The 47,170-nt window shown below is 69.9% G+C and carries 49 protein-coding genes (1 of these 49 running past the window's edge); 29 read left to right on the top strand and 20 right to left on the bottom strand.

Annotated elements, in window-relative coordinates; genetic code table 11:
* Positions 1-118: 118 nt before the first annotated feature.
* On the bottom strand, positions 119-1,093 hold the full coding sequence (locus AC07FN_RS18475; protein WP_478396713.1) for a R2-like ligand-binding oxidase: 975 nt from the start codon (positions 1,091-1,093) through the stop codon (positions 119-121).
* A 109-nt stretch (positions 1,094-1,202) separates the two neighbouring features.
* Here AC07FN_RS18475 and AC07FN_RS18470 point away from each other — a divergent pair, with 109 nt between their 5' ends.
* Positions 1,203-1,820 carry an HAD family hydrolase gene (locus tag AC07FN_RS18470; RefSeq protein WP_478396712.1) on the top strand — a complete coding sequence of 206 codons (618 nt, stop codon included), beginning with the start codon at positions 1,203-1,205 and terminating at the stop codon, positions 1,818-1,820.
* A gap of 1 nt (position 1,821) precedes the next feature.
* Here the strand turns inward: AC07FN_RS18470 and AC07FN_RS18465 are convergent, their stop codons facing one another.
* Positions 1,822-2,028, bottom strand: coding sequence for a hypothetical protein (locus AC07FN_RS18465; protein WP_478396711.1), 207 nt, complete (start codon positions 2,026-2,028; stop codon positions 1,822-1,824).
* A gap of 242 nt (positions 2,029-2,270) precedes the next feature.
* On the opposite strand from AC07FN_RS18465, the gene AC07FN_RS18460 reads away from it, so the two are divergent.
* From AC07FN_RS18460 to AC07FN_RS18445, 4 genes are all read left to right on the top strand, one after another.
* Entirely contained in the window at positions 2,271-2,666 is a 396-nt protein-coding gene (locus AC07FN_RS18460; protein ID WP_358316592.1) for a cold-shock protein, read from the top strand.
* Positions 2,667-2,783: 117 nt separating this feature from the next.
* Positions 2,784-4,211: a serine hydrolase domain-containing protein gene (locus AC07FN_RS18455; protein ID WP_478396710.1), complete on the top strand. Its 1,428-nt coding sequence runs from the start codon at positions 2,784-2,786 to the stop codon at positions 4,209-4,211.
* Positions 4,208-5,194 (top strand): sensor histidine kinase, encoded by a 987-nt coding sequence (locus AC07FN_RS18450; protein WP_478396709.1) that lies wholly within the window; start codon positions 4,208-4,210, stop codon positions 5,192-5,194. Before AC07FN_RS18455 ends, AC07FN_RS18450 begins: the two co-directional genes overlap by 4 nt.
* A complete protein-coding gene (locus tag AC07FN_RS18445) occupies positions 5,191-5,844 on the top strand; it encodes a response regulator (RefSeq protein WP_478396708.1) in 654 nt (217 codons plus the stop codon). The genes AC07FN_RS18450 and AC07FN_RS18445 overlap by 4 nt, the downstream gene beginning before the upstream one ends.
* Positions 5,845-5,859: 15 nt before the next feature.
* Here the strand turns inward: AC07FN_RS18445 and AC07FN_RS18440 are convergent, their stop codons facing one another.
* The 4 genes from AC07FN_RS18440 to AC07FN_RS18425 form a co-directional block, all read right to left on the bottom strand.
* Positions 5,860-6,336, bottom strand: coding sequence for a DUF2771 family protein (locus AC07FN_RS18440; RefSeq protein WP_478396707.1), 477 nt, complete (start codon positions 6,334-6,336; stop codon positions 5,860-5,862).
* Between the two features lie 9 nt (positions 6,337-6,345).
* Positions 6,346-8,028: an MFS transporter gene (locus tag AC07FN_RS18435; protein ID WP_478396706.1), complete on the bottom strand. Its 1,683-nt coding sequence runs from the start codon at positions 8,026-8,028 to the stop codon at positions 6,346-6,348.
* A gap of 164 nt (positions 8,029-8,192) precedes the next feature.
* A complete protein-coding gene (locus AC07FN_RS18430) occupies positions 8,193-8,942 on the bottom strand; it encodes a hypothetical protein (RefSeq protein WP_478396705.1) in 750 nt (249 codons plus the stop codon).
* 19 nt (positions 8,943-8,961) lie between these two features.
* Positions 8,962-9,861 carry a glutaminyl-peptide cyclotransferase gene (locus AC07FN_RS18425; RefSeq protein ID WP_478396704.1) on the bottom strand — a complete coding sequence of 300 codons (900 nt, stop codon included), beginning with the start codon at positions 9,859-9,861 and terminating at the stop codon, positions 8,962-8,964.
* A 21-nt stretch (positions 9,862-9,882) separates the two neighbouring features.
* On the opposite strand from AC07FN_RS18425, the gene AC07FN_RS18420 reads away from it, so the two are divergent.
* Together AC07FN_RS18420 and AC07FN_RS18415 are read left to right on the top strand one after the other, a co-directional pair.
* On the top strand, positions 9,883-10,722 hold the full coding sequence (locus tag AC07FN_RS18420; RefSeq protein WP_478396703.1) for a DUF3027 domain-containing protein: 840 nt from the start codon (positions 9,883-9,885) through the stop codon (positions 10,720-10,722).
* Positions 10,719-13,697, top strand: a complete 2,979-nt coding sequence (locus AC07FN_RS18415) for a sacsin N-terminal ATP-binding-like domain-containing protein (protein ID WP_478396702.1) — start codon at positions 10,719-10,721, stop codon at positions 13,695-13,697. The genes AC07FN_RS18420 and AC07FN_RS18415 overlap by 4 nt, the downstream gene beginning before the upstream one ends.
* Before the next feature lie 5 nt (positions 13,698-13,702).
* Here the strand turns inward: AC07FN_RS18415 and AC07FN_RS18410 are convergent, their stop codons facing one another.
* Positions 13,703-13,891 (bottom strand): DUF397 domain-containing protein, encoded by a 189-nt coding sequence (locus AC07FN_RS18410; protein WP_478396701.1) that lies wholly within the window; start codon positions 13,889-13,891, stop codon positions 13,703-13,705.
* On the bottom strand, positions 13,875-14,726 hold the full coding sequence (locus tag AC07FN_RS18405) for a helix-turn-helix domain-containing protein (RefSeq protein WP_478396700.1): 852 nt from the start codon (positions 14,724-14,726) through the stop codon (positions 13,875-13,877). The genes AC07FN_RS18410 and AC07FN_RS18405 overlap by 17 nt, the downstream gene beginning before the upstream one ends.
* Positions 14,727-14,841: 115 nt before the next feature.
* On the opposite strand from AC07FN_RS18405, the gene AC07FN_RS18400 reads away from it, so the two are divergent.
* From AC07FN_RS18400 to AC07FN_RS18385, 4 genes are all read left to right on the top strand, one after another.
* A complete protein-coding gene (locus tag AC07FN_RS18400) occupies positions 14,842-15,057 on the top strand; it encodes an HC3 family zinc finger protein (RefSeq protein ID WP_478396699.1) in 216 nt (71 codons plus the stop codon).
* Positions 15,058-15,134: 77 nt separating this feature from the next.
* Positions 15,135-15,410 carry a hypothetical protein gene (locus tag AC07FN_RS18395; RefSeq protein ID WP_478396698.1) on the top strand — a complete coding sequence of 92 codons (276 nt, stop codon included), beginning with the start codon at positions 15,135-15,137 and terminating at the stop codon, positions 15,408-15,410.
* 179 nt (positions 15,411-15,589) lie between these two features.
* Complete coding sequence (locus AC07FN_RS18390; protein ID WP_478396697.1) at positions 15,590-15,886, top strand: hypothetical protein; 297 nt, start codon at positions 15,590-15,592, stop codon at positions 15,884-15,886.
* A gap of 176 nt (positions 15,887-16,062) precedes the next feature.
* Positions 16,063-17,382 (top strand): outer membrane protein assembly factor BamB family protein, encoded by a 1,320-nt coding sequence (locus AC07FN_RS18385; protein ID WP_478396696.1) that lies wholly within the window; start codon positions 16,063-16,065, stop codon positions 17,380-17,382.
* A gap of 75 nt (positions 17,383-17,457) precedes the next feature.
* Here AC07FN_RS18385 and AC07FN_RS18380 read toward each other — a convergent pair whose 3' ends face one another.
* The 5 genes from AC07FN_RS18380 to AC07FN_RS18360 form a co-directional block, all read right to left on the bottom strand.
* The gene (locus tag AC07FN_RS18380; protein ID WP_478396695.1) at positions 17,458-18,687 is read right to left on the bottom strand and encodes a PPE domain-containing protein; all 1,230 of its coding nucleotides are present in this window, start codon (positions 18,685-18,687) and stop codon (positions 17,458-17,460) included.
* A gap of 46 nt (positions 18,688-18,733) precedes the next feature.
* Entirely contained in the window at positions 18,734-19,285 is a 552-nt protein-coding gene (locus tag AC07FN_RS18375) for a DUF3558 domain-containing protein (protein WP_478396740.1), read from the bottom strand.
* Between the two features lie 39 nt (positions 19,286-19,324).
* Positions 19,325-19,738, bottom strand: coding sequence for a hypothetical protein (locus tag AC07FN_RS18370; protein ID WP_478396694.1), 414 nt, complete (start codon positions 19,736-19,738; stop codon positions 19,325-19,327).
* A 153-nt stretch (positions 19,739-19,891) separates the two neighbouring features.
* Complete coding sequence (locus AC07FN_RS18365; protein ID WP_478396693.1) at positions 19,892-20,680, bottom strand: ESX secretion-associated protein EspG; 789 nt, start codon at positions 20,678-20,680, stop codon at positions 19,892-19,894.
* Between the two features lie 93 nt (positions 20,681-20,773).
* Positions 20,774-21,061 carry a DUF2530 domain-containing protein gene (locus tag AC07FN_RS18360; RefSeq protein ID WP_093268532.1) on the bottom strand — a complete coding sequence of 96 codons (288 nt, stop codon included), beginning with the start codon at positions 21,059-21,061 and terminating at the stop codon, positions 20,774-20,776.
* Between the two features lie 60 nt (positions 21,062-21,121).
* Between AC07FN_RS18360 and AC07FN_RS18355 the strand changes: the two genes are divergently transcribed.
* The 3 genes from AC07FN_RS18355 to AC07FN_RS18345 all read left to right on the top strand — a co-directional run bounded on the left by AC07FN_RS18355 (position 21,122) and on the right by AC07FN_RS18345 (position 24,601).
* Positions 21,122-22,588, top strand: coding sequence for an NCS2 family permease (locus AC07FN_RS18355; protein WP_478396692.1), 1,467 nt, complete (start codon positions 21,122-21,124; stop codon positions 22,586-22,588).
* 229 nt (positions 22,589-22,817) lie between these two features.
* The gene (locus tag AC07FN_RS18350; RefSeq protein ID WP_452618239.1) at positions 22,818-23,252 is read left to right on the top strand and encodes a MarR family winged helix-turn-helix transcriptional regulator; all 435 of its coding nucleotides are present in this window, start codon (positions 22,818-22,820) and stop codon (positions 23,250-23,252) included.
* Positions 23,253-23,284: 32 nt separating this feature from the next.
* On the top strand, positions 23,285-24,601 hold the full coding sequence (locus AC07FN_RS18345) for an MFS transporter (protein ID WP_478396691.1): 1,317 nt from the start codon (positions 23,285-23,287) through the stop codon (positions 24,599-24,601).
* A 269-nt stretch (positions 24,602-24,870) separates the two neighbouring features.
* Here AC07FN_RS18345 and AC07FN_RS18340 read toward each other — a convergent pair whose 3' ends face one another.
* Positions 24,871-25,503: a superoxide dismutase gene (locus AC07FN_RS18340; protein WP_132493664.1), complete on the bottom strand. Its 633-nt coding sequence runs from the start codon at positions 25,501-25,503 to the stop codon at positions 24,871-24,873.
* Between the two features lie 386 nt (positions 25,504-25,889).
* On the opposite strand from AC07FN_RS18340, the gene AC07FN_RS18335 reads away from it, so the two are divergent.
* From AC07FN_RS18335 to AC07FN_RS18325, 3 genes are read left to right on the top strand one after another with little or no spacing between them, the layout of a single operon-like run.
* Entirely contained in the window at positions 25,890-26,825 is a 936-nt protein-coding gene (locus tag AC07FN_RS18335) for an ABC transporter substrate-binding protein (protein WP_478396690.1), read from the top strand.
* Positions 26,822-27,835 (top strand): FecCD family ABC transporter permease, encoded by a 1,014-nt coding sequence (locus AC07FN_RS18330; RefSeq protein ID WP_478396689.1) that lies wholly within the window; start codon positions 26,822-26,824, stop codon positions 27,833-27,835. Before AC07FN_RS18335 ends, AC07FN_RS18330 begins: the two co-directional genes overlap by 4 nt.
* A complete protein-coding gene (locus AC07FN_RS18325) occupies positions 27,832-28,596 on the top strand; it encodes an ABC transporter ATP-binding protein (RefSeq protein WP_478396688.1) in 765 nt (254 codons plus the stop codon). Before AC07FN_RS18330 ends, AC07FN_RS18325 begins: the two co-directional genes overlap by 4 nt.
* A gap of 328 nt (positions 28,597-28,924) precedes the next feature.
* Here the strand turns inward: AC07FN_RS18325 and AC07FN_RS18320 are convergent, their stop codons facing one another.
* A complete protein-coding gene (locus AC07FN_RS18320) occupies positions 28,925-30,421 on the bottom strand; it encodes a glutamate-cysteine ligase family protein (RefSeq protein WP_478396739.1) in 1,497 nt (498 codons plus the stop codon).
* Positions 30,422-30,539: 118 nt separating this feature from the next.
* Complete coding sequence (locus AC07FN_RS18315) at positions 30,540-31,478, bottom strand: aldo/keto reductase (RefSeq protein ID WP_478396687.1); 939 nt, start codon at positions 31,476-31,478, stop codon at positions 30,540-30,542.
* Positions 31,479-31,648: 170 nt separating this feature from the next.
* Between AC07FN_RS18315 and AC07FN_RS18310 the strand changes: the two genes are divergently transcribed.
* Both AC07FN_RS18310 and AC07FN_RS18305 read left to right on the top strand, forming a co-directional pair.
* Positions 31,649-32,452: a TrmH family RNA methyltransferase gene (locus AC07FN_RS18310; RefSeq protein ID WP_478396686.1), complete on the top strand. Its 804-nt coding sequence runs from the start codon at positions 31,649-31,651 to the stop codon at positions 32,450-32,452.
* On the top strand, positions 32,452-33,063 hold the full coding sequence (locus AC07FN_RS18305) for a DUF2537 domain-containing protein (protein WP_478396685.1): 612 nt from the start codon (positions 32,452-32,454) through the stop codon (positions 33,061-33,063). Before AC07FN_RS18310 ends, AC07FN_RS18305 begins: the two co-directional genes overlap by 1 nt.
* A 487-nt stretch (positions 33,064-33,550) precedes the next feature.
* On the opposite strand, the gene sepH is transcribed toward AC07FN_RS18305, so the two are convergent.
* The 4 genes from sepH to AC07FN_RS18285 all read right to left on the bottom strand — a co-directional run bounded on the left by sepH (position 33,551) and on the right by AC07FN_RS18285 (position 38,210).
* Positions 33,551-34,456 (bottom strand): septation protein SepH, encoded by a 906-nt coding sequence (gene sepH / locus AC07FN_RS18300; protein WP_478396684.1) that lies wholly within the window; start codon positions 34,454-34,456, stop codon positions 33,551-33,553.
* Positions 34,457-34,721: 265 nt separating this feature from the next.
* Positions 34,722-35,861 carry a phosphoserine transaminase gene (gene serC / locus AC07FN_RS18295; protein WP_478396683.1) on the bottom strand — a complete coding sequence of 380 codons (1,140 nt, stop codon included), beginning with the start codon at positions 35,859-35,861 and terminating at the stop codon, positions 34,722-34,724.
* A gap of 205 nt (positions 35,862-36,066) precedes the next feature.
* Positions 36,067-36,987, bottom strand: coding sequence for an SEC-C metal-binding domain-containing protein (locus tag AC07FN_RS18290; protein ID WP_478396682.1), 921 nt, complete (start codon positions 36,985-36,987; stop codon positions 36,067-36,069).
* A 95-nt stretch (positions 36,988-37,082) separates the two neighbouring features.
* Positions 37,083-38,210, bottom strand: a complete 1,128-nt coding sequence (locus AC07FN_RS18285) for a citrate synthase 2 (RefSeq protein WP_478396681.1) — start codon at positions 38,208-38,210, stop codon at positions 37,083-37,085.
* Between the two features lie 279 nt (positions 38,211-38,489).
* On the opposite strand from AC07FN_RS18285, the gene AC07FN_RS18280 reads away from it, so the two are divergent.
* From AC07FN_RS18280 to AC07FN_RS18235, 10 genes are all read left to right on the top strand, one after another.
* Entirely contained in the window at positions 38,490-38,792 is a 303-nt protein-coding gene (locus tag AC07FN_RS18280) for an urease subunit gamma (protein ID WP_452617697.1), read from the top strand.
* Between the two features lie 53 nt (positions 38,793-38,845).
* A complete protein-coding gene (locus AC07FN_RS18275; protein ID WP_452617696.1) occupies positions 38,846-39,229 on the top strand; it encodes an urease subunit beta in 384 nt (127 codons plus the stop codon).
* On the top strand, positions 39,210-40,937 hold the full coding sequence (locus AC07FN_RS18270; RefSeq protein ID WP_478396680.1) for an urease subunit alpha: 1,728 nt from the start codon (positions 39,210-39,212) through the stop codon (positions 40,935-40,937). The genes AC07FN_RS18275 and AC07FN_RS18270 overlap by 20 nt, the downstream gene beginning before the upstream one ends.
* Before the next feature lie 133 nt (positions 40,938-41,070).
* Complete coding sequence (locus AC07FN_RS18265) at positions 41,071-41,763, top strand: urease accessory protein UreF (RefSeq protein ID WP_478396679.1); 693 nt, start codon at positions 41,071-41,073, stop codon at positions 41,761-41,763.
* Positions 41,753-42,469 carry an urease accessory protein UreG gene (gene ureG / locus AC07FN_RS18260; protein ID WP_452617693.1) on the top strand — a complete coding sequence of 239 codons (717 nt, stop codon included), beginning with the start codon at positions 41,753-41,755 and terminating at the stop codon, positions 42,467-42,469. The genes AC07FN_RS18265 and ureG overlap by 11 nt, the downstream gene beginning before the upstream one ends.
* A 114-nt stretch (positions 42,470-42,583) precedes the next feature.
* Entirely contained in the window at positions 42,584-43,351 is a 768-nt protein-coding gene (locus AC07FN_RS18255) for an urease accessory protein UreD (RefSeq protein ID WP_452617692.1), read from the top strand.
* On the top strand, positions 43,348-44,238 hold the full coding sequence (locus AC07FN_RS18250; RefSeq protein WP_478396678.1) for an urea transporter: 891 nt from the start codon (positions 43,348-43,350) through the stop codon (positions 44,236-44,238). Before AC07FN_RS18255 ends, AC07FN_RS18250 begins: the two co-directional genes overlap by 4 nt.
* A 301-nt stretch (positions 44,239-44,539) precedes the next feature.
* Entirely contained in the window at positions 44,540-45,193 is a 654-nt protein-coding gene (gene pdxH, locus AC07FN_RS18245; RefSeq protein WP_478396677.1) for a pyridoxamine 5'-phosphate oxidase, read from the top strand.
* Positions 45,194-45,441: 248 nt separating this feature from the next.
* On the top strand, positions 45,442-46,740 hold the full coding sequence (locus AC07FN_RS18240; RefSeq protein WP_478396676.1) for an MFS transporter: 1,299 nt from the start codon (positions 45,442-45,444) through the stop codon (positions 46,738-46,740).
* A gap of 102 nt (positions 46,741-46,842) precedes the next feature.
* On the top strand, positions 46,843-47,170 hold the beginning of the coding sequence (locus AC07FN_RS18235; protein ID WP_478396675.1) for an APC family permease. 1,076 nt of this gene lie beyond the right edge of the window; 328 of the gene's 1,404 nt are visible here — the first part of the coding sequence; it begins with the start codon at positions 46,843-46,845; its stop codon lies beyond the right edge, outside the window.

Here is a 47,170-nt window from a genome sequence, read left to right as displayed (position 1 = left end):
CGCCCCCCCACTACAAACACCCGCAAGGCTAAGCCACCAAACACCCAAAAAACCCCCCCCCCCCCCCCCACCCCCCCCCTTCCCCCCCCCCTCCCCCCCCCCCCCCCCCACCACCGGGTCAGCGCTGCGCGTCGAGCTTGGCGAGTTCGGCTTCGTCCTCGGCGCCGAACTGGTCTTCCAGCTGCTCGGGGGAGGCGTCGACGTCGATCTGGGCCAGCGGCACGCCACGCGCACTGGAGATCGCGCCGAGGCGGCGGGTCGCGCGGTCCGAGGCGTAGGCCGTGAGCTCGTCCTTGTCCAGCTCGAAGGGCAGCGCCTCGGGCGCGTCCTCCGGCTTCCACTGGACCTGGGCGATGGCGTGCGGCAGCAGCTTGGCCATCTGGTCCTGCACCACGTCCCAGTTGCGCTCGTCGGCGGCCACGTGGCGGCGGCAGGTGAACGTGCCCCACGCCATGTGGCGGCGCTCGTCATCGCCGATGCGCCGGATGACCTGCTGCATGCCGGGCAGGATGCCGCGGCTGACGCAGATCTTGTGCCAGGCGTAGTAGCCGGTCAGGGCCAGGGTGCCCTCGACCACGTGGTTGTAGGTGACCGACGCGCGCACCTGGTTCTCCGGGCTCGGGTCGGCGTGCAGGGCGTGCAGCGATTCGGGCAGCGCCCGGTAGAAGATCTCGCGGTAGCCGGGGTTCTCCTCGACGAGTCCGTGCAGGTCGTCGGTGAGCCCGATGGCGTCCAGCCACAGCCGGAAGACCTGGGTGTGCTTGGCCTCCTCGAACACGAACTGCGTCAGGTACATCTCGTCGCCGAACCGGCCTTCGGCGGCCATCGCGGACACGAACGGCTGGAGGTCCTGCGTCACGGCTTCCTCGCCGGCGATGAACTGCGCGCACAGGCCCGCCACGCTGCGCTGCTCGGCCTCGTCGAGCCGCTGCCAGTCTTCGGCGTCCTTGCTGAAGTCGATGTCGGCGGGGTTCCAGAACTTGGCGTTGCCCTTGTTGAACAGCCGCAGCGGTAGCGAGTCCCAGTTCAGGCCGCTGGCCTTCAGTGAGTGGAAACCTTCGCGGTGGGCGGGGTGCGCGGTGGTGCTCGTCATTGAACGACTCCAGCTCGCCAAATTGTGAGGAATATTATGCTCGTGATTTTCGGTACTGCGCAGTTTCGAGTCAAGGGGGCGCGCGTCCCCCGAACGTAGGGTGGTGCGCGTGGCAGAACAGCGCAGCGCGCCGGTGGTCGGCTTCGACCTGGACATGACCCTGATCGATCCGCGGCCGGGCGTGGTCCGCGCGATCGAAGCCCTGAACGAGGAGTTCGCGTTGTCGCTGGACGGCGAGGCGTTCGCGGCGCACCTGGGGCCGCCGCTGGCCGACACGATGCGCGGTTACGGCTTCGACGAGCCGATGGTCGAGCGGCTCGTCGGCCACTTCCGCGAGATCTACCCGTCCGTGGTGGTCGGGCTGACCAAGCCGATGCCGGGCGCCGAGCGGGCGCTGGACGCGGTCCGCGAAGCGGGCGGGCGGGCCCTGGTGATCACCGGGAAGTACGAGCCGAACGCGGCCCTGCACCTGAAGGCGTTCGGCTGGGACGTCGACCGGCTCGCCGGCGACGTCTTCGCCGCGGCGAAGGGCGAAGTGCTGCGCGAGGAGGGCGCGACGATCTACGTGGGCGACCACCTCGGCGACGTCGTCGGCGCGAAGGCCGCAGGGGCGGTCGCGGTCGGCGTGGCCACCGGGCCCTACGGCGCCGACGAGCTGGTGGAAGCCGGCGCCGACGTCGCGCTGCGCGACCTCACCGAGTTCCCGGCATGGCTCGCGCAGCTGTGAATCAACGCTTGCGGCTGCGCAGGACCGTGGCGATCACGCCGAAGATCAGCCCGGCAGGGCACAGCAGGGTCGCGAGGTTGAGCCAGATCGGCATGTTCTCGTAGCCGGCGGCGAACAGCGCGAAGATCGCGATGATCGCCAGCAGTCCCAGCCCGAACAGGATCATCGACGCCGGGAGGATCACGGACCTGGGCGTAGCGGCTGCCATGCTGAGCAGCGTATTCAGCGACTGGGCCGAGTGCCGCAGCGGGCCTTGGTCGATAAGGACGGGTGTTATCGGCTGGGTACGCGGTACGCTTGCTGTGACGCGTCCCGGCGCGCCCGACTGCGCGGCGTTTTCGGGGCGCTTTCGTCGTGCCGGGGCCATTAGGTTCCGCTCGGCGGACAGCCAGAGGGACGACGAGGACCCGGAGACCGGGCCAGCGCATTCGACAGGGAACGGTGAGGACAGTGCCGACCGGCAGGGTCAAGTGGTTCGACGCGGAGAAGGGCTTCGGCTTCCTGACCCAGGACGGCGGGGAGGACGTTTACGTGCGGTCCTCGGCGCTGCCGTCGGGTGTGGAGGCGCTCAAGACGGGCCAGCGCGTCGACTTCGACATGGCGCAGGGGCGCCGCGGTCCGCAGGCCCTCAAGGTCAAGCTGTTGGACCCGCTGCCGTCGGTGGCGGAGGCGCACCGGCGGTCCGCCGACGAACTGCACGGCATGGTCGAGGACATGATCAAGCTCCTGGAGCTGAAGATCCAGCCCGATCTGCGCCGCGGCCGCTACCCGGACCGCAAGATGTCGAAGCGGATCGGCGAGGTCGTGCGCGCGGTCGCTCGGGAGCTGGACCCGGGCAGCAACTGACAGACCACGAAGGCCGGGCGCATCGCGGTGCGCCCGGCTTTTTATGTCTTTCGTCAGGGGTGGTGGTGGTCGGTCGGCAGATCCGGCCGGGGTGTCCTGATCCATAGGTTCACCTGCATGAAAGCCAAGATCATCGCGCTCGCGGTGGCCATCGGGGTCTCGATCGGCCCCGCCACCGCACACGCCGCGGCCGAACCGACCGCACCGGCCATCGACGACTACCTGACCCGCGCGCTGGAATCCACCTACATGCCCGGGTTCTCGGTGGTGGTCACCAAGGACGACAGGATCGTGCACGCCGCCGGTTACGGCCACGATTCCGACGGGCGGCCGGTCACCGCCGACACCCCGATGCGGGTCGCGTCGGTCAGCAAGTCGTTCACGGCCATGGCGGTCATGACCCTGGTCGACGAGGGCAAGATCGCGCTGGACCGGCCGGTCGTCGAGCAGCTGCCCGGGTTCGCCATGGCCGATCCGCGCTTCCACGAGGTCACCGTCCGGCACCTGCTGAACCAGACTTCCGGTTTCTCCGACCGCACCATCGACATCAACGCGCTGGAGGACGCGGGCTCGCTCGCCGAGTACACCTCGCGGCTGAGCACCGGCTCGCTGGCCGCCGAACCGGGCACGCACTGGGAGTACTGCAACGTCAACTACGACCTTGCGGCCCGGCTCGTCGAGGTCGCCGGCGGCCAGACCTTCGACGACTACATGCAGCAGCACGTGTTCGACCCTCTCGGGATGAGCCGCAGCGCGCTTCGCGATGAGGTCGTCCGGCCCGCCAACGGCTACAACTCGCTGTTCGGTGCGTGGCTCTCCCGCCCGGAGCTGCCCGGATTCCTCGACGGCAGCGGTGGTGGCGGCGTCATCACCACCGCCGCCGACATGGGGAAGTGGCTGATCACGCAGGGCGGCCACGGGCGTCAGCTCGTCGCACCGGAGAGCCTGCGCGCCATGCACAGCCCTTCCGGCGTGCACGAATACGGCATGGGCTGGGGCGTTGACAAGCCTGCCGACGGCCCGGAAAGGCTGGTGCACGACGGGAACCTGTTCACCTACGCCGCGACGGAGATGATCATCCCGGAGACCGGTTACGGCTTCGCAGTCATGGCCAACAACGCTTCCCTCAACGGCGACTACTACGGCATCCTCACCGGGCTGGTGGCGCTGAGCGAGGGGAAGACGCCCGAGGTGCCCGGCGGCACGCGGCAGCAGTTCGAGCTGGTGCTGGGCCTGATCGGGCTGGCGGCCGTGGGGCTGGGCGTGCTCGGCGCGGTGCGTTCTCGTCGCTGGGCGGCCAAGCGCGCCGGGCGGCCGGTTTGGCGGATCGCGTTGCGGCTGGTGCCGGTGCTGCTCCCGGTCGCGGTCTTCCTGGCCTACCCGAGCCTGATCTCGTTCATCAGCAACGGCCGCACGGTCAGCTGGGCGCAGTTGACGTACTTCCCGCTGCCCTTGACGGTCGTGCTCCTGGTTGCGGCGCTCGCAGGGCTCAGCACCGCGGCGTTCCGGCTGCTGAGGCTGCGCGCCGTAAGGTCGTCCGGGTGAGGAACGGCGCGGCACTGCTGGTCATCGCCGGGGTGTGCGCGCTCGTCGGTTACGGGCTCGACGCCGAGGTGTGGCGGCTGTTGCTGCTCGTGGCGCTGGCCGTGGTGGGTTACCTCCACGGCCGGCACCTGCCGGTTCGCCGCGGCTGGGCCTGGCTCTCGGTCGCCGCGCTGGGCGGGGTCGTCGGCGCGGTCGTGGACTTCTGGGCAGGCTTCAGCTCCCTGCTGTGCCTGACCGTTTTCGTGGTCCTGCCGTGGCTGGCCGGGCAGTTCCGGCGGCAGCAGGCCGAGTTGATCGTCGCCGGTCAGCAGCGGGTCGAGCAGATGGAGCGGGAGCAGGAGTTCGTCGCCGAGCGCGCGAGGCTGCGGGAACGCGCCCGGATCGCCGCGGACATGCACGACTCGCTCGGCCACGACCTGGCGTTGATCGCGCTGCGCGCCGGATCCCTCGAACTGGCCCCGGAAATGACCGAAGCCAACCAGCAAGCGGCCGCCGAGCTGCGCGCCACGGCGGTCGCCGCCACCGACCGGCTCCGGCAGACGATCGGGATGCTGCGGGAGAACGGCACCCCAAGCGTCGAGCCGCCGGACGAGTCGGTGGAGGCGCTGGTCGACCGCGCGCGCAGCGCCGGGATGGCGGTGTCGCTGCTGCGCAGCGGCGAGCCGCTCGCGGTGCCGCCGGAGGTGGACCGCGCAGCGCACCGGGTGGTGCAGGAGGCGTTGACCAACGCCGCCCGCTACGCACCCGGGGCGGAGGTGACCGTGCGGGTCGAGCGAATTCCCAACGGGCTCAACGTCATCGTGCGAAACTCGGCCGTCGACGCGCCGCCCGTGCTCGACGGCGGAAACGGCAGCGGGCTGTTGGCGCTGGCAGAGCGGGTCCGGTTGCTCGGCGGGACCTTCCGGGCCGAGCCCGGCGACGGCTTCACCGTGACCGCTCGGCTGCCCTGCCCGGCCGTGCCCGCGACGAAGGAAGACGAATGATCCGCGTGCTGTTGGCCGACGACGAGGCCATGATCCGCGCCGGGGTCCGGTCGATCCTGGCGACCGACCCGGAGATCGACGTGGTCGCCGAGGCCGAGGACGGGCGGCAGGCCATCGAACTGGCCGCCGAGCACCGACCGGACGTCGTCCTGCTGGACATCCGGATGCCCCGGCTCGACGGGCTCGCCGCCGCCGAGGAACTGGCCCGCGCGCAGCCGGAGGTCAAGGTCGTCGTGCTCACCACCTTCGACGAGGACGAGTTCGTGGCGCGGGCGCTCGGCGACGGAGCCCGCGGATTCCTGCTCAAGGCCGCCGATCCGCGCGAACTCCTCATCGGCGTCCGCGCCGTGGCCAACGGCGCGGCGTACCTGTCGCCCCGGATCGCGCAGCGGGTGATCGCCGGGATGCGCGGCGGCCAGGCCGCCCGGCGAACCGCCGCCCGCGACCGGGTGGCGACCCTGACCCCGCGGGAACGCGAGGTGCTGGCGCTGGTCGGCGCGGGACTGTCCAATCAGGACATCGCGCGGCGGCTGTTCCTGGCCGAAGGCACCGTCAAGGCGCACGTCAGCACGATCCTGCAACGCCTGTCCGCGAACAACCGCGTCCAGGCCGCGATCACCGCGTACGAGGCCGGGCTGGTCGACGACTGAAACGGCCGCCGGATGTCACTGCTGGACGTTCAGGATCCAGCTGCCGCCGATGCCGAAGTCGACGCCGCCGTCGGCGCCGGGCGTCAGCACCGCCGAGAACTTCTGGACCTCCACGTGCTCCAACCGGCCGCCGTCCGGCGGCATCTGCAGCGTGTAGGCGTGCTGCGAGTCGGGCGGGAAGACCTGGCTGCGGCCGTCCAGCTCCTCGCCGCTCAGCCCGCGGTAGATGAACACCACCTGCCACGGCGCCGCCGCGACCTCACCGGGGACCGAGATCTGCAGCGGGCTGCGGTCGGGCACCCGCAGATCGCCGACCGGGTTCTCCGGCGGCGTCACGCAGTTCTGCCCCGTCGCGTCGCAGTACTGGGCGGGGTTGACGGTCACCGAGTTCCCGTGGGAGTAGAAGGTGACCTGCGGTTCGCTGGGGGCGGCACAACCGGTGGCGAGCGCGATGCCCGCCACCGCCAGCAGCGGCTTCAGTCCACGATGCACGGTTCGAGCCTACGACTTGGTCCGTAATCGCGCGGTGGCCGGTGTGGACCGGCGCGGGAGGCGTGGCAGCAGCGTGCCACCACGGCCGGCCACGATCGTCTGCGCCAGCATCAGCGCCAGCGCGGCGGAGACCACCGCGAACCCGATCCAGTAGACGGGTGGCAGCAGGACGCCCAGCGCGCCGCCGAAGACCCAGCTGAGCTGCAAGATCGTCTCGGACCGGCCGAACGCCGAGGCCCGCGACTGCTCCGGCATGTCGTGCTGGATCACCGCGTCCAGGCAGACCTTGGCCAGTGCGCTGGCCGTCGCGCCGACCAGGCCGACCACCACCGCGAGCGGGAACCCGGCCAGCACTGCCGCGCACACCGCGACCGCCAGCGCGCTGCCCAGGCAGGCGATGATCACCCGGTCCGGCTTGCCGAAGTGCATCTTCGAGCCCAGCCCGTTGCCGAGGAAGCTGCCGACCCCGGCCGCGCCGCCGATCAGGCCGAGCAGCACCAGCTGCATGAACGGCTCGTGCTGGGTGCTCTGCTTGATCACGAACGCCGCGAACAGCGTCAGGAACCCGGTGAGCAGCCGGATGCCGCCGTTGCCCCACAGCGCCACCACCACGTGCCCGCTCAGCGGAACCTTCTTGGTTTGCGCCGGGTTCGAGCCGATCGACGTCGGAACCTCGCCCTCGGTGCTCTCCACCCAGCCCGGGATCCGCAGGCACAGCCACACGCCGCCGGCCGCCATCGCTGCCATGAACCACAGCGCGCCCTCGGAACCCAGCAGCCAGGCGAAGCCGGACGCGATCGCGCCGAAGATCCCGCCCGCGGCCATGCCGAACGCGGTCAACCGGGAGTTGGCCTTGGTCAGCGTGATCTGCGTCGGCAGCACCCGCGGCGTCATCGCCGCCTTGAGCACGCCGAAGGACTTCGACAGCACCATGCAGCCCAGCGCCGCCGGGTAGAGCAGCCAGCTGTTGAAGTTCAGCGCCATCACGGCCGCGAGCAGCACGCGGATCGCGAACGACGCGGCGAGCGCGAAGCGGCGGCCCTGCTGCAGCCGGTCCAGCGCCGGGCCGATCACCGGGGCGATCACCGCGAACGGCGCGACCGTGATCAGCAGGTAGAGCGCGACCTTGTCCTTGCTCTCGCCGGTGGCGGCGGAGAAGAACAGGGTGTTGGCCAGCGCGACCGCCATCGCGGCGTCCACCGCGTAGTTGCCCATCACGGCGTAGGTGAACTTCGCGAGCCCGGACCGGTCGGCGCCGTCGGCGTGCGCGAGCGAGAAGAACATCCGCATCGCGCGTTGCGTCAGGTCCCGGCTGCGCCACGCGGCGACCCGGGTGACCGTCAGCTTCCGGGGCGGTGCCGTGCCCCGGGGCTGTTCGGGTTCGGGTTCTTCCTCTGCCCGGCCGGGGTGGTCTTCGGGCAGCGGCGGCAACCGCCGGCCGTGGCTGCGCGGCCGGGCGTAGTCCGGATCGTCCTCCCACGGATACCGCCGGTCGGCCCGCTGCTCGCCCCTGCTCGACGCCTCGAACCGGTGCTCGGCGCGCTGCGGCTCGTCGCGCTGTTCCGAGCCGTGCTCGGGCGGCGCCTCCCGGCCGCCTTCGGCGTACCAGCCGCGCTTGCCGCGCTGCCCGGCGCCCCAGCCCGATCGGCCGCGCGAGGCGTCCGACCGCTGGTCGTGGCGTCGCAAACCCATACCGTTCATACTGCCTCACCCGCCTCCGGCCGTTCGGGCGTCCGCCGGATTTCGGCGGTCCCGCGAATAAAGAGGACGGAACAGGCCCGCCAGATACACCTGGACACCATCGAGCGACATAAACGGCCCGAAACCACCCCGTCAGGGTGAGCAAGGGCGGCGGATCAGGCCGGTGTGAGGCGCCAGTAGCCGTAGGGGTTGAAGAAGATGTCCTCGTCGTCGTAGCGGTCGCACGACTGCTGCCGCAGCAGCCAGCGCGGCGAGTCCTCGGTGAGGCGGAAGCCCTCGCCGTCGCGGATCTCCGCCGCCCGCGGCTCTGTCAGCAGGTAGCCCGCCAGGCCGTCGATCAGCTCCACCCACTCGCCGAGCCGGTTCTCGTCCCGCAGCCCCTCGGCCTCCAGCTCCACGTCGGGCACCCCGAGCAGGTGCATGCCGCAGGTGTGGAGCACCTCGCCGCTGTAGATCGGCCGCTTCACCCAGGCCTGGCGGAGGACATCGGGCTCCGCGGCGTCCGCGGCCAGCGCCAGCCACGTCTCCCGGCCGTGGGCGAGACCGCTGCTCTCGCTCTTGATCGCGGTGGCGCCGCAACGCTCGAACAGCTCCGCCGCCACCGCCAGCATCCGCTCGGAGATGAAGGAGGCGTGCTCCTGCCCGCCCTTCGCGAGCACGTACGCGACCGAGTCGTGCTCGTCGACCGCGGTCCAGTCGTCGTCGGTGAAGGTCAACTGCGCGAGGCAGGCCTCGAACGCGTCGGGCATCCGCGGGTCGTGCTCGTGCTCCGACGACTCCCGGTCCAGCGAGAAGAACGGCCCGCCGAACGTGCGGGCGGCCGCCTCGACCACGTCGAAGTCCATGCCGGTGCCGAGCACGCAGAGCACGTGCAGCGGCTCCACCAGGTCGTCTTGATCATCCATGCGGCGACCGTACTAACGATCACGCCGGGACGAAGCGAACTCGGAAAATCGTCGGCCAGTACTTGCCGGTGAGCAGGAACTCGTCGGTGCCCGGGATCGCGGCGATGCCGTTGAGCACGTCGGTGCCCGCCCGCTCCCAGGAGCTCAGCAGCCCGGACGCGTCCGCCACCGCGGTCACCTGCCCGGTCGCCGGGTCGATGCGCAGGATCTCGTCGCTGCCCCAGACGTTGGCCCAGACCTGGTCGCCGACGCACTCCAGCTCGTTGAGCTTCTCCACCGCGGATCCGCCGCGCCGCACGTCGACGCCGCCGATGGGCGCGAACGTCGCCGGGTCCCGGAAGGTGAGCCGGTCGCTGCCGTCGCTCATGACCAGCCGCGCCCCGTCGAAGCACAGGCCCCATCCCTCACCCGTGTACTCCACACGGCGGAGCTCGTCCAGCGTCTTCCGATCTCGCTCCAGCGCAACCCCTTCCTGCCAGGTGAGCTGCCAGATACGGTCACCCGTGACGGTGATGCCCTCACCGAAGAGCTCGGCCGGGAGCCGGGCTTCGCGGCGCACCTCGCCGGTGGCGAGATCGGTGGCGCGGAGCAGCGACGAACCGCGCAGGCCGGTGCCTTCGTAGAGGGTGCCGGCGGCGAGTTCGAGGCCCTGAGTGAATGAGGAGCGGTCGTGCGGGAGCACGGAGATCACCTCCGCTCGGAGGTGTGGCAGGCTTCCCGCGTGCCCAACGCCCTGATCGGTTTGCTCGCGGTCGTCCTGGCCGTCGTGTTGCGCTGGTACCTGCGGCGCGCACGCCACCAACCCCAGCCCGATGGCGAGCACCCAGCCGCACAGACAACGTCGAGTCGGGAGGAGTCGCACCCCGAAAGCTTGACACGGGCGGCGGCAGCGACGACCACGTACGGCACAATCGAGCATGTGACGCCTATGCCTGCTCCGATGACCAGCCCAGGCGCGGATGCCCCGTTCGAGGACATCGGGCACCCTGTGCCCGTGCCGCCGAACCCGGAGCTCGCCGCCGCCGAGGACGTCGCGCGAGCTGCGGCGGAGGAAGAGGCGCGGCCCGGGGACGACCCGATCGGCTCGCCGGTGCTGACCCTGGACACCGAGGCCGGCGCCTCGGTGGGGGCGCACGTCGGGATCGAAGCCGAGGGCCCGCACGCGGTCACGCACTACTTCGAGTCGAACTACCCGGGTTACGTCGGGTGGCGCTGGGCGGTCACGGTCGCCAGCGTCGGCCCGGGCGAGCCGGTGACCGTCAGCGAGGTCGTGCTGCTGCCCGGCCCGAGCGCGCTGACCGCGCCGGAATGGGTGCCGTGGAACCAGCGGGTGCGCCCCGGTGATCTCGGCGCGGGTGACCTGCTGCCGACCACCGCGGACGACCCGCGGCTGGCGCCCGGCTACCTGACCAGCGACGACCCCGCGGTCGAGGAGGTCGCCCACGAGGTCGGCCTGGGCCGCAAGCGGGTGCTCAGCCTGGAGGGCCGGCTGGAGGCCGCGGACCGCTGGCACAACGGCGAGTTCGGGCCGCGCGCCGACATCGCCAAGCTGGCCCCGGGGGCCTGCGGCACCTGCGGTTTCTTCCTGAAGCTGGCGGGTTCGATGGGCGGCGCGTTCGGCGTCTGCGCCAACGAGCTCGCGCCCGCCGACGGTCGCGTGGTCAGCGTCGAGTTCGGTTGCGGCGCGCATTCGGAGGTCGAGGTGGACACCTCGTCGACGGTGCCGGTGGCCGAGGTCGTCTACGACGACGCCACCCTGGACTTCGAGCCGCGCGGGTGAGCGGAGCGGACCCGTTCGGTACGGCCGAGCTTCGGCGGGCCGTGCTGCAGTCCTGGGAGTCTTCGCCGACCCGGTTCCGCGAGGACGCCAACGCCGAGGAAGACCTCAGGCTCGGCGGCTACCGCGACCGGCTGCTGGTCGAGTTGGCGCAGAACGCCGCAGATGCGGCGGGCGCCGACGGCGTGCTGCGCGTCGAGCTCGTCGGCCGTGAGCTGCGGATCGCAAACACCGGGTCGCCGCTGACCGCGGAGGGCGTGGCGGGCCTGGCTTCGCTGCGCGCGTCGGCCAAGCGCGAGGGCGCCTCGGTCGGCCGGTTCGGCGTCGGGTTCGCCGCGGTGTTGGCGGTGTCCGACGAGCCGCAGATCGTGTCGACGTCCGGCGGCGTTGCGTTCTCCGCCGAGCGGACCAGGGAAGCGGCGGCGGAGCTGCCGGGCCCGGCGGAGGAGCTGGCGGCGCGGGAAGGCACGGTGCCGGTGCTGCGGCTGCCGTGGGCGGTCGTCGACGAGCCGCCCGCGGGCTTCGACACCGAGGTGCGGTTGCCGCTGCGCCCCGACGTGGTCACGGACGCGCTGATGGCGGCGTTCACCGACCAGGCCCCGGATCTGCTGATCGCGCTGCCCGCGCTGACCGAGATCCGGATCGGCGAGAAGACCTGGCGGCGTGTGGACGAAGGCGCCGATCGGCTGGTCGTGCACGGCCCCACCCGCAGCGACCGGTGGCTCGTGCACCGCGCGACGGGCACGTTGAGCGAGACGGCGCTGGCCGGTCTTGGCGTCGAGGCCCGGCACGCCACGGAGTGGCGCGTGACCTGGGCGGTGCCGCTGGACGACGACGGCACGCCGATCCCGCTGGCCGAAGACGTGCTGCACGCGCCGACACCGACCGAGGAGCGGCTGTCGCTGCCCGCCCGGTTGCTGGCGAGCGTGCCGGTGGAGCCGGACCGGCGGCGGGTGGCGGCGTCGGCCGCCACGGACGCGGTGCTGACGTTCGCCGCCGAGTGCTATCCCGGGCTGGTCGGCAAGATCGCCGTGGAGCACCGGACGGCGCTGGTGCCGCTGCCGGGCTTCCCGCTGTCCGATGTGGACGACAAGCTGCGGCAGGGCGTGAACGACCGGCTGCGGGTCGCGGCGTGGCTGCCCGCGGCGAACGGGAACCTGGTGGCGCCGCTGGAATCCCGGGTCCTCGAATACATCTCGCCGGAGCTCGCCGAGCTGCTCAAGGACGTGATCCCGGGCCTGCTCACGGCTGAGCTGGCGGATGCCCGGCACCGCAGGTCGCTGCACGTGCTGGAGGTCCGGCGGCTCGCCGCGGCGGAGATCGTCGACGCGGTCACCGGCCTGCAGCGTCCGCCGCAGTGGTGGTACAGCTTCTACGACGCGCTGGTCCCGATCGAGAGCGCGGATCCCGTGGCGCGCGAGGAGTTCTCCGCGCTGCCGGTGCCGCTGGCGGACGGCCGCACGGTGACGGGCGTGCGGGATGTCCTGCTCAGCCACCGGGACGCGGACCTGGACCCGGCGGCGCTGCTGTCCACTCTGGACATCTCGGGGCTGCGCATCGCGCACCCCGATGCGACGCATCCGCTGCTGGAGAAGCTCGGCGCGCACCCGGCCGGCCCGGCGGAGCTGCTCGACGCCCCGTCGCTGGAGGAGGCGGTGCGCAGCAGCGTCTCCGACGCGCGAGCCGGAGCGGACGTGCGGCCGTTGGCGGAGGCGGTGTTGCGGCTGGTCGCGAGCGCGCAGCCGCGCGACTGGTTGGGCGCGCTGGCGCTGCCGGACGCGAACGGCGACCTCCGCCGCGCGGACGAACTCCTGCTGCCCGACGCGGCGCTGCTGGAGGTCATCGACGCCGAGTACATCGGTGCGGACGGGCCGCTCGCGGTGCTGGACGAGGCATTCGCCGCCGACCGGCCCGCGGAGCTGCTGCGGGCGATCGGCGTGCTGGACGACTTCGCGGTGCACGTCGAGGAAGACCCGGTCGAAGCGGACGACGACTTCCCGGACTCGCGCCACTGGTGGGCGGAGCAGGAAGCCGCGCAGCCCGAGAACTGGCCACCGGCCAGGTTCATCGGAATCCGGGACCTGGACCTGGTCGCAGACGACTGCTGGCCGGCGGCGATCCGCCTGCTGGTGCGGAATCCGGAAACCCTGCGCGCCCTGCGCGAACCGAACAGCTACTCGGCCTGGTGGATCGCGCGCTACGCGCTGCTCGCAGGCCAGCCGCCCCGGCACTGGCGCCTCGCGGCTGCTGGGGAGCTGGCGGGCCTCTTCGACGCGGTGCCCGACGTCGGCCTCGACGACGAGCAGCTGAGGATCACGGGCGTGCGCAGCGAGCTCGTCATCGACGATTCCGACGACGCTGCGGACCTGCTGGAACGCCTCGGCGACCCGGATCGCCCCGTGCGCGCCGGAACTGCGCTGCGCGCGCACCAGGCGCTGGCGGACGCGGTCGCGTCAGGTGTCGTCGACCCCGCCGAGATCGATCTCCCGGAGATGGTGCGATCGGTGTCGGGCGCGGTGGTCAGCACCGGGCGAGCGGTGGTCCTCGACGAGCCGTGGATGCTGGGCGTGCTGGAAGCGCCGCTGGTGATCGCGGGCGGCAGCCCGGACCAGTTCGACGCGGAATCCCTGGCGGAACTCCTGGATCTGCCGCTGGCATCGGAAGAGAACACGATGCAGGTGGTGGACGAGGGCCGTGCCCAGAGCTGGCCGGAGGTGGCGCGCGTCCCGGCGGCGTGCGAGCTGCTCGGGATCGCGGTGCCGACCGGGGAGGTCAGGCTCCACGACACGCTGCGAGTCCGGTCGTCGACGGGGGAGCAGCGGGTGCACTGGTGGGTCGACAGGACGGGGAAGGTCCACGCGGAGCGAACCCCGGACGGCCTGGCCCGAGCCCTGGCCTGGGCATCGGGGTCCTGGCACGAGAGGTTCGCCCTAACGGCCCTGCTGGCGGATCCGGAAGCGGCAACCCTCCTGCGCTGAGCGCTTCACCCGAAGCGCTCAGCCTTGACGGCAGCTAAGAAAACACCCCAAGCCTGAGGCCGGAAGGCCAAGGTCCCACCATCCCGATCCTTGGTGTCCCGAACCCCGACGACGCCGGGCCCTGAGCCGACCTCGACGCAGTCGCTTTCCTCGCCGCTGTAGCTGGACTTTCGCCAGTTAGTGACCGGAGACATGGCGCTCCTCCATCTTCTTCGCATACGTAGCGATGAGCTTGGCAGATTCGGAAGGGCTCAACGCTGCTTTGGCCAGACTAGCCACGGACTCGACGAACGGGGAAGTCTCGGCCGGGTCGTCCAGGAACGCTCCAACACGCCGGTGCTCCAGATGGACGACCGTTCGTTGCCGGTGGAACTCCATGATCAGCTGGTTGCCGTTCAGGGCAACGTGTGCACCCAGATCGAAAGGGATTATCTGGATTTTGATGTGCGGCCGACGCGTCATGCGCTCGATGTGCCTGAGTTGATCTGCCATCACATCGGTACCCCCGACTGGACGATGCAGGACAGACTCATCGATGAGTGCGTGGAACTCCGCTGGCTTCTTTCCGGTTAGGACGGTCTGTCGCCCCATGCGCAGCGAGACCCTGGATTCGACGTCGCTGTCCTTGAGGCCGCCAGTGACCATGATCGCCCGGCTGTAGTCGGCGATCTGAAGCAAGCCAGGTACAAGACCAAGTGACACGTTAGTGATCTTGGTTGCGCTCCGCTCGAACTCCAGCAGGGCAACGAGTTGCTGTGGCAGTCCTGGGTTTCCCACTTCCCACCAGTGCGGCTTGTGCGCGTCCTCAGCGAGTTCAAGGATGCGCGTTCGCTTATGCCCCTTGATGCCGAGTGTTCCCAGGATGATTGCTATCTCAGTTTCTGAAGGAACCTTGGCTCCGACCTCGATCCGGCCGAGCGTCGCCCTTGACCAATCGCACTGCTCCGCCAGTTCCTCCAGTCGCAGGCCAGCTTCCTTTCGGAGCTTGCGAATCTCGGCACCCAGCCCCCGTGAACGTGCAGTTGTCATATGCCCACGCTATTTCAGGGCCTGAGATTGCGCCATTACACATAACGGTGAACCAGCTTGATCGGTTAAAGCTGGACCGGTCTCATCTGATCAGAGACCGCAAAAGGAGGTCCCAGTGTCCGATTACTTGACCTACGTCTGGCGCCCGGTCACGGGAGGCCGCCACGCTTTCCCCATCGCAGCAACGAAAACCCCTACGGGTCTACCGGTGGTGGCGTTCTGCGGAGCGGAAGCAGACGCGGCAGAGCTGCACGATCGCTCCGAAGTGGACTGGATCCGCGAGGACACCTGCATGGACTGCTGGCGGCGCATCACCGCCGGGTGGTCGTGAGTGGCTATGGCCGCTAGAGCAGCCACAACCACTCACGAGCCCTGACCAGCGAAAACATCAACACCAGGGAGAAAAACATGTTCTGGATTCAGCTCAGCACGTTCGTCCTGTTCAACCTGCTGATCCTCGCCATGCTCACCACCCAGATCCCCGCGCGGGCGATTGCCTTCGCGACAACGGGGCAGCACGCGGGAGGCGGCGAAGGTGCCTACACGGTCTGGCACCTCATCGCCGACATCGAAGCCGAAACCCGAGAAGAACACGGGCCGGAACACGAACACCCCCGCATACCACCAGAATTCCCCACCACCGACCCCGACGAACCCACCGGACGCCACCACCTGCGCACCTAAAAGCTCGTGAGTGCTTTGGAGCGCTAGAGCGATCCAAACCACACACGACACCGAGCAGGGCCGGTGCGGTGACCTCCCCCAACCCCCACCCGCACCGGCCCACCCCGGTGACCGGGCGCGATACCCCCGACCCCACGCGCCCGGTCACCGGCCAAAACCCCGCGGCTAAGGAGAACGTGATGACGCGACCGGCGGAGAACGGCCCCGAAGAGCGAGTCGGCTACTGGGCCGCCTTCGGCTACCAGAACCACGTGATCCCGGTCGAAGACCCACGCCGCGAAGGCCGAGACCTGATCGCGCTCTGCGGCGTGATGACGGCCCCCGAAGACATCAGTGCCTGGGACGACCGCCCGACCTGCTCGGTCTGCGCGACCGAAGTCCGGTGTGCCGCAATTTCCATTGAAATCGAACCTTCGATTTCAATGGAAATTGCGGCGCGAGAAGATGGCTCGGGCCAGCCGCACGGTCGTGCATAATCCTGTCCGGCCCGATCTCCGGGCAGTTGGGGGAGTGCTCCGGGTTTTGCGGGGGCACGTTCATGCGAGGGGAGCATGGTCGAGTGAGCAATCAAGGCTGGCCGGGAAACCAGGGCTGGCAAGGACATCCGGCACCGTACCCGCCGGCGATGCCGCCAAAGAAGCGCCGGACGTGGGTGCCGTTCCTGATCATCGGCCTCGTCGTCGTCCTGGTCGGCGGCGGCGTGGCCGGATGGCTCGCGTTGCGCGCCAGGTACGGCCCGAGAGATGAGGACCAGCGGCAGGCGGCGACGCTGCTTTGGAAAGAAAGCCCGACGATGGACGAGAAGCCCTTCAACAGCTGGGCTTCTGACGGCATCGTCGCAGTGATGCACGAAGACTGGCTCGACGCGTTCCACGCCGACTCCGGCGAAGACGCCTGGGACATGGAACCGCCGCTGCGGGCCGGGGACGACGCCAAGCTGAGCCGGTTCTGCGGCATGAGCCACGAGGTCAAGAACGGCCTCGGCGTCATCGCCTACGGCCCGTACAAGAAGGACACCTATGGCGGCACCGGCTGCTCGACGATCGCCGTCATCGACGTCAAGACAGGCGCCGTCAAGCGGCAGTTCGACATGCCGGTCGTCGAGAACCGGGGCACGACGAACTTCACGGACCCGGAGATCGTCGGCGACGTGGTCGTCTTCGCGCTCCACGACATTGTCTACGGCATGAGTCTGGCGGATGGGAGGGAAGTCTGGCGGTACGACCAGGAGCCGGGGAGGTACTGCAATCTTTGGGGCCCGGCTATCAGCGAGCGAACGTTGGTGTACCCGGTCTACTGCCCGCTCGGCGAGGAGGACGTCCGCGAACTGGTTTTCCTCGACCCCGCGACCGGGAGAGTGAAGGGCCGGCCCCGGGTCGAAACGGGCAGGCCCGTTGACGTGATCGCCGCAGATCCGCCGGTCGTGTCGGTCGACTCCAGCCTGAACGAGGAGGACCCCGGGAGCCTGCTGGTCTTCGACGATACGGGCCGCAAGGTGACCGAGATCCCGGAAAACCAGCCCGCCGGGCGGCTCAACGTCAATCCCATCAGCTCAAGCGTGGAAAGCTCGGCGCGCCAGAGTTACCCGATCCTGATCAAGGATGGAGTGCTGATCGGAGAGACCTGGTCGACTTCGGTCACCGCGAACCGGGAAACCAACAAGATCGTCGCGGTGGATTTGAAGACCGGCCAGCAGCGGTGGGATGTCGCGCTCGGAGCGAAGATCACCGGCAGGCCGTTCGCGGTGACGGAGAACAGCGTTCTAGCCATCAACGATGGCACCTACGAGGACCCGCCACGCGTGTACGAGATCCCGCTCAGCGGCGGCAGTCCAAACCCGATCACCGGGGTGTTCCCGGCTGAGATCACGTCCCCGACCAACTGCAATCTGCACTGGGTCGATGGAACGGTTTATGGCGCGCGGATGGGAGCGGGCACGATGGGAAACGAGCCTGTGTTCGCAGTGAGATAGCCCAAGGAAAGCGCTGGCCGCGCACCGGAATCGGTGCGCGGCCAGTTCGCTTCGGTCGACCTCAGCGGATGTTGCTCACTCGCCGAAGACCGGCGGGGCGACCTTGGGCAGGCCCAGGTCGTCCCAGGCCTCGTCCGTGTCGACCCAGTACTTGTCCTCGTGCTCCTGGTCTTCCTCGCCCTGCTTGCCCTGGCCGCGACCAGCACCACCGGCGCCCATGCCGCCGGCACCACCACGACCGGCCGCACCAGCAGCGCCACCGGCACCAGCACCGGAACCGCCGCCGAGGCCGCCGAGACCGGCGCGCCCACCGGCACCCAGGCCCGCGCCGCGGCCGCCGGCGCCACCGGCACCGAGCCCACGACCGCCACCGGCACCCGCACCACCAGCACCGCCGCCGGGCGGCATCATGCCGAGCCCGGCGCCGCCCATGTTCGGGCCCGTGCCGACGTTGGGGCCGGGGTTGACGGGCAGGCCGGGACCGTTGGTGACGGGCGGCGAGGACCACTGCGACGTGTTCTGCGACGGAGTCGTGTAACCGTCGCCGGGGCCGCCGGTACCACCAGTGCCGCCGCTACCGCTGCCGCCGCCGAGGCTGCCGCCCCAGCTGCCGCCGCCACCGCCACCACCAGGACCGCCGCCGGGAATCCCGGAACCGTTGGGAATGCTGCCAACGGTCGGGTTCGTCCCGGTGCTACCGGAGCCCTGGTCGTACGCCATCTCCGGAGCCTTCGGGTAGAAGGCCAGGTTCTGAGAGACGTTCGTGGTGCTGTTGCTGTAGTTGTCGTAGTGCTGCTTGGCTTCCTGAGCCTTCTCGGTGGCCTCGCGCTCCTGCTTCTGCAGGTCGGTCTCGCCACCGACCAGCCAAGCCCCGCCCTTCTCAAGCAGGTTGTCGGTCGCATCGACCTTCACCGGCTCAGGCATGCTGTTCTTGACGTCGCCGAAGTTCTGGACCTGCTGCTCAGCAGCGACACCGACCGAAACCGAGACGTTCTTGGCATCCTCGATGAACTGAGTCATGGGCTTCATCGAGGAGCCATGCTGTTCTGCAGCTTGGCCAGACCATGCCAGGTTGGCCTTCGTGTTCGCGTCGTCGAGGATCCGGTTGACCTCGTCGAACTTGCCCCCGATGTCGTTCTGCCAGGTGCCCACGGACCTGGAGATTTCGTCGGCGCCTTTGCCCTCGTGGATCTGCTTGTACTTCTCCGGGTGGTTGAAGCCGACCTTCTGCATGATCTCGTCCGTGTTACCACGGTCCGAATCACGCGTGAGCAGGTAACCGCCGACGAGGATCGGTAAAACCATGATCACACCCCCTTTTCGAAAACTGGTCGTGGTAGTTCAGACGCGATCAGGCGCCTTGAACGTTCTTCAGCGCCTCGCTGGTGATCTTCTCTGCGAAGCTGCAAGGGTCGTTCATTTCAGGCGTACCGCCGGCGTTCTTCGCGTAGTCGACCTCGATGGACTGGTCATCGGCGACGGCGAGCTCGATCCGGCAAAGAGTGCTCTGTTCTTCGACTCGTGCGCCCTGGTAGCCGTCGAGCTGCGTCAGCTTGTAGCTCTTGCGGGACTCGGCGTTGTCCAGGATTTTCTTCAAGCCGCCGAACTTAGTGTTGATGGCGACCGTCGTAGTGAAGGCGTCGGTGGACCACTGACAACTGGTCTCGCCGTATGCAGAAGTTCTTTCCGAGGGCGGCCGTCGCTCGCTGACACCGCCAAGAGCCTTGACCTGCTGATCGGTCAGCAGCTCGCATGCGTTGGTGATCGTCTTAAGGTTCTTCGGGTTCTCGACCTTTGGGACCGCAGATGTGGGGGCAGCCGACTCGTTCGAGGTTGAGCTGGGCGGGTTGGTCGACCCGCCCGGAGAGCATGCGGATGCGCCCAGGATGGCGAGTAGCGACACAGCGGTCAAAGTTGCGCGGCGTAGCACGTGAGATCTTCCTTAAACCTGGCGGATCGAAGCGTCGTCGTCGGTGTTCGTGTACGTACCCTGAGCGGCCTTCAGCTGGTCGATCATTGCCTGGATGCGATTGCGTGCGTCCGTGACTGCCCAAGAAAGGCAGCCCTCGTTCTCGCCAGCCATGTCACCCAACGCAGAAGCGAGCCGTTCGCTAACCACGTCATCGCCGGGAGGCACGACGTTCTTCAGCTGCATTGCTTGGGTCTGAATGTCGAGAAGCATGTCTTGCGCTTCTTCGTACTTGGTGATCAGACCCGGAATCTGCTCGATGTCGACCGAGAACGACGCCGCCTGCGCGGAACCGCCTGCGTTGATCGCGGTGTGGATCGTCGCCGACCGCTGAGCCTTCTGCCCCATCGTGACCGCTGTGTTGGCGATCCCTTCGAAGAACGACACCTCTCACTACCCCCTTTGTCCCCTGAATCAGGTACACGTCGCGCTTAGCTTGCCAGGTCTTTGCTCGTTCGTGCACAGGTGTGACGATGCTTCGCGTAGATCGGTTCCCAACTCGTTGCCGGATTGGTCCTTTTGGCGGAGTGACGTTGGTCGCTACCAGGCCGCTTCGCGCTGGGTCTTCGTCGTTAGCTCCCCGAGCACCCTGGTGAACGTGCTCATGTCCGCCCCCGCGAACATCCGCTGGGTCCCGCTGTTGTAGACCGCCGTGCGGCCCTGCTGCAGGTCGATGATCCGCAGCGTCTGGTCTCCCCGGCGCTCGCGGCGGCGGTCGTCCCAGATCGTGACGCCCGCTTCGCCGAGGCCCAGCCGCGGGCCTTCGAGCAGCTGCGTCATCTTCCGGAAGCTCGCCACGTTCACGCCGCGCGCTCGCAGGCTCTGCTCGATCGCCTGCGGGTCTTCGTCCCCGCGGCGGCGCACGTCGGCCATGGCCGCGCGCATCTCCGCCAGGTCCACGCTCAGCGCCGGGCGGATGCGGGCCGGCGGGTGTTCCGGGAGCACCGACACCAGCGACGGGATCAGGTCGTTCGGGTGCACCGGCTCCAGGATGATCCGGTCGCCGTCGACGACCGTGCGCACCGCCGTCTTGTTCGCCTTCGACACCGCGGCGCGCAGTTCGCTGCCCTTCTGCGAGGAGAACCGCAGGTCGTATTCGACAGTCACGTGCGCGTAGATGCCGAGCAGTTCCATGACCCGGTCGTTCACGCCGCTCGGGTTGATCAGGCCGCGATCGCGGACCCGCTGCTCCGCCGCCTCGAACTCGCGAGGCATGTCTTTCACGGTCGTCCCGTAGTTGCTGTACGACGCGATCATCGGGATCCGGCTGAGATCGGCGCGTTCGGCCAGGATCGCGAATTCGAGTCGGTCGACGTCGAGCTTGGGCACTGGTGCTGCGCTCCCGCGTTAGGGCATCGGAACTTGATGTCGACTGTGCAGGCTAACTGGTCGCGGGGCTGTTCGGAGCAGATTCGGGCAGGCTCAGCCGTCGAGTCCGGACAGGCCCTTCCAGGCGCCCCGGGAACCGCGTCGCGCCGCCGAGCGCTGCCAGCGGAACACGCCGTAGCCGATGATGCCGAGCACGCCCCCGGCCAGGCAGGTCCAGAACTGGATGCCGGCCCAGTCGCGGATGCCGAACAGCACCACTCCGGCGAACCACAGGGCCGTGCCGAACAGCACCACCGGGGTGGGGTCCGCCAGCCTCCGCGGCAGCGGCGGGACCGGCCGGTGACCCGGCGCCGAGGGGGTGGATTCGCTGTCCTGTGCCACGTCAGGCAGGCTACTCCCGGTAATGAACGCGCGCGCAGGCGCGGTGATCGGGAAGTACTGATGGTGGATCGAGACGTTTCCAAGAAGTCGCTGCTGGACCGGTATTTCAAGATCACCGACCGCGGGTCCAGCGTCGGGCGGGAAGTACGCGGCGGCGTGGTCACGTTCGTCACGGTCGCCTACATCATCGTGCTGAACCCGCTGATCCTCGGCAGCTCCTCGCCCGACGACGCCGGCGCCAAGCGCGACGTGCTCGGCAACATCCTGCCGGTTTCGCAGGTCGCGGCGACCACCGCGCTGGTCGCGGGCGTGATGACGATCCTGTTCGGACTGATCGCCAACTACCCGTTCGCGATCGCCGCCGGGCTCGGCATCAACACGCTGCTGGCCGTGACCATCGCGCCGCAGGTCACCTGGCCCGAGGCGATGGGCCTGGTGGTGGTCGACGGCATCATCATCCTGATCCTGGTCGCCACCGGGTTCCGGACCGCGGTGTTCAACGCGGTGCCACCCGAGCTCAAGGCTGCGATCGCGGTCGGCGTCGGCGTGTTCATCACCTTCGTCGGCCTGGTCGATGCCGGTTTCGTGCGGCGCCTGCCGGACGCCGCCAACACGACCGTGCCGGTCGGACTGGGCATCGACGGCTCGATCGCCTCGTGGCCGACCGCGGTGTTCGTGTTCGGGCTGGTGCTCACCTCGGTGCTGGTGGCGCGCAAGGTGCGGGGCGCGATCCTGATCAGCGTGGCAGTCACCACGGTGCTGTCGATCGTCATCGAGTCGATCTTCCACGCGGGCCCGTCGAAGGGCGTCAACGCCTACGGCTGGAACCTCGGCTACCCGGCGGTGCCGGAGCAGGTCATCGGCCTGCCGGACCTGTCGCTGGTCGGCGACATCTCCTTCGGCGCGTGGACGCGGCTGCCCGCGCTGGCCGCCGCGATGCTGGTGTTCACGCTGGTGCTGGCGAACTTCTTCGACGCCATGGGCACCATGACCGGCCTCGGCAAGGAGGGCGGGCTCGCCGACAAGGACGGCAACCTGCCGGGCATCGGCAAGGCGCTGGCCGTCGAGGGCGTCGGCGCGGTCGCCGGCGGGTTGGGTTCGGCGAGCTCCAACACCGTGTTCGTGGAGTCCGCGTCCGGTATCGCGGAGGGGGCGCGCACCGGTCTGGCGAACGTGATCACCGGCCTGCTGTTCCTGGCGGCGATGTTCTTCACCCCGCTCTACCAGATCATCCCGGTGGAGGCGGCGGCTCCGGCGCTGGTGGTGGTCGGGGCGATGATGCTCACCCAGATCCGGCAGATCGACCTGTCCGACTTCAGCATCGCGCTGCCCGCGTTCCTGACGATCGTGGTCATGCCGTTCACGTATTCGATCGCCAACGGCATCGGCGCGGGCTTCATCAGCTACGTGCTGCTGCGGGTCTTCACCGGCCGCATCCGCACTGTGCACCCGCTGATGTGGGTCGTGTCGGCGGCGTTCGTGCTCTACTTCTGCTCCGGCCCACTGCACGTGCTCTTCGGCATTTGATCCGCCCGTTCACGCAGGTGATCGCCCGTGCGCGTTTCGTGTCGCCAGAGCAGCACGAAGTGCGCACGGGGCCTGGCCGGACGAGACGAGGGCTTTGGGCCGTTCGGAGCAGTGCGTCGATTGGGTTGCGATTCCGGGTGCGAGGTCGTCGGCTGGCTATGGTGGACGGCCACTGATCAGGCCTGATCAGTTTGTCCGATTCCCCAAAATAGTTTGGTAGACTAACGACGTGTCCGATATCGCGGAGCGCGAGCGCACCCTGGCGAGTCGGCTGCGGCTCGCCGTCGTCCGCCTGAACCGGCGGCTGCGCGCGCAGAGCACCGACTCGAAGATCACGCTGTCCCAGCTGTCGGCGCTGTCCTGTCTGCACAAGGCCGGCGCTTTGACGCCTGGCGAGCTGGCGGCCCGGGAAGGCGTCCAGCCGCCGTCGATGACCAGGGTGATCTCCGCACTGGAAGACGCCGGGCTGGTCGCGCGTCGGCCGCACCCCACCGACGGCCGGCAGGCCATCGTGGAGCTGACCGAGGCGGGCCAGGCCCGCATAGAGGAAGAAGTCTCGATCCGGGAGCGCTGGCTGGACCAGCAGCTCGCGGACCTGACCGAGGAAGACCGCCGCGTGCTGTTCCAGGCGGCGGAGATCATCGACCGGTTGGCCGGCCGATGACCGGAGTCCGATGAGAGGCGGTACGCACGAGCGTGGTTGACCGATCCGCGGCACGCGAGGGAACCGACCCGAGCGGAGATCCGGCCAACCGCAAACCGCCGTCCACATCGGACCGATCCGGCGGCATGTTCCGCTCCCTGCGGGAGCGCAACTACCGCTACTACGCCTCCGGCCAGGTCGTTTCCCTGACCGGCACGTGGATGCAGCGCGCCGCGCAGGACTGGCTGGTGCTGGAACTCTCCGGCGGCAGCCCGGCCGCGCTGGGCGTGGCGGTCGCCCTGCAGTTCGCCCCGACCCTGCTGCTGACGCTGTGGGCGGGCGTCATCGCCGACCGCTTCGACAAGCGGCGAATGCTCGTCGCCACCCAGAGCGCGCTCGGCGCCTGCGGTCTCGTGCTGGGGCTGCTCGACGTCACCGGTGTCGTGCTGCTCTGGCACGTCTACCTGCTGTGCTTCGTGCTCGGCTGCTTCGCCGCGGTCGACGCGCCGGTGCGGCAGTCCTTCGTCGTCGAGATGGTCGGGCCCAGGCAGCTCACCAACGCCGTCGCGCTGAACTCGATGACGTTCAACCTGGCGCGCATCGTCGGCCCGGCGATCGCCGGGGTGCTGATCACCGCGATCGGCACCGGCTGGGTGTTCCTGCTCAACGGGTTGAGCTCGGCCGCCGTGGTCGCCGGGCTGGCGCTGATGGACGCGTCGGCGCTGCACCGGGCCAAGCCGCCGCCGAAGGAACGCGGCCAGCTGCGCGCCGGGCTGCGCTACGTGCGCGGGCGGCCGGACCTGCTCGTGGTGATGGTGCTGGTGTTCTTCGTCGGCACGTTCGGGATGAACTTCGAGAGCTCCTTCGCCGTGATCGCGCGCAACGTCTTCGGGCGCGAAGCCGACGGCTACGGCCTGCTGATCACCATGCTCGCGGTCGGCACGCTGACCGGGGCGTCGCTGGCGGCCCGGCGCAGCGGCCGCGGGGTGCCGAGGCTGCGGCTGATGCTGCTGGGCGCCGGCGTTTTCGGTGTGCTGGAGGCCGCGGCGGCGCTGATGCCGACCTACGAGCTGTTCGCGGCGTCGCTGGTGCCGGTCGGCATCGCTGTGATGACGTTCACCACGAGCGCGAACGCGACCGTCCAGCTGGCCGTGGAGCCGACCATGCGCGGCCGGGTCATGGGCCTCTACATGCTGCTGTTCCTGGGCGGAAAGCCGCTGGGCGGGCTGGCTTCGGGGTGGCTCGCCGAGGTGCTCGGGCCGCGCTGGCCGATCCTGCTGGGCGGGCTTGCGTCGCTGGCCGCCGCGCTCGGCGGCGTCGCGGTGCTGGCTTGGCGGCGGAGAACGGGGTTGCCCCAGTCAAAAGGTTAGGCTAACCTAAAACGCATCCGCTTCGTGGTGGGAGCGGTAGTCAGTTCGGGAACAGATCGGGCCCCGGCCTCCTGCGGGAGGCCGGGGCCCGGTCGCATCCAAGAAGACTTCGGGGCCCTCCCGGAGGAAGGCCCCGAAGTTTCGGCAGTGGGCTTGTCGGAGCACTCACCACCGAGCGGTGGGGCCGTGAGTGCTTTGTGCTGCCATGGCGACACAAAGCACTCACGGCTTCTGACCGGCGAGAACCGAAGGCGCGGTGGTTCTGCCTGTCAGGCGGTGGGAAGGCGGAGGCCGTTGTAACCGGCGCGGGCGTCGGCGAAGCGCTTGGAGACCTCGTCCCAGTTGACGACGTTCCACAGGTGCTTGACGTAGTCCGCCTTCACATTGCGGTACTGCAGGTAGTACGCGTGCTCCCAGATGTCGAACACCAGCAGCGGCGTCGTCGCGATCGACAGGTTCGAGTGGTGATCGCGCAGCTGCTGGGTGATCAGCCGCTGGCCGACCGGGTCCCAGGCCAGCACGCCCCACCCGTTGCCCTGGATCGTGGTCGACACCGCCTCCAGCTGCGCGCGGAACTTGTCGAACGAGCCGAAGTCCTCGTCGATGGCCGCCGCCAGCTCGCCGGTGGGCTTGTCCCCGCCATTGGGCGAGAGGATCTTCCACCACACCAGGTGCAGCGAGTGCCCCGCCAGGTTGAACGCCAGCGTGGTCTCCAGCCCCACGATGGAGGAGAAGTCACCCTTCTCCCGCGCCTCGGCGATCTTCTCCACCGTGTCGTTGGCGCCCTTGACGTACGCCGCGTGGTGCTTGCTGTGGTGCAACTCGTTGATCTCACCGGCGATCGCCGGCTCCAACGCCGCGTAGTCGTAATCCAACTCCGGCAACACGTACTGCTGCGCCATTGAGCGTCTCCCTTCGCTATCGACAGACTCTAGCTACTGCCACCCTATGGCAACTAAGCCGGATGGAGGCGTTGATCTCATCTGTCGGGCGAGTCCTCGCTGCGACCGCGATGAGCAGCGGAGACGTTGCGGCGCGGGAGGAAAATGCCCGGTTGACCCGGTTCGGCGCGTGGGGCAGCATCCTCGGCAGACCCTGCGAGCGGGGGAAGCCGGTCGAAGTCCGGCGCTGACCCGCAACGGTAGGCCGCGCGATGCGCGGCGAGCCCGATCACCCGCTCGCGAGGGATGGCTCCAACGACCGCCGTGGTCTGCGGTCGGGGTCAGGGACTCGCGGCCGCCCGCGCGGCCCCGGCTTCGGCGCAGGCTCGTTCGCCCTGGAGGGCAAGATGCGCCGCTTATTCGTCCTCGTCCTAGTCGCGCTGTCCCTCGCGGGCTGCGCCAATGCCGAGTCGCGGGCCGACGGGTTGCGCGTCGAGAACTGCGGCAGCACCGAGGTGTTCCCCGAACCGCCGAAGCGCGTGGTGAGCCTCAACCAGCACGCTACCGAGATCCTGCTGGCGCTCGGCCTGGGCGATCGGCTGGTCGGCACGGCCTACCCGGACGATCTCGCGCCGCCGGCGCCGGTGGCCGCCGCGTACGCCGGGGTGCCGCTGCTCGCCGACCAGTACCCGTCCTACGAGCGCATCCTCGAAACCGAGCCCGACCTGGTCGTCGGCGGCTACAGCAGCGCCTTCGACGACACGGAGGGCCGGAGCCGGAAGACGTTCGAGGACAACGGCATCCGCACGCTGCTGCTCTCCGAGTCCTGCGCCGCGAACCCGGCCGGGATGGACACGCTGCTGTCGGACATCGCGATGTTCGGCGAGGTGCTGGGCCTGCAGGAGAACGCGCGGCAGGTCGCGGCCGGGATCGAGCAGCGGGTGCGCGCGGTCGAGGAGCGGCTGGCCGGCGCGGAGCCCGTCGACGTCTTCGTCTACGACTCCGGCGAGCAGGCCGCCTTCACGCTCGGCGGCAACGGCGTCGGGCACGATGCGCTGCGCCGGGCCGGTGGGCGCAACGTCTTCGGCGACGTGCCGGAGGTTTTCGCCGACGTCAGCTGGGAGCAGGTGGCGGCGCGGGCCCCGCGGGCGATCGTGCTCGTCGACTACTTGGCCGCTCCGGTGCAGAACAAGCAGGCGTACCTGACCGGGCATCCGCTCGCCTCGGGCACGCCCGCGGTCCGCGAGCAGCGGTTCAGCACGATCCCGCTCGTCGAGCTGACCGAGGGCATCCGGTTCCCCGACGCCGTCGAGCGGCTGGCCCGGGACCTGCACGGCGCATGAGGGCGCGGTTGGTGCTGGTGCACGCCGTGCTGCTGATCGCGCTGGTGGTGATCGGCGCGCTGGCCGTGTCGCTGGGCTCGGTCCGGTTGCCGCTGGACCAGGTCTGGCGGATCGTGCTGGAGCCGGTGGTGCCCTGGATCGACGCGGACTGGACGCGGGTGCGGGCCGCGATCGTGTGGGATTCGCGGATGCCGCGGGTGGTGACCGGCATCGTCGTCGGCGCGGCGCTCGCGCTCTCCGGCGCGATCGCGCAGCTGGTCACCGCGAACCCGATGGCCGACCCCTACCTGCTCGGGGTGTCCGAAGGCGCCGGCTTCGCAGCATCGCTGGTGATGGTGCTGGGCGCCGGCGCCGGGGCGCTGGGGCTGCCGTTGGCCGCGTTCCTCGGCGGGCTGCTGGCGCTGGTCGTGGTGCTGGCGGTGGCCGGGCGCTCCGGATCGGTGACGACGCTGGTGCTCGGTGGGCTCGCGGTCGGCCAGGTGGCCTACGCGGCGACGTCGTTGGTGCTGCACGTCTTCGCGACCGGTGACCAGGCCAAGCAGGTGCTGTTCTGGATCACCGGAGGGCTCGGGGCCGCGCGCTGGGAGTCGCTGCCGGTGCCCGCGGCGGTGCTGGTGATCGGCCTGATCGCGGCGGTGGCGGCGGGCCGCTGGATGAACGTGCTGCACGGCGGCGACGACGCGGCCGCCGCGCTCGGGCTCAACGCCCGGGCGTTCCGGATGGCTTGCCTGGTCGGGATTTCGCTGCTGGCCGGGACCGCGGTCGCGGTGGCGGGCGGCATCGTGTTCGTCGGCCTGCTGGTGCCGCACGCGGCGACCTTCCTGGTTGGCGCCGAAGCACGGCGGATGCTGCCGGTGTCGGCCCTGCTCGGCGCGGTGTTCCTGGTGCTGGCGGATCTGGTGGCGCGGCTGGTCATCGCGCCTTCCGAACTGCCGGTCGGGGTGCTCACGGCGATGGTGGGCGGGCCGCTGTTCCTGATCATGCTCCGGCGGCAGCGGAGGATCGCATGAGCGTGCGGGTGCGCGGAGCGCGCGTGGAGCTGGGTGGCCGGGCGGTGCTGTCCGATGTGGACGTCGAGGTGCGGGAGGGCGAGGTGTTCGGGCTGGTGGGCCCGAACGGCAGCGGCAAGACGACGTTGCTGCGCGCGCTGTACCGGGCGATCGAGCCGACGGCCGGAACCATCGAAGTGGCGGGGCGGACCAAGGCCGGGCGACGCGAGCTGGCCCGGATCCTCGCCGCGACCGTGCAGGAAACGGAGAACCGCGCGGCGTTGACCGTGCGCGAAGTGGTGACGCAAGGCCGGCTGCCGCACCTGGGCCTGCTGGAGCGGATGCGGGCGGCGGACCAGCGCATCGTCGACGAATCCCTGTGCGCCACCGGACTTCTGGACGCGGCCGAACGAGATGTGCGAACGTTGTCAGGTGGCGAGCGGCAGCGAGCGGCGATCGCACGTGCGCTGGCGCAGCAGCCGCGGGTCCTCGTGCTCGACGAGCCGACGAACCACCTGGACCTGCGGCATCAGTACAGCATCCTCCGCCTCCTCCGCGACCTGGCGAGCGACGGCCTGACGGTCCTGATGACGCTGCACGACCTCCGCCATGCGGCGGAGTTCTGCGACCGCCTCGCGGTCCTCCACGCGGGCGAGGTCACCAGAACGGGAACCCCGACCGAAGTCCTGGACGAGAACCTGCTCGCAGAGGTCTTCGGAATCCGTGCCCGCCTGGCCCACCACAACGGCCGCCCCACCCTCGACATCGACGGAGCCCTCTGAACCCACCCGCCCCACGTCACCTCACCCCACCCCTCATCTCGGCTCACCCAACCTCGGCTCACCCCACCTCACCGCGCCCAGTTCACGCACCACCCCACCTCACGTCGTGCCCGTCCCCAGCCCGTGTGGTGCCGCAATTTCAATGGAAATCGGACCTTCGATTTCCATTGAAATTGCGGGAGTTGTCCACAGGCGTCGGCGTGTCGTGGTCCGACATGCCGACACCCGCAATTTCCATTGAAGTTGGACCTTCGATTTCAATGGAAATTGCGGTGGGGCACGTCGTTCGGTGGGGCACGTCGTTCGGTGGGGCGGGAGGCCGGTGGGGTCAGCCCACCGGCCAGGTGTGGACCGGGTCTCCGTTGTCCGCCAGGTCGATGTACCGGCGCAGCATTCCCGCCAGCGCTCCGCGCCGGTCCGCGCCGCGATCTTCCAGCAGCGCAACCGTTTCCCGCTGCCACGTCGCGCCGTTGCGCTTCGCCAGGCACCGCTTCTCGATCACGCCCAGGTAGCGTTCGCGGGCCGCGTCTGACACACCGCACGCCTGCAGGCCGTCGTGCGCCATCGGCAGCAGGCGGCGCATCACCAGCTCGTCCGGCGACACCCAGCCGACGCTCGGCCAGTACAGGTGCGCGTCGAAGCCGTGCCGGGCACCGGCGTAGAAGTTCTCCTCCGCCGCCGCGAACGACATCTGAGTCCACAGTGGCCGGTCCTGCTCGGTGAGCGCCCGCTGGACGCCGTAGAAGAACGCGGCGTTGGCGACGATGTCCACCACCGATGGCCCCGATGGCAGCACCCGGTTCTCGATCCGCAGGTGCGGAACCCCGTCCACCAGGTCGTAGACCGGCCGGTTCCAGCGCCAGATGGTGCCGTTGTGCAGCCGCAGTTCCGCCAGCGTCGGCGCCCGGCCGGAGTCCAGCGCCGCCAGCGGATCCTCTTCCTCCGGTTCCGGGAGCAGCGCCGGGAAGTAGCGGACGTTCTCCTCGAACAGGTCGAAGATCGAGGTGATCCACCGCTCGCCGAACCACACCCGCGGCCGCACGCCCTGGTTCTTCAGCTCCTCCGGACGCGTGTCGGTGGCCTGCAGGAACAGCGGGATCCGCGTCTCGTGCCACAGCGCCTTGCCCAGTAGGAACGGGGAATTCGCGCCGATGGCCACCTGCACCCCGGCCAGGCACTGCGCGGCGTTCCAATGCGCCGCGAAGTCCTCCGGCGCCACCTGCAGGTGCAGCTGGACCGACGTGCACGCCGACTCCGGCAGGATCGAATCGGCGTAGGACAGCAGCTTCTCGGGCTGCGCGTCGTCCAGCGACACGCCCTCCATGTCGAGCAGCATTTCTTCGCCGCGCGCCAGGAAGATCTGCTCGTTGAGCAGCGAGTACCGCGGATTGCGCGACAGCCAGTTCGGGTCGAAGTGCGCGCTGCGCAACGTCGGCAGCGTGCCGATCATGACGATCTTCGCGCCCGCGTCGTGCGCCCCGCCGTCTGCGCGCAGCAGCGCTGCGCGCAGACGGGACTCCAGCTCCAGGGCGCTGTCGCCCGCGAGCACCTGCGGCTCCACGTTGAGCTCGATGTTCTGCTGGCCGAGCTCGGTGGTGAACACCGGCTCGCTGATCTTCTCCAGCACCACGGCGTTGGACATGGACGGCTCCATCTGCTCGTCCACCAGGCACAGCTCCATCTCCAGCCCCATCTGCTGGTGGGGGAAGGAGAAATTGCCTTCGGCGAGCATCCGGGCCAGGGCGTCCAGGCCGCGCTGCATCTTGTTCCGATACCGTTGCCGGTCCACTGGCTTGAACGCTTGATTGTCCACGTGCCGTCCCATGCCGTCTCCCCGCTTGATCGGCAGCACGTCAGCGCGCAGCGCTGGGGAAACCACCGTGACACATCGGTACCCGGGGGAACAGCGGCCAAAACGGTGTCACGCACGGCGCGGAGCGTGATCAATCGGAGGCGTCGGTGAGCCGCTCCAGCTCCGCTTCGCTCAGCTCCAACCCGGCGGCCGAGAGCAGATCGCCGAGCTGCTCGGTGTTGCGAGCACTGGCGATCGGGGCGGTCACGGTCGGTTGCCCGAGCAGCCAGGCAAGCGCGACCGAGGACACCGGCACGTCACGCAGCGTCGCGATCTCGTCCAGCGCCGTGAGCACCTTCACACCGCGCTCGTCCAGGTAGGCACGGGCGCTTTCGGCCCGCGGGCTTTCCGAACTGTCCCCGCCCGGGCGGTACTTCCCGGTCAGGAACCCGTGCGCCAGCGCGTAGTAAGGCAGCACGCTCACCTTCTCCCGAGCGCACAGGTCGGCGAGCGCGCCTTCGAACTCGGCGCGCTCCACGAGGTTGTAGTGCGGCTGCAGAGCGGAGAAGGCGGCCAGCCCCTCGCGGCGGGAGACCTCCAGCGCCTCGGCGAGGCGGGGCGCGGTGTAGTTCGACGCCGCGATGTAGCGGACCTTGCCCTCCCGCACCAGCTCGTCGAAGGCGGCCAGGGTTTCGGCCAGCGGGATGGACGGGTCGTCATCCCCATGGGCGTAGTAGAGGTCGATGTGGTCGACACCCAGGCGGCGCAGCGAATCTTCCGCCGCGGCCTTGATGTTCGCCGCCGACAGGCCGCGGCGGCCCGGCAGCCTGCCGACCTTGGTGGCGACCACGATGTCGTCGCGGTTGCCGCGAGCGCGCAGCCATTCGCCGATCAAGGTCTCGGATTCGCCGCCGGAATTGCCCTCCACCCAAGCGGAATAGCTGTCGGCGGAGTCGATGAAGTTGCCGCCCGCGGCGGCGTACTGGTCCAGAACGGTGAAGGTGGCGTCGCGATCCGCCGTCCAGCCGAACACGTTGCCACCGAGGCAGATGGGGAAGACGTCGAGTTCAGTGTCGCCGAGTCGAGTCATGCTGCGGAACCTACTCCCTCCCGCGCACCCCGGAGCCGATAGCCGATCTTCGTGTGGTTTGCCGGAATTCCCGGGAGGTCCATGCCGGCACCTCCGGCCCCACGAGTCGCGTGCGACGGCGCGAGATCGGCCGGGCCGACTCGATTGGCGGCGGGTGCGAGAATGCGGGCGTGGTGCACATTGTCGAGGTCGACGACGTCGACGACCCGCGGGTCGACGACTTCCGCGATCTGTCCCGCGCGGACCGCCGCCCGGACCGGCCGGGCGGGCGGGGGCTGGTGATCGCCGAAGGCGTCGTGGTGGTCGAGCGGCTGCTCGCCTCGCCGTACCCGGTGCGGGCGCTGTTCGGCGTGCGCCGCCGCATCGAGGAGCTGGCCGAGGCTACTGATGCCCTGGACGTTCCCGCCTACGTCACCGACGCCGACGTGATGGCGCGCGTCGTGGGTTTCCACCTGAACCGCGGCGTGCTGGCGGTCGCCGATCGCGCGCCGGTCGTCGAGCCCGCCGAGCTCATCGCCCGCTCCCGCCGCCTGGTGGTGCTGGAGGGCATCGGTGACCACGAGAACCTCGGCGCGCTGTTCCGCAACGCCGCCGCGCTCAGCGTCGACGGTGTGCTGCTCGGCGCGGGCTGCTCGGACCCGCTGTACCGGCGCAGCGTGCGGGTGTCGATGGGGCACGTGCTCCGCGTTCCGTTCGCTCACCTCGGCTCGTGGCTGGAAGACCTGAAATTGCTGCGTGACAACGGCTTCCGCATCGCGGCGCTGACCCCCAGGGCGGATGCGAAATCCCTTCGCGAAGCGGCCTTGGGCAGCGGCCCGGTGGCGGTGCTGCTCGGCTCCGAAGGCCCCGGGCTCACCGACGAGGCCATCGAGGCCGCGGACCTCGCGGTCCGCATCCCGATGGCGAGCGGGGTGGATTCGCTCAACGTCGCCACGGCCGGTGCGATCGCCTTCCACGCGATGAGCGGAACGTGATGGACGCCCGGGAAACCGGCTGGGAACTGCACGCGCGATCCGGTCGCGCGGTGCTGGTGCGTGGCGTCGGCCGGGAGGTGGATCCGGCCCGGCTCCGGCTGCCCGGCTCGCTGGTCACGGCGCTGCACGAGTGGGCGCACGTGGTGGATGCGCTGCAGACCGAGGAAACCGCGGACACCACGGCGGAGCTCGTCTCGCGGCGCGGTCGCCAGCTGGCGATGCGCCTGGCGGCGGAGACCGGCGGCCAGATCGGCTACGTCGATCCGCTCAGCGGCGAACTCGACCACATCGGCCGACCGCGCTCGGCGCACGCGATGCGCGGGTGGCGCGGCGGAACGATCGCCCCGGTGCAGCCCACGCCGTGGGGCCCGGGCCTGGTGATCAGCGCGGTCATCGGCGCGATCGTGACGGTGACCCTGGTGGTGGTGACGCTCGGCCTGGCGGACGTGAGCGGAATCCTCGCGGCGGTGGTCAACATCGCGGTGGCCGCGGGGTTCGCGCCGTCGATCTGGCTGGGCCGCAACGTCCCGGTCTGGCGCTGGGCAGCGTACGGAACGGCGGTGGGAATCATCGCGGCCTGGATCGCCCTCCTCCTCAGCCTCCTCGGCTAAGCGCTACCCCTGCTCAACCCGCAGTTTCACTGAGGTTTTTCCAACTTCGTTTTGCGTGGCGGTGCGGGTGGCGGAACCTCAGAGCCTCCCTGGTCTGTGGGTGCCCCTCCTGATGTATGTCCAATACACGGCGGAGGGGCCGTCCTCGCCGAGGGAACCCCGGAGGGGTGGGCACCGTGAACCCGCGGCGGTGCCGGTGTCGTAGGTGGGCTATGCGCCTGCGGCGCATGCGACACCTCATCGACGTGCAGCTTTACGGACCCGCGGCTGCGGGCCGACCAGGATGAAAAAAACCCCAATGGAAATCGGACCTCTGATTTCCATTGAGATTGCGGTGAGTTGTCCACAGCCGTCGGCGTGTCGTGGTCCGACATGCCGACGTAGTGCGGTTCAACGGAGTGCAGTTTCAATTGAAACTGCGGTGGACATGACAACGGGGCCGGGGTGAGCTAGCAGCTCGCCCCGGCCCCGTTGGGTTGTTCTGTCGTCAGCGGTGGGAGCGGACGCCGAGCAGGACGTCCTCCCACGACGGCACGATCGGATGACTCTTGCGCCCGCGCCGCGGCTCCGCCTTGCGCTGCGCGTCGTCCTCCGCCGCCTCGGCGGACGCGCCTTCGGCGCTCTCCTCCGCCGTCGGCTCTGCCACCGGCTCCGCCGGCGGCGGGCCGGTGTCCAGGTCGAGGGTCGGCGCCTCCGGTCGCTGCGCGACCACCGGCTCCTCCACCCGCTCCGGGACCGGCTGCGCCTGCTGGTCGAGCTGCAGCGCTTCGCGGGCCAGCTCGGTGACCGGCCGGACCGTCCGCAGCGGGCGGTTCGGGGACGGGTCGAGCAGGTCGGCCGCGTGGTCGTCGAGCGCCGCGACGGTGCCGCCGTGCGCGCCGGGGTGGAAGACCCAGTGCGCGCGGTTCTCCGAGCGCCCGGCCTGCCAGGTCAGCTGGACGACCCACTTGCCGTCCTCGCCGCGCCACGAGCCCCAGTCGGCCTCGGCGTAGTCGTGGCCGCGCATGCCGAAGGTGTGCGCGACGACCTCGCCGAGCGTCTGGACGTCCGGGCCGTCCTCGCGGACCGGGTGCGCGCGCTGGGCCATCTCGGCGATCTGGGCGCGTTCGAGCAGCACGGGGTAGGCATAGCGCTCGACCCGGTGCTCGGGGATGCCGGAAGCCTCCGAGATCTGTGCGACGGACGCGCCGGAGCGGATGCGGGCCTGGATCTCCCGGGGCCGCATCTGGGCTTCCATCTCGATCTGGACCTGGCCGAGCCTGGTGAGGTCACCGCGGGCTGCGGCACGCAGTCGTTCGTCGGCGGGCACGGTGAAGCGCTCGCCGTTCTCCGGGTCCTCGCAGATGACGGATTCACCGTCCTCGTCGAGCCCGACCACTCGCAGCGCTCGCATACGCCAGCCTCCCGCCGACCTACATGTCACCAAGCTGTGACAGTAACCCGGCGCGCCGCCTTGACGCGGGAGGCACGCCGGGCACGTCGTCTCGTTGTTGGTCGCTCTCTCCGCCTTCGATCTTGCCGGAAAGACGCCACCTGAGCGAACGGGTAAAACCACTCATTTTCGGGGAAGATCACCGCTAGTGCCCAAAAGTTCACTCGGTGGTGTCATTTTGGCAAAAAGCCGCCGGGATCTTTGCGGATCCCAGCGGCTCAGCGTGTCAGGAAAGCTGCGAAACCACCCAGTCGATGGACTTCGTCAGAGCGGTGACGTCGTCCGGGGCGATCGCCGGGAACATGCCGACCCGCAGCTGGTTGCGGCCCAGCTTCCGGTACGGCTCGGTGTCCACGATCCCGTTGGCGCGCAGCGCCTTCGCCACCGCGGCGGCGTCGATCGAGTCGGCGAAGTCGACCGTGCCGACCACCTGGGAGCGCTTCGCCGGGTCGGGCACGAACGGCGTGGCGTACTCCGACGCCTCGGCCCAGGAGTACAGCCGCTGCGACGACTCGCGGGTGCGCTGCGAGCACCAGTCCAGCCCGCCCTGGCCGTTCATCCACTCGATCTGGTCGGCGAGCAGGAACAGGGTGGCGACCGCCGGGGTGTTGTAGGTCTGGTCCTTGCGGGAGTTGTCCAGCGCGGTGGGCAGCGACAGGAACTCCGGCATCCAGCGGTCGGACGCGCCGATCTCGCCGATCCGCTCGATCGCCGCCGGGCTCATCGCGGCCAGCCACAGCCCGCCGTCGGCGGCGAAGCACTTCTGCGGCGCGAAGTAGTAGACGTCGACGTCGGCGGCGTCGAACGGCAGCCCGCCCGCGCCCGAGGTGGCGTCGATCGCGATCAGCGCGTTCTCCGAGCCCTCCGGACGGCTCGGCGCGAGCATCACGCCGGTGGAGGTCTCGTTGTGCGCCCAGCCGATCAGGTCGACGGACGGGTCCGACACCGGCTCCGGCGCGTCGCCCGGCTCCGCGGAGACCACCACCGGGTCGCCCAGGAACGGCGCCGTCTTGGCGGCCTTGGCGAACTTCGAGGAGAACTCGCCGTAGGTGAGGTGCAGCGACCGCTCGCGGACGAGGCCGAACGTCGCGGCGTCCCAGAACGCGGTGGTGCCGCCGACGCCGAGCACGACCTCGTAGCCCTCCGGCAGGGAGAACAGCTCGTGCAGTCCCTCCCGGATGCGTCCGACCAGGGACTTCACCGGCTTCTGCCGGTGCGAGGTGCCCATCACCGCGGCGCCGGCGCCGGCCAGGTTCGCGAGCTGCTCGTCGCGCACCTTGGACGGGCCGCAGCCGAACCGGCCGTCGGCGGGCTTGAGATCCTCGGGCAGCTTCAGGGTCGTCGGGTCGATTTCGGCCTGCGTCATGCCGGCGCCTCCGGGCGTTGTTGTGGTGACTGTGCAGGTGGCGGGGCAGTGCCTCCCGCGCGCCAGTGGCCTGATGACCGGCGCCTTTGCCGGCTCGGCTCAAGTGTTGCAGCAGGGTTTCGGGGTCGTGACCCCGGTGCTGCCAACAGCCGCAACGCAACTTACTGCGGACGTCGGCCGTTGGCCAACAGCATCCGGATCTTGGTCAGGTGAAGCCCGGGGCGCCGCAGCACTTCTTGTACTTGCGCGCGGAGCCGCACCAGCAGGCGTCGTTGCGGCCCGGCGGCCAGGCGATGGCCAGGCCGCGGCGGGCGACCTCCGCGGCGAACTCCGCGCGGGTGGACTGCTCGTCCAGGGCGAGGCCGCGCGACGCCGCGAAGCCCACCAGTGACTTGAACGAGCCGATGACCACCGCCGCCTCCGGGCGCTGCTGCAGCGCCCGCTCGGCCTCTCGGCGGTGCTCCAGGTGCTCGGTGCCCGGGTACCAGCCCGGCCGTTCTCGTTGGATCTCGGCGAAATCCTCCACCGGCCAGAAGAGGATCGCGGGTGCCTCGTCGTGTCGCCGGAGGTTCTCGATCTGCTCTCCGATCTGGCGGCCGTGCTCGGTCAGCCGGTCGTGGAGCTCGTCGAGGCCGTCGGACGGCAGGCCCAGCTCGCGGCGCAGGAGGCTGCGCTGCCGAAGCAGTTCGGAGCCGGCGTCGCCCATCTCGATCTCGGCGTCCAGGCTCGGGACGAACCGGTTGACGCCGATGTTGAGCCAGCGCAACGCCTCCTGCGGTTCGTCGACGAGCTGGTACGCCATCGACGCGGTCACGTAGGCCCACTCGCAGTTCGAGCCCTCCCGGAGCAGCCGGGCGAAGCGCTGCTCGGCCTCCGCGCGCCGCCCGTGGGTGAGCAGGAACTTCGCGTAGGCGGCCGGGCCGTGGAGCACGTTGCTGTCGTCGTCGACCTCGGCCGCGACGCGCAGGGCCCGCTCCTCGCGCTCGTGCTCGCCCGCGAAGTGCCAGTAGTCCGCCGCCTCGACGAGGTCGTTGCACCGCTCGCCGCTGGTCTCCGCGTCGGCCTCCAGCGCTTCGGCGTACTCGACGTGCAGCCGCCGTTGCGCCTCGCCGGATGTGACCGTCACCACTCCACGCTACCGCTGCCGGGAGGTGGTTCGAAGTGAACGGGCCGTTCGCCCCGTTGGCCGAGGTGAACGGTCCGTTCGCTTCGCGGGCGCGGCTACACCGAGGCGATCAGCTGGTCGATCGAGCCCCAGCCCGCGACGTCCTGCGGGGAGCGCGGGTCCGGGCCGGTGTACTGCGCCGACGGGCGCACCAGGCGGCCGGTGCGCTTCTGCTCCAGGACGTGCGCCGACCAGCCCGCGAGCCGGGCGCAGGTGAACATCGCCGGCATCATCGCCGTCGGGACCTGTGCGAAGTCGAGCACCACCGCGGCCCAGAACTCCACGTTGGTCTCGATCTGCCGGTCCGGCCGGCGCTCCCGCAGCACCGCCAGGGCGGCCTGCTCCAGCTCGCGGGCCACCTCGAAGCGCGGCGCGCGCAGCTGGTCGCAGGTGTTGCGCAGCACCCGGGCGCGCGGGTCCTCGGCGCGGTAGACGCGGTGGCCGAAGCCCATCAGGCGATCGCCGCGGTCCAGGATCGACGTCACCACCCGGCGCGCGTCGCCGGTGCGCTCGGCCTCCTCGATCATCGGCAGCACGCGGGCCGGGGCGCCGCCGTGCAGCGGCCCGGACATCGCGCCCACCGCGCCGGATAGGCAGGCGCCGACGTCGGCGCCCGTGGAGGCGATCACGCGGGCGGTGAACGTCGAGGCGTTCAGCCCGTGCTCGGCCGCCGATACCCAGTACGCGTCGAGCGCCTGCACGTGCTTCGGGTCCGGTTCGCCGCGCCACCGAGTCAGGAACTGCTCGGTGGCGGTGGCCGCTTCCGCGATCCGGGCGTGCGGAACCGGCGGCTGATCTCCGCGCGCGGACTGGGCCACGAAGGACAGCCCGAGCGCGGAGGAGAGCGCCAGCTGCGCGCGGGCCTGCGCATCGTCGATGTCCAGCAGCGGCGCGAAACCGGCGGCCGGCGAGGTCATCGCCAGCGCCGCCTGCACGTCCGCCCGCACGTCGCCGGTGCGGATCGGCAACGGCGTGTCGTCCGCGGGCGGCAGGGCGTTTCCGAACCGGCCGTCGACCAGCAGGGCCCACACGTCGTCGAAGGAAACCGTGCCCACCAGGTCTTCGATGTCCACGCCGCGGTAGCGCAGCGCGCCGCCGTCGCGGTCGGGCTCGGCGATCTCGGTCTGGAAGGCGACCACGCCCTCCAGGCCCGGGCGGAATTCGGTCTGGTCCGCCTTGCTCATGGCTGCCTCGTCTCCTCGGTGGTCGGGGCCGCGCGCGTGCGCGGGCCGGGGACGTGGCGGGGCGTCGGGAACACAGTGCACCCGTCCACATGGCGGAAGCAATCGGAAGCGGTGAGGGAAATCTCCGAAATGAGCTAGATCACATGGCGACGCCGAAGGTGTAAAAATTTTAGTTAGCGGGGCAAAACTTTGGAAAAAAGGTTGCAATGCGTCAATTGTCTGAAGTAAAACCGCAGGACACGGCGGGCCGGGTCGATCCGCGTGTGTTAAATAGCTTTCATGCATCTTGCTCCTCATGAGCGCGACAAGTTGCTCGTCTACGTTGCGGCCCGCCTCGCGCGCGAGCGGCTGGACCGCGGACTGAAGCTGAACTACCCCGAAGCGGTGGCGCTGATCACCGACCACGTGGTCGAAGGTGCCCGGGACGGCAGGTCCGTCTCCGAACTGATGAAGACCGGTAAGTGCGTGCTGCGCGCCGACCAGGTGCTCGACGGGGTCCCGGAGATGATCCACAACGTGCAGGTCGAGGCGACCTTCCCGGATGGGACGAAGCTGGTCACGGTGCACGACCCGATCACCTGACGCGGCGGCCAGGCCGACCACCGATCTCGAATCGACATTCGCGAGGAGCTGCCATGCGTCCTGGGGAGATCATCACCGGTGAGGACCCGATCGAGCTGAATCCGGGCCGAGAGCGCATCCGGATCATCGTCAACAACCGAGCCGACCGTGCAGTGCAGGTCGGCTCCCACTACCACTTCGCCGCGGTGAACCCGTGCCTGGAATTCGACCGGGCAGCGGCCTGGGGCTACCGCCTGGACGTGCCCTCGGGCACCGCCGTGCGCTTCGAGCCGAACAAGGACCGCGAGGTCAGCCTGGTGCCCGTCGGCGGCAGCCGGCTCGTGCGCGGCCTCCGGCTGGAGTACGCCGGCGAGCTCGACGCCCGCGACCACGAACCCACCCCGTTCAACTACGGCGAGAAAGGCGAGGGACACCACGGTGAGCACATCGTTCATTGACCGGTCCCAGTACGTCGAGCTGTTCGGCCCGACGACCGGCGACCGGATCCGGTTGGCCGACACCGATCTGCTGATCGAGGTCACCGAGGACCGCAGCCAGGGGTCCACCGGGTCCGGCGACGAGGTGGTGTTCGGCGGCGGCAAGGTCATCCGCGAGTCGATGGGGCAGTCCGCCGCGATCCGCGCCGAGGGCACGCCGGACGTGGTGATCACCGGGGCCGTCATCCTGGACCACTGGGGCGTGGTCAAGGCCGACGTGGGCATCCGCGACGGCCGCATCGTGGGCATCGGCAAGGCCGGCAACCCCAGCGCCAACAACGACGTGGACAACTCGCTGGTCATCGGGCCGTCCACCGAGATCATCGCCGGCAACGGCAAGATCCTCACTGCCGGCGGCATCGACTCCCACGTGCACTTCATCTGCCCGCAGGAGATCGACACCGCGCTCGCCTCCGGGCTGACCACGCTGATCGGCGGCGGCACCGGCCCGGGTGAGGGCAGCAAGGCCACCACGGTCACGCCTGGCGCCTGGAACCTCGGCCGGACCATGCAGGCCCTGGACTACCTGCCGGTCAACGTGCTGCTGCTGGGCAAGGGCAGCACGATGCGCGGCGAGGCGCTGTGGGAGCAGCTGCGCGCCGGCGCGGGCGGCTTCAAGATCCACGAGGACTGGGGCGCCACGCCGGCGGTGCTGGACAGCGCGCTGCGGGTGGCGGAGGAGTCCGGCGTCCAGGTCGCGCTGCACGCCGACACGCTCAACGAGGCGGGCTTCTACGAATCCACGCTGGAGGCCATCAACGGCCGCTCGATCAGCGCGTTCCACGTCGAAGGTGCCGGTGGCGGGCACGCACCGGACATCATCCGGCTCGCCTCGCAGCCCCACGTGCTGCCCTCGTCGACCAACCCGACCCGGCCGCACACCGTCAACACCATCGACGAGCACCTCGACATGGTGATGGTCTGCCACCACCTGAACCCGGCGGTGCCCGAGGACGTGGCCTTCGCGGAGAGCCGCATCCGGGAGACCACCATCGCGGCCGAGGACATCCTGCACGACCTCGGCGCGATCTCGATGATGAGCTCGGACGCGCAGGCGATGGGCCGCATCGGCGAGGTCATCATGCGCACCTGGCAGACCGCGCACGTGATGAAGCGCCGCCGCGGATCGCTGCCCGGCGACGGGCGCGCGGACAACAACCGGGCTCAGCGCTACGTCGCGAAGTACACGATCAACCCGGCCATCGCGCACGGCATCGCCAAGCACGTCGGATCCGTCGAGGTCGGCAAGATGGCCGACCTGGTGCTGTGGGACCCGAAGTTCTTCGGCGTCCGCCCGCACATCGTGCTCAAGGGCGGGTTCGCCGCGTGGGCGGCGATGGGTGACGCGAACGCGTCGATCCCCACGCCGCAGCCCTACATCGCGCGGCCGAGCTTCGGAGCGCAGCCGCGCGCGGCTGCGGCGAGCAGCGTGTTCTTCGTGGCTCCGGTTGCGCTGGACGCCCAGTTGCCGGAGCAGCTCCAGCTGAGCTCGCGGCTGGTCGCGGTCGAGAGCACGCGGTCGGTGGGCAAGGAGCACATGCTGAACAACGACGCCACCCCGGACATCCAGGTCGACCCGGACAAGTTCCAGGTGGACATCGACGGCGAGCGCGTCAGGCCGAACCCGGTCGACGAGGTGCCGATGGCGCAGCGCTACTTCCTGTTCTGACAGGCAGGAAGCAGCGGAGTATCGAGCGGGAACGCAATTTCAATGGAAATCGGACCTTCGATTTCCATTGAAATTGCGGACCCCTGTCACTGGAACGGATGAGGTTCGTCTCGTCCGGTTTGGAGGGAGAGCGGTGCGAGCCGGTCTTGCGGTGCTGGCACTCGCGGACTCCCGGTTCCCCGGCGGGGGGCACGTGCACTCCGGCGGCGTCGAGGAGACCGCCGCACGGGGGCTGATCACGGGAATCGGCGGCCTGCGTGAATTCCTGTACGGGCGCTTGCACGGCGCGGGCGCCCTGCAAGCGGTGTTCGCCGCCGCCGCGGCGCACGCCGCAGCCCGCGGTGTCTCAAGTGGACACTGGCGGGCACTGGACGTCGAACTCGACGCCCGCACCCCGTCCCCGGCGCAGCGGGAGGCCTCGCGCGCGCAGGGGCGGGGCATGATCCGCGCCGGCAAGGCCGCCTGGCCGTCGCCGGTGCTGACCGAACTGGTGGCCGCGACCCCGCGGCCACACCATCCGATCGTGCTCGGCGCGCTGGCGGCCATCGCCGGGGCCGGGCCCCTGGAGGCAGCGCTGGCCGCCGGTTATCTGGCCGTCAGCGGACCGTCCTCCGCCGGCGTCCGACTGCTCGGGCTGGACCCGTTCGCGGCCAACGCCGTGGTCACCGAGCTGGCCGACGACCTCGACCGGATCGCCGCCGAGGCGGCCGCGGTGGCCGGGCTCGACCCGGCCGAGCTGCCCGCCCCCGGCGCCCCGGCGCTCGACCTGCTCGCCGAAGCGCACGATCGCCATCACCGGGAAGAGGTGCGTCTCTTTGCTTCCTGAACACGGACACGGCCACGGGCACGGTCACACGCATCCGGTCAACTTCGACCCGACCGCGACCGAACCGGACCCGTTCTCGGCCGAACCGCAGAACGGGCGCCCGTTCCGGCTCGGCATCGGCGGGCCGGTCGGCAGCGGCAAGACCGCGCTGACCGCGGCGCTCTGCCGCGCGCTGGGCCAGGAGATCAACCTCGCGGTCGTGACCAACGACATCTACACCACCGAGGACGCGGACTTCCTGCGCAGGGCCGGGGTGCTGGACACCGACCGGATCGAGGCCGTGCAGACCGGCGCCTGCCCGCACACCGCCATCCGCGACGACATCACCGCCAACCTGGACGCGGTGGACCGGCTCTCCGAGCGGCACCCCGGGCTGGAGCTGGTCATCGTGGAAAGCGGCGGCGACAACCTGACCGCGGTGTTCAGCCGCGGACTGGCCGACCGGCAGATCTTCGTGGTGGACGTCGCCGGCGGCGACAAGGTGCCGCGCAAGGGCGGCCCCGGCGTCACCACCGCGGACCTGCTGGTGATCAACAAGATCGACCTGGCCGAGCTGGTCGGGGCCGACATGGAGGTCATGGTCTCCGACGCGCACCGGATGCGCGGCGAGCTCCCGGTGATCACCCAGTCGCTGACCCGAACCCCGAACGCACCCGACGTCTCCACCTGGGTCCGCGAGCAGGTCAAGGTCGGCGTCAGTGCCTGAGGGCCGGCTCTCGCCCGCGCGGGGAGGGGCGGCGATTTCGCGCGAAGTCGCCGCCCCCCACGCGCGGCAGGTGCTGATTTCGCGCGAAATCGCCGCGGCGGAAGGTGGTGCGGCGTGCGCGCCAGTGCGCTGCTGAGGGTGGAGCTCGGGACCGGCGGGCGCAGCGTCGTGCGGGAGCTCCGCTCGGAAGCACCGATGACGCTGCTGCCGCGGCGCACGGTGACGGCCAGTCCGGACGGCACCGCCGTGGTGCACCTGGTCAACTCGGCGGCCACGCCGGTCGGTGGCGACCAGGTCGACCTGCGCGTCCGGGTCGGGCCGGGCGCCCGGCTCCGGCTGCGTGGCACCGCCGCCTCCATCGCCTTGCCGGGCCCGCACGGCGAGACGAGCCGGGCCACCGTGCACATCGAGGTCGGTGACGGGGGCGTCGTCGACTACCTGCCGGAGGCCATGGTGATCAGCGCCCGCGCCGATCACCAGGCCGAGACGACCATCGAGCTCGGTGACGGCGCGCGGGCCAGGTGCCGGGAGACGCTGGTGCTCGGCCGGTACGGCGAACAGCCCGGCCGGATGACCACCACGACGCACCTGGTCCGATCGGGGATTCCGCTGCTCCGGCAGCGGCTGGACATCGGTGCGGACCGGCTCGGGGCGAGCACGGGTTACCTCGCCGGGGCGCGGGTGCTCGCGACCGAGACGGTCGTGTGGGGCGACGATCCCGCCGAGCCGGTCAGCGGCGAGTGGTGGTCGCTGGTGCCGCTGGCCGCGGGAGGTGCGCTGGCCACCGCGCTGGGCGAGAACGCCGTGACCGCGGAGCGCCGGCTCGCCGAGGCGATGGAGCACCACCCGGAGGCGAAGGAACTAGGGGTTCACAACTGGTGAATGCCACTTCGAAGGCAACGGAGCCCGAAGTGCGGCACGGCGCGCGGCATCTGCTGCGCGCCGTGCCCACGGGCATTTCACAGGTGTACCTGCAGGACAGCGTGCCCACCGGACTGCTGTTCGTGGTCGCGCTGCTGCTGGCCGGCCCGCAGCTCGCGCTGGCCGCGCTCTTCGGCAGCGCCGTGGGCGTGCTGACCGCGGCGGCGCTGCGGGTGCCGCACGAGCGAATAGGCCAGGGCCTGTTCGGCTTCAACGGAACGCTGGTGGTGCTGGGAGCGGTCGGCTCCTTCCAGCCGCTGGGACTGGCGTTGCTGGTCGGAACCGCGGGGGCGGTCGTCGCGACGGTGCTGATGCGCATCGCGGACGCCTTCCTCGCGGTCCCTGCCCGCACCGCCCCCTTCGTGTTCACCTACTGGCTGACCGTCTACTTGGGACACCGATTGGACTGGGCGCCCGCGGCCGCGACGTCGCCGTCGCCGGTGCTCGGCCTGCACGGCGACTACCTCGGCCTGTTCACCGCCGAGTCGGAGGTGTTCCTGGTCAGCGGCTGGCTGCCGGGCGTGGTGATGCTGATCGGGTTGGCGCTGGTGCGGTTCCGGCTGGCCGTGGGCGCGTTCTGCGGCGCCGCCGTGTCGGTGCTCGCGGTCGAGCTGCTGCCGGTCACGCCGCCCGACGTCAGCGTCGGGGTGTACGGCTTCAACGCGGTCCTGGTCGTGGTCGGGCTGCTGAGCACCGGGCGCGGTTGGCGCTCGTGCGTCCTCGCGGTGCCCGCGGTGCTGTTGCTGCACGGCGCGATCGAGGCGGTGGGTCTGGTGCCGACCACGTTCCCGTTCGTCCTGGTGATGTGGACCGCGGATCTGCACCGGCGGTACCGCGGGTCGAATTGAGCCCGGTTTGTGCCGTTTTGGCTGCTAAAGGTCATTTCACCGGAAGGTGCGAGATGGCGGGTTCTGGCGGGTGGTTTCCCGATCTTCGGGCGTCCGAACGAGTGTGGGAACGATCACTGCATCGGTTGCGGAATCGATCGTGAAGCACCGCTGATTCGGCGTGCGTTCGGATCCCGTTTACCGTCGTACGCGTGGCTGGCGCCACCAAACGTGTCGCGCCGGCCGGTCCAGCCCGTACCGTCCGGCGAACAGCCGGAGAAGTCGAGTCATGTCGCTGCCGGGCGAGTCAGGGAGGAAGAGGATGTCGGAGGCCAACGTCGCGCTGCCGTCCATGCGGGTGTCCTACGAGGCGGGGGCGTTGGACGAGTCCTCGCTCGCCACCACCTGGCACGAGCAGCTCCAGCTGTGGTTCGACGAGGCGGTGCAGGCCGACCTGGTCGAGCCGAACGCGATGGTGCTGGCCACGGCCGACGCCGAAGGCATCCCGTCCTCGCGCACCGTGCTGTGCAAGGGATTCGACGAGCGGGGCGTGGTGTTCTTCACCAACTACACCTCGACCAAGAGCCACGACCTCAAGGCCACCCGGGTCGCCGCCGCCACCTTCCCGTGGCTGGGCCTGCAGCGCCAGGTCAACGTGCGCGGCACGGTGGAGAAGGTCGCGTCCGCGGAGACCGCCGAGTACTGGGGCGAGCGCCCGCGCGGTTCCCAGCTGGGCGCCTGGGCTTCGCCGCAGTCGCGGGTGGTGGCCAACCGCGCCGCGCTGGAGGCGTCGCTGAGCGGCATCGAGCGGCGCTTCGCCGAAGCCGAGAAGGTGCCGGTGCCGCCGCACTGGGGCGGCTGGCGGATCCGCCCGGAGTCGGTGGAGTTCTGGCAGGGACGCCCGGACCGCCTGCACGACCGGCTGCGCTTCCGCCGCACCAACGACCTCTGGACCGTCGAGCGCCTCGCCCCCTGAGTCCGGCGTCACCCGAACAGCGCGCAATTTCGCGAGAAGACGACGTTCGCCCGGTGGGTGTCGAATTCTCGCGAAATTGCGTTTTACCGCCCTTGAATCGGCGTTCTCGCAGGTGGGGAAGGCTGTTCGCGCGTCGGGTCGGCGGCGGGCGAATTTTGTCCGGTTCTTCCGGTGGGTGTTAGACATCGGTCACACGGGGCGAAAAATAGAATGCCGTTAGCCGGTCTAATCGCTACTGTTTTGCATCTGTGCAGCCCAGCAGCGGAACCTCGACCTCGTCCCGTCGATCCATCAGGTCCCTGCTGAGCAAGGTCTTCCTCGACACCCGGCCGCTGAAGTACCCGGCGTACCGCCGGCTGTGGCTGTCGAACATCGTCACCGCCGTCGGCGCGCAGTTCTCCGCGGTCGCGGTGCCCAAGCAGCTCTACGACATCACCGGTTCCTCCGCCTACGTCGGCCTCGCCGGGATCTTCGGCCTGGTGCCGCTGCTGGTGTTCGGTCTGTGGGGCGGCGCGATCGCGGACACCGTCGACCGCCGCAAGCTGCTGCTGATCACCAACGGCGGCCTGGCCGCCAGCGCGGTGCTGCTGTGGGTGGTGGCCGCGGCGAACGTCCAGTCGGTGTGGCTCGTGCTGATCCTCTTCGCCGCGCAGCAGACGTTCTTCGCCGTGAACATGCCCACTCGCGGCGCCGCGATCGCCCGGCTGATCCCGGTGCACCTGCTGCCGTCGGCGCAGGCGCTCGGGGCCACGGTGTTCCAGCTCGGCTCGATCATCGGCCCGCTGCTGGCCGGCGTGTTGCTGCCGGTGCTGGGGCTTTCGGTGTTGTACCTGGTGGACGCGGTGGCGTTGTGCGCGGCGTTGTGGGCGGTGTTCCGGCTTCCGCCGCTGCCGCCGCAGGAAGGCGCCCCGAAGCGCGCCGGGCTGCGCGCCGTGCTGGATGGATTCCGCTACCTCGCGATGCATTCCGTGCTGCTGGCGTCGTTCCTGCTGGACATCATCGCGATGGTGTTCGGCATGCCGCGGGCGCTGTTCCCGGAGATGGCGGAGCGCACCTTCGGCGACCCGCCGGGCGGCGGGGCGGCGCTGGGCTGGCTGTTCGCGGCGATCCCGCTGGGCGCGTTCGCGTTCGGCGTGTTCTCCGGCTGGCTGCACCGGATCGCGCGGCACGGCGTCGGCGTCACCGCCGCGGTCGTGGCGTGGGGCATCTCGGTGATCGGGTTCGGCTGGTCGGATTCGCTGTGGCTGGCGGTGTTCTTCCTGGCCCTGGGCGGTGGCGCGGACCTGGTGAGCATGGTCTACCGGAGTTCGATCATGCAGACGGCGGCCACCGACGAGATGCGCGGCCGCATCCAGGGCGTGTTCACCGTCGTCGTCGCGGGCGGCCCGCGGCTGGCCGACACGCTGCACGGCCTGGCGGGCGCGGCGGTCGGGACTGCGGCGGCGGTCACAGTCGGCGGCGTCCTGGTCGTCGTCGGCGCGGTCATCGCGGCGGCCCTGCTGCCCGCCTTCTGGCGCTACCGGGCACCCGTTTCCGAGCAGCAGTGATCGCGGACTGGGCAGGCTGCCACGCCTGAGCCGACCGCAGCAGTGCAGTTCGACCAGGGGTGGGCAGACAGCTGGACCAACCGCATTGCACACTTCTCAGCTATGGCCAACGAGACGACCGTGAACGACGACGCGCCCGGCGGTGCGCAGGAGCCTGGCCTCAAGAAGGTGATGGGCCCGAAACTGCTGCTCTTCTTCGTGGTCGGAGACATCCTCGGCACCACGATCTACTCGCTGACCGGCAAGGTCGCCGGCAAGGTCGGCGGGGCCCTGTGGGTTCCGTTCCTGGTCGCCTTCGTGGTCGCCTTCCTGACCGCGTTCAGCTATCTGGAACTCGTCGGGAAGTACCCGAAGGCGGGCGGCGCGCCGCTGTACGTGCACAAGGCGTTCGGGGTGCACTTCCTGACCTTCATCATCGCGTTCGCGGTGA

This window comes from Saccharopolyspora sp. NPDC045941, assembly GCF_056431445.1.
This window is presented reverse-complemented; position numbering and strand designations above follow the sequence as displayed.

Bases quoted from the DNA above. Each gene is read 5' to 3' on its own strand.
- AC07FN_RS18445 (WP_478396708.1), top strand. From the start codon at position 5,191: ATGATCCGCGTGCTGTTGGCCGACGACGAGGCCATGATCCGCGCCGGG.
- AC07FN_RS18425 (WP_478396704.1), bottom strand. From the start codon at position 9,861: ATGCTCGATTGTGCCGTACGTGGTCGTCGCTGCCGCCGCCCGTGTCAA.
- AC07FN_RS18320 (WP_478396739.1), bottom strand. From the start codon at position 30,421: ATGGGACGGCACGTGGACAATCAAGCGTTCAAGCCAGTGGACCGGCAA.
- AC07FN_RS18280 (WP_452617697.1), top strand. From the start codon at position 38,490: ATGCATCTTGCTCCTCATGAGCGCGACAAGTTGCTCGTCTACGTTGCG.
- AC07FN_RS18405 (WP_478396700.1), bottom strand. From the start codon at position 14,726: ATGACAACTGCACGTTCACGGGGGCTGGGTGCCGAGATTCGCAAGCTC.
- AC07FN_RS18335 (WP_478396690.1), top strand. From the start codon at position 25,890: ATGCGCCGCTTATTCGTCCTCGTCCTAGTCGCGCTGTCCCTCGCGGGC.
- AC07FN_RS18395 (WP_478396698.1), top strand. From the start codon at position 15,135: ATGTTCTGGATTCAGCTCAGCACGTTCGTCCTGTTCAACCTGCTGATC.
- AC07FN_RS18330 (WP_478396689.1), top strand. From the start codon at position 26,822: ATGAGGGCGCGGTTGGTGCTGGTGCACGCCGTGCTGCTGATCGCGCTG.
- AC07FN_RS18325 (WP_478396688.1), top strand. From the start codon at position 27,832: ATGAGCGTGCGGGTGCGCGGAGCGCGCGTGGAGCTGGGTGGCCGGGCG.
- sepH (WP_478396684.1), bottom strand. From the start codon at position 34,456: ATGCGAGCGCTGCGAGTGGTCGGGCTCGACGAGGACGGTGAATCCGTC.
- AC07FN_RS18275 (WP_452617696.1), top strand. From the start codon at position 38,846: ATGCGTCCTGGGGAGATCATCACCGGTGAGGACCCGATCGAGCTGAAT.
- AC07FN_RS18285 (WP_478396681.1), bottom strand. From the start codon at position 38,210: ATGAGCAAGGCGGACCAGACCGAATTCCGCCCGGGCCTGGAGGGCGTG.
- AC07FN_RS18340 (WP_132493664.1), bottom strand. From the start codon at position 25,503: ATGGCGCAGCAGTACGTGTTGCCGGAGTTGGATTACGACTACGCGGCG.
- AC07FN_RS18390 (WP_478396697.1), top strand. From the start codon at position 15,590: ATGACGCGACCGGCGGAGAACGGCCCCGAAGAGCGAGTCGGCTACTGG.
- AC07FN_RS18465 (WP_478396711.1), bottom strand. From the start codon at position 2,028: ATGGCAGCCGCTACGCCCAGGTCCGTGATCCTCCCGGCGTCGATGATC.
- AC07FN_RS18435 (WP_478396706.1), bottom strand. From the start codon at position 8,028: ATGGGTTTGCGACGCCACGACCAGCGGTCGGACGCCTCGCGCGGCCGA.
- AC07FN_RS18455 (WP_478396710.1), top strand. From the start codon at position 2,784: ATGAAAGCCAAGATCATCGCGCTCGCGGTGGCCATCGGGGTCTCGATC.
- AC07FN_RS18380 (WP_478396695.1), bottom strand. From the start codon at position 18,687: ATGGTTTTACCGATCCTCGTCGGCGGTTACCTGCTCACGCGTGATTCG.
- AC07FN_RS18410 (WP_478396701.1), bottom strand. From the start codon at position 13,891: ATGTCTCCGGTCACTAACTGGCGAAAGTCCAGCTACAGCGGCGAGGAA.
- AC07FN_RS18305 (WP_478396685.1), top strand. From the start codon at position 32,452: ATGGACGCCCGGGAAACCGGCTGGGAACTGCACGCGCGATCCGGTCGC.
- AC07FN_RS18475 (WP_478396713.1), bottom strand. From the start codon at position 1,093: ATGACGAGCACCACCGCGCACCCCGCCCACCGCGAAGGTTTCCACTCA.
- AC07FN_RS18420 (WP_478396703.1), top strand. From the start codon at position 9,883: ATGACCAGCCCAGGCGCGGATGCCCCGTTCGAGGACATCGGGCACCCT.
- serC (WP_478396683.1), bottom strand. From the start codon at position 35,861: ATGACGCAGGCCGAAATCGACCCGACGACCCTGAAGCTGCCCGAGGAT.
- pdxH (WP_478396677.1), top strand. From the start codon at position 44,540: ATGTCGGAGGCCAACGTCGCGCTGCCGTCCATGCGGGTGTCCTACGAG.
- AC07FN_RS18430 (WP_478396705.1), bottom strand. From the start codon at position 8,942: ATGGATGATCAAGACGACCTGGTGGAGCCGCTGCACGTGCTCTGCGTG.
- AC07FN_RS18315 (WP_478396687.1), bottom strand. From the start codon at position 31,478: ATGACTCGACTCGGCGACACTGAACTCGACGTCTTCCCCATCTGCCTC.
- AC07FN_RS18355 (WP_478396692.1), top strand. From the start codon at position 21,122: ATGGTGGATCGAGACGTTTCCAAGAAGTCGCTGCTGGACCGGTATTTC.